Annotated in this window: 40 protein-coding genes; 15 read left to right on the top strand and 25 right to left on the bottom strand. The window is 39.2% G+C overall.

Translation table 11 applies throughout. From position 1 onward, the window contains the following. Window positions 1–50 precede the first annotated feature (50 nt). From EHQ59_RS14125 to EHQ59_RS14070, 13 genes are all read right to left on the bottom strand, one after another. Window positions 51–689, bottom strand: a complete 639-nt coding sequence (locus EHQ59_RS14125) for a polymorphic toxin-type HINT domain-containing protein (RefSeq protein WP_279638187.1) — start codon at window positions 687–689, stop codon at window positions 51–53. Beyond that, complete coding sequence (locus EHQ59_RS18010) at window positions 686–874, bottom strand: hypothetical protein (protein WP_425270153.1); 189 nt, start codon at window positions 872–874, stop codon at window positions 686–688. The genes EHQ59_RS14125 and EHQ59_RS18010 overlap by 4 nt, the downstream gene beginning before the upstream one ends. Window positions 875–1,262: 388 nt before the next feature. Continuing rightward, complete coding sequence (locus tag EHQ59_RS14120; protein ID WP_135620293.1) at window positions 1,263–2,006, bottom strand: methylenetetrahydrofolate reductase; 744 nt, start codon at window positions 2,004–2,006, stop codon at window positions 1,263–1,265. Between the two features lie 57 nt (window positions 2,007–2,063). Then, a complete protein-coding gene (locus EHQ59_RS14115) occupies window positions 2,064–2,879 on the bottom strand; it encodes an arylamine N-acetyltransferase family protein (protein WP_135620292.1) in 816 nt (271 codons plus the stop codon). Window positions 2,880–2,901: 22 nt separating this feature from the next. Continuing rightward, a complete protein-coding gene (locus tag EHQ59_RS14110) occupies window positions 2,902–3,240 on the bottom strand; it encodes a hypothetical protein (protein WP_135620291.1) in 339 nt (112 codons plus the stop codon). 41 nt (window positions 3,241–3,281) lie between these two features. Further along, a complete protein-coding gene (locus EHQ59_RS14105) occupies window positions 3,282–3,668 on the bottom strand; it encodes a hypothetical protein (RefSeq protein WP_135620290.1) in 387 nt (128 codons plus the stop codon). Window positions 3,669–3,739: 71 nt separating this feature from the next. Then, the gene (gene metH / locus EHQ59_RS14100) at window positions 3,740–7,456 is read right to left on the bottom strand and encodes a methionine synthase (protein WP_135620289.1); all 3,717 of its coding nucleotides are present in this window, start codon (window positions 7,454–7,456) and stop codon (window positions 3,740–3,742) included. Window positions 7,457–7,534: 78 nt separating this feature from the next. Continuing rightward, a complete protein-coding gene (locus tag EHQ59_RS14095) occupies window positions 7,535–7,834 on the bottom strand; it encodes a ferredoxin family protein (protein ID WP_002980754.1) in 300 nt (99 codons plus the stop codon). Between the two features lie 48 nt (window positions 7,835–7,882). Beyond that, on the bottom strand, window positions 7,883–9,202 hold the full coding sequence (ahcY, locus tag EHQ59_RS14090) for an adenosylhomocysteinase (protein ID WP_135620288.1): 1,320 nt from the start codon (window positions 9,200–9,202) through the stop codon (window positions 7,883–7,885). A 9-nt stretch (window positions 9,203–9,211) separates the two neighbouring features. Beyond that, the gene (locus EHQ59_RS14085) at window positions 9,212–10,174 is read right to left on the bottom strand and encodes an ArsR/SmtB family transcription factor (RefSeq protein ID WP_135620287.1); all 963 of its coding nucleotides are present in this window, start codon (window positions 10,172–10,174) and stop codon (window positions 9,212–9,214) included. 97 nt (window positions 10,175–10,271) lie between these two features. Then, the gene (locus EHQ59_RS14080) at window positions 10,272–12,812 is read right to left on the bottom strand and encodes a methyl-accepting chemotaxis protein (protein ID WP_135620286.1); all 2,541 of its coding nucleotides are present in this window, start codon (window positions 12,810–12,812) and stop codon (window positions 10,272–10,274) included. 74 nt (window positions 12,813–12,886) lie between these two features. Further along, entirely contained in the window at window positions 12,887–14,014 is a 1,128-nt protein-coding gene (locus EHQ59_RS14075; protein WP_135620285.1) for an Lsa36 family surface (lipo)protein, read from the bottom strand. Window positions 14,015–14,067: 53 nt separating this feature from the next. Continuing rightward, a complete protein-coding gene (locus EHQ59_RS14070) occupies window positions 14,068–14,988 on the bottom strand; it encodes a DMT family transporter (RefSeq protein ID WP_135620284.1) in 921 nt (306 codons plus the stop codon). A 44-nt stretch (window positions 14,989–15,032) separates the two neighbouring features. Between EHQ59_RS14070 and EHQ59_RS14065 the strand changes: the two genes are divergently transcribed. Further along, window positions 15,033–15,308, top strand: coding sequence for a hypothetical protein (locus tag EHQ59_RS14065; RefSeq protein WP_135620283.1), 276 nt, complete (start codon window positions 15,033–15,035; stop codon window positions 15,306–15,308). Window positions 15,309–15,346: 38 nt separating this feature from the next. Here EHQ59_RS14065 and EHQ59_RS14060 read toward each other — a convergent pair whose 3' ends face one another. Further along, on the bottom strand, window positions 15,347–15,625 hold the full coding sequence (locus EHQ59_RS14060) for a TIGR04454 family lipoprotein (RefSeq protein ID WP_135620282.1): 279 nt from the start codon (window positions 15,623–15,625) through the stop codon (window positions 15,347–15,349). Between the two features lie 65 nt (window positions 15,626–15,690). Between EHQ59_RS14060 and EHQ59_RS14055 the strand changes: the two genes are divergently transcribed. From EHQ59_RS14055 to EHQ59_RS14035, 6 genes are all read left to right on the top strand, one after another. Next, window positions 15,691–16,047 carry a VOC family protein gene (locus tag EHQ59_RS14055; RefSeq protein ID WP_135620281.1) on the top strand — a complete coding sequence of 119 codons (357 nt, stop codon included), beginning with the start codon at window positions 15,691–15,693 and terminating at the stop codon, window positions 16,045–16,047. Between the two features lie 53 nt (window positions 16,048–16,100). After that, window positions 16,101–18,161, top strand: a complete 2,061-nt coding sequence (locus EHQ59_RS14050) for a methyl-accepting chemotaxis protein (RefSeq protein WP_135620280.1) — start codon at window positions 16,101–16,103, stop codon at window positions 18,159–18,161. A gap of 191 nt (window positions 18,162–18,352) precedes the next feature. Further along, complete coding sequence (locus EHQ59_RS17875; protein ID WP_244245549.1) at window positions 18,353–19,669, top strand: methyl-accepting chemotaxis protein; 1,317 nt, start codon at window positions 18,353–18,355, stop codon at window positions 19,667–19,669. 9 nt (window positions 19,670–19,678) lie between these two features. Further along, complete coding sequence (locus EHQ59_RS17870; protein WP_279638185.1) at window positions 19,679–20,260, top strand: methyl-accepting chemotaxis protein; 582 nt, start codon at window positions 19,679–19,681, stop codon at window positions 20,258–20,260. A gap of 285 nt (window positions 20,261–20,545) precedes the next feature. Next, a complete protein-coding gene (locus tag EHQ59_RS14040; protein WP_135620279.1) occupies window positions 20,546–22,327 on the top strand; it encodes a M61 family metallopeptidase in 1,782 nt (593 codons plus the stop codon). Beyond that, window positions 22,327–23,286 carry a magnesium transporter CorA family protein gene (locus EHQ59_RS14035; protein ID WP_135620278.1) on the top strand — a complete coding sequence of 320 codons (960 nt, stop codon included), beginning with the start codon at window positions 22,327–22,329 and terminating at the stop codon, window positions 23,284–23,286. The genes EHQ59_RS14040 and EHQ59_RS14035 overlap by 1 nt, the downstream gene beginning before the upstream one ends. Before the next feature lie 39 nt (window positions 23,287–23,325). On the opposite strand, the gene EHQ59_RS14030 is transcribed toward EHQ59_RS14035, so the two are convergent. From EHQ59_RS14030 to efp, 5 genes are read right to left on the bottom strand one after another with little or no spacing between them, the layout of a single operon-like run. After that, window positions 23,326–25,137 carry a hypothetical protein gene (locus EHQ59_RS14030; RefSeq protein WP_135620277.1) on the bottom strand — a complete coding sequence of 604 codons (1,812 nt, stop codon included), beginning with the start codon at window positions 25,135–25,137 and terminating at the stop codon, window positions 23,326–23,328. 3 nt (window positions 25,138–25,140) lie between these two features. After that, on the bottom strand, window positions 25,141–25,878 hold the full coding sequence (locus tag EHQ59_RS14025) for an SDR family NAD(P)-dependent oxidoreductase (protein ID WP_135620276.1): 738 nt from the start codon (window positions 25,876–25,878) through the stop codon (window positions 25,141–25,143). A gap of 5 nt (window positions 25,879–25,883) precedes the next feature. After that, entirely contained in the window at window positions 25,884–26,612 is a 729-nt protein-coding gene (locus EHQ59_RS14020; protein ID WP_135620275.1) for an SDR family oxidoreductase, read from the bottom strand. Continuing rightward, window positions 26,609–27,238, bottom strand: a complete 630-nt coding sequence (gene mtnB / locus EHQ59_RS14015) for a methylthioribulose 1-phosphate dehydratase (RefSeq protein WP_135620274.1) — start codon at window positions 27,236–27,238, stop codon at window positions 26,609–26,611. The genes EHQ59_RS14020 and mtnB overlap by 4 nt, the downstream gene beginning before the upstream one ends. A gap of 2 nt (window positions 27,239–27,240) precedes the next feature. Then, window positions 27,241–27,807: an elongation factor P gene (gene efp, locus EHQ59_RS14010; protein ID WP_135601169.1), complete on the bottom strand. Its 567-nt coding sequence runs from the start codon at window positions 27,805–27,807 to the stop codon at window positions 27,241–27,243. A gap of 68 nt (window positions 27,808–27,875) precedes the next feature. Between efp and EHQ59_RS14005 the strand changes: the two genes are divergently transcribed. The 4 genes from EHQ59_RS14005 (at window position 27,876) to EHQ59_RS13990 (ending at window position 30,562) form a co-directional block, all read left to right on the top strand. After that, entirely contained in the window at window positions 27,876–28,940 is a 1,065-nt protein-coding gene (locus tag EHQ59_RS14005; RefSeq protein WP_135620273.1) for a KamA family radical SAM protein, read from the top strand. Then, window positions 28,924–29,484, top strand: coding sequence for a hypothetical protein (locus EHQ59_RS14000; RefSeq protein WP_135620272.1), 561 nt, complete (start codon window positions 28,924–28,926; stop codon window positions 29,482–29,484). The genes EHQ59_RS14005 and EHQ59_RS14000 overlap by 17 nt, the downstream gene beginning before the upstream one ends. Window positions 29,485–29,566: 82 nt before the next feature. Continuing rightward, window positions 29,567–29,773: a hypothetical protein gene (locus tag EHQ59_RS13995; protein ID WP_135620271.1), complete on the top strand. Its 207-nt coding sequence runs from the start codon at window positions 29,567–29,569 to the stop codon at window positions 29,771–29,773. Between the two features lie 3 nt (window positions 29,774–29,776). Beyond that, the gene (locus EHQ59_RS13990) at window positions 29,777–30,562 is read left to right on the top strand and encodes a hypothetical protein (protein ID WP_135620270.1); all 786 of its coding nucleotides are present in this window, start codon (window positions 29,777–29,779) and stop codon (window positions 30,560–30,562) included. Between the two features lie 80 nt (window positions 30,563–30,642). On the opposite strand, the gene msrB is transcribed toward EHQ59_RS13990, so the two are convergent. Continuing rightward, window positions 30,643–31,122, bottom strand: coding sequence for a peptide-methionine (R)-S-oxide reductase MsrB (gene msrB / locus EHQ59_RS13985; protein WP_279638184.1), 480 nt, complete (start codon window positions 31,120–31,122; stop codon window positions 30,643–30,645). A gap of 116 nt (window positions 31,123–31,238) precedes the next feature. Between msrB and EHQ59_RS13980 the strand changes: the two genes are divergently transcribed. After that, a complete protein-coding gene (locus EHQ59_RS13980) occupies window positions 31,239–32,897 on the top strand; it encodes a hybrid sensor histidine kinase/response regulator (protein ID WP_135620268.1) in 1,659 nt (552 codons plus the stop codon). Between the two features lie 70 nt (window positions 32,898–32,967). Next, window positions 32,968–34,566 (top strand): DEAD/DEAH box helicase, encoded by a 1,599-nt coding sequence (locus EHQ59_RS13975; protein ID WP_135620267.1) that lies wholly within the window; start codon window positions 32,968–32,970, stop codon window positions 34,564–34,566. Here the strand turns inward: EHQ59_RS13975 and EHQ59_RS13970 are convergent. The 3 genes from EHQ59_RS13970 to EHQ59_RS13960 are packed head-to-tail and all read right to left on the bottom strand — an operon-like array spanning window position 34,545 to window position 37,295. Then, the gene (locus tag EHQ59_RS13970) at window positions 34,545–35,615 is read right to left on the bottom strand and encodes an SAM-dependent methyltransferase (protein WP_135620266.1); all 1,071 of its coding nucleotides are present in this window, start codon (window positions 35,613–35,615) and stop codon (window positions 34,545–34,547) included. The two genes, EHQ59_RS13975 and EHQ59_RS13970, sit on opposite strands and share 22 nt — an antisense overlap. Before the next feature lie 17 nt (window positions 35,616–35,632). After that, a complete protein-coding gene (locus tag EHQ59_RS13965) occupies window positions 35,633–36,451 on the bottom strand; it encodes a DUF1295 domain-containing protein (RefSeq protein WP_135620265.1) in 819 nt (272 codons plus the stop codon). A gap of 34 nt (window positions 36,452–36,485) precedes the next feature. Next, window positions 36,486–37,295 carry an SDR family NAD(P)-dependent oxidoreductase gene (locus tag EHQ59_RS13960; protein ID WP_135620264.1) on the bottom strand — a complete coding sequence of 270 codons (810 nt, stop codon included), beginning with the start codon at window positions 37,293–37,295 and terminating at the stop codon, window positions 36,486–36,488. A 92-nt stretch (window positions 37,296–37,387) separates the two neighbouring features. Here EHQ59_RS13960 and EHQ59_RS13955 point away from each other — a divergent pair, with 92 nt between their 5' ends. Then, window positions 37,388–38,410 (top strand): zinc-dependent alcohol dehydrogenase family protein, encoded by a 1,023-nt coding sequence (locus EHQ59_RS13955; RefSeq protein ID WP_135620263.1) that lies wholly within the window; start codon window positions 37,388–37,390, stop codon window positions 38,408–38,410. A gap of 110 nt (window positions 38,411–38,520) precedes the next feature. Here EHQ59_RS13955 and EHQ59_RS13950 read toward each other — a convergent pair whose 3' ends face one another. Continuing rightward, the gene (locus EHQ59_RS13950) at window positions 38,521–39,012 is read right to left on the bottom strand and encodes a hypothetical protein (RefSeq protein WP_135620262.1); all 492 of its coding nucleotides are present in this window, start codon (window positions 39,010–39,012) and stop codon (window positions 38,521–38,523) included. A gap of 1,282 nt (window positions 39,013–40,294) precedes the next feature. Between EHQ59_RS13950 and EHQ59_RS13945 the strand changes: the two genes are divergently transcribed. Then, window positions 40,295–42,040, top strand: coding sequence for an alginate export family protein (locus EHQ59_RS13945; RefSeq protein WP_135620261.1), 1,746 nt, complete (start codon window positions 40,295–40,297; stop codon window positions 42,038–42,040). Between the two features lie 52 nt (window positions 42,041–42,092). Here EHQ59_RS13945 and EHQ59_RS13940 read toward each other — a convergent pair whose 3' ends face one another. Further along, the gene (locus EHQ59_RS13940) at window positions 42,093–42,821 is read right to left on the bottom strand and encodes a DUF4386 domain-containing protein (protein WP_135620260.1); all 729 of its coding nucleotides are present in this window, start codon (window positions 42,819–42,821) and stop codon (window positions 42,093–42,095) included. Between the last annotated feature and the right edge of the window lie 637 nt (window positions 42,822–43,458).

Genomic DNA, 43,458 nt, shown 5'->3' with positions numbered 1-43,458 from the left:
GAAAGTATTAAATTGGATCTTGTGGCTTAGCTTATTTTTTGATTACAAAATTACCTTTTTCGCTGAACTAGGACAATATCTTCAACCCCAGGTTTTATCGTTAATATACTACCGTTATCTAAATAATAAGTCAAAGGTTTATCCATATTTTTTGTATTTATATGTTCATGGCCATTTTTATCAATATATTGGCCAAACTCTTCGAGTTCGCCCTTAGGGCTGGACATTACTCCATTTTCAAGTTCATATCCAAAAGCTTTATCTAACTTCTTGAATATTTGTGGTGCATTTTTATCAAATGATTCAAAAGAAAACTCACTAAATTTGGACATCATGTTTAATGAAAAGAATCCATTTTCCTGGATATCAATTTTTTTTCTAATAGCTAGAGCTTTTTCTCGTCTTTCTTTTCTTTCCTTTTGTAATTCGTTTAATCTTAAAATCTCGTCTGACTCATATTCACCTTTATTTACAAAATTTTTTATTTTTTCCAAGTAATCCGCATTATGCACCCAAACCCCGACTTCCCCAACGAAGTAGGTATGATACTCATCCACCTCAAAGTTATAAACGGTCTCTGCCCGCTCATCAATGGTTATGTCGGTTACAACGAGTTCTTGTCCGTTAGCACCAAGAGCCACATCACCAGGATGTAAGTCTTTAGCTTCCACCCAAGTTGTGTTTTCTATTGTAAAGGTTTCTCCCGTAGCATCTTGCTTTTTAACACGGAAGGGGTGGTTTCGAGTACAGTTCCGTCGGCAAAGGATACTTTGTAAATTGCATCCGTTTGGCGGATGAAAGTAGTCAACACCTTGCGGTAAGAAACTTCGCCTGTTTCCTCGGATTTAGAAAGAACCACATCCCCAACTTGGATGTCTTCGATAGACGTTCAGTATCCCCCACTCCTGCCAGCGTCCCATCCGGGTCCGACTGGCGAGCGAAAGAAAATCCATGGCCACGATTCCGTCGGAGACACTTCACTTGGGAAGATTTGTGTTCGTAAATTTAATCTAAATTATTTGGATTTTATTTTCTGTAGATACGAAAGCTTTGTTTTGATCTAAAAGATGGAGGGGAAATTATGGTGGATGTTAATTGCAATACGCATAACATTAAAAAGGCGGACAATAATAGAATTTCAGATAGCTGCCTGAAATCGATTGGCTTTGCGAAATTCGTTTATCATCCCTGCTCTACCCACTATCTGTATTGCAATTAGCCCCCCGCCTCGCCTAATCGAAGGATAGACAATTTTAATTACCTCAATCAAAGATCCGACGCAAATACTCTTCGAGATGGATACGGATTGGCATCAGATAGGTATTCATTCCATTCTTGGAACAAAATGTGATTACTTCTTTTGCAAACTTCACATTCCAATCGATAGTCGGCACAAAATCCTTTGGGAAATACGCTCTATTCCTAGACTCCCAATAACTTTGAGATTTTTCAGTGACAACGGGACTAACACCGATATACACTTCCATCCCTTTCAGTTTTTCAGTGAATATATCAACCAACCTCATATCAAAAAAAGGTTGAGTCAAAAATCCATCGGCGCCTACATCCTTTTTCATTTCTATATAATCAAACTCGTCTTTGATCCCAACACGATACTGATCAACAGCTGCATATACTTTTAAATGATGAATTTCTTTTTTAAGTTTTTTGATAAATTTAATGGATGTTGTGGGATAAACTCGTTTTGACATATCCGTTGGCGGGTCACCTTTGATTACAACAACAGAAGAAATTTGTGATTGTTTTAATGTATCGATGATTTCTTCACAATGATCTAAATCAAAATCGATGGCACGTAGGTGAGGAATCACGTTAGGATAAATTGGTTGTATCAATGAAGCAACAGACCAACTCCTATTTTCAAAACGAAGTAAATCAGGAATATTAATGCCAGAAATTTGACTAAAATTCTTTTTTACAAAATTGACTTCCTGTAAAATCACAGGAATCTCACGAGGCACTACTTCTAATAAAATTTTGTTCAATTGCGTTTCCTTATGATTGAAGATGGGAATTGGAAATCATAAAGACGATCAACTTAGTCACTTCCACTGCAAACCAGGAGTCAAAAACTCAGTGTCAGGTGGAAGCGTAAGATTAAATTTTTCTTTCAGAATTTGAATCAATTCTTTCGGAGATTTTACTTCAGTTTTAATGGCTAAGCCATAACGATCTCTTTCCGAAAATTCTCGATTCACAAGAGTGAACCTCTTGCCATCATCTCCTGCCATCGCAACAATCAAGCGATCTTTAAAATGTGATTTAGGATGGGAGCTCGTGTACCAATTGGCAAGCTCCCGATCAATTTCTGGCATTTCCTCTAATGTAAACTCACAAACATCGGTCCAACCAGATGCATATAAAACTTGGTGGAAATATCGATTCTTTTCGAATACGATTCGCCTGGTCTCATGATTTGTTTTTTGTTCCAAATTTTCAATGAGTTGGATGGCAGATGTGAGTGATACACCACCAACGCCTACATCCGTTAACCATGAATTTCCAGCAATTTCGACTCTTAAGAAAACATGCGTGCGCGGTGGAATGAAATCCCGTGGTTTTTCCAATCTAACTCGAGCGCTAATGGGCGTTACTTGGAACCCCAATAATTTCAAAACATACAATAGCAGTCCATTTTGCTCAAAACAATAACCGCCACGTTTTTGGATGACTAATTTTTCAAATACTGCATCCACGTTAATATTTATTTTTTTACCTAACAAAATGTCCAAATTTTCAAATGGTATCGTCCGAACATGAGCAGAAGTAATACCATTTAGTACATCTAACGAAGGATTATGTGAACCTTTATATCCAATACGATCCATATACGCATCTAATATTTGAGTATGATCCAAAACTAAATTCCTTATTTCTTGATTAGATTTGATGGTTTCTTTTATTGATCATTCTCACTGTGATGGCAAGGAGGATGAGTATTGATACAATTTGTATCCCTGTCATCCCTGACCATTCGGTTTGTGATTCAAAATCCCTGTCAGAAGCAGAATCCATCGAAAAGATTCTTACATAACTCGAAGAGATAGTTAAAAATTCGCACCCAAATTCCAAAAGAGCATAATAAGCAATCAATTGATAAAAAAGATTAAATTTAATCCTCTCTTTAATTTTAGGAATCGATACACACCCAAGAAAAGTTAGGATTGACCCTGCGCTATGGAAGAGTACATTTATAAAATCAAATTCAAAATTGATCATATCAGTTTTTAATACCCTAGGTGATGAAAATTTAAGGTCTATTAAAATTTCCCTATATACCGCTTCCAAGACAAATCCACATCCATCTTGGAAATATTCTCTTTTTTACGTGAGATGCGAAATTCATGATTTCGGTAGATGGGTATAGCATCTTTGTTAGATGCATCTACGGAATCTTGTGTTTCAAGAGAAGGTGATAAAGAAGGAAAAGGTTCTCCTTGTTCTTTCCAAACAATCAACGTTTCTTCTGTAGGACAACTCACTTCTCCACAACTTACTTCTAGGATTTCTAATTCTGCATCCTTAGGAATGTTTGTGTAAATAGAAAGCCATTCGGCAAGCTTAGAGTGAAAGGGAAATCCTGTGGTAAGATTTCCATTCCCCACCAATTTCCAACCATGGTTATGTGATGATCTAGAAACGATCATATTGACTCCTTCCTCTCCACTAGAAAACCACAAATCATCGATCCTAATGTAACGATGATTTGTTTGTCGTCTTAACCTTTAGACTTCCTAGATGGATCATAATTCAGAATGGGAGACAACCAACGTTCGACTTCCGATTTTTCCATTTCCTTCATTTTAGCATACGGTTCCACTTGGTCTTCGTTGATTTTTCCAATGGCAAAATAACGTGCCTCTGGGTGAGAAAAATAATACCCACTCACACTACTAGCAGGCCACATCGCACAGGACTCAGTGAGTTTGATGCCTGCGTTTTTTTCTACATCCAATAGTTTCCAAATTTTGCGTTTCTCCGTATGGTCTGGGCAAGCTGGATATCCAGGAGCTGGTCGAATCCCTCGGTATTTTTCACGGATCAAATCTTCAGTCGTTAGATTTTCGTCTTTTCCAAAACCCCATTCTTCACGCATTTTATGGTGCATGTATTCAGCGAAAGCTTCTGCAAAACGATCAGCTAAAGCTTTCACTAAAATTGAATTGTAGTCATCATGTTTGACTTCATATGTTTTGGCTAACTCTTCAATTCCATGACCTGCAGTGACGGCAAAATAACCAATATAGTCATTTTTGTTTTTCTCTTTTGGAGCAATAAAATCCGCCAAACTATAATTAGGTTGATTTGACATCTTAGTAGTTTGTTGGCGTAACATTGGATAATACCCAAGAGACTTTTGTTTGGTTTCGTCTTCAAAAATTTCTACCATCTCCCCATGAGAGACTGCAGGGAACATACCAACAACTGCTCTCGGTTTCAGGTTAGGATTTTCCAACATTTCTTTTAAGATACTTTGTGCATCATTGTACAAAGATGTGGCTTCTTTTCCAATCACTGGATCTTTTAGAATTTGAGGGAAACGACCCTTTAATTCCCAAGCCAAAAAGAATGGAGACCAATCCACGAACGGAAGTAGATCATTTAAAGTAACATTATCAAATACTTTTACGCCAGTAAAACTTGGTTTAGGTGGAGTATAGGAATCCCAATCTGTTGTGAATTTGTTTTGGATCGCTTCTGCAATTGGTAAAATATTTCGTTCACTTTCTCTAGAATAAAACTCTTCGCGAATCCGAGCTTGTTCTTCTGAAACGGATTTGACGTATTCTTTTGTCGTTTGTGGATTTAAAACACTATTCATCACATTCACGACGCGAGACGCATCCATCACATGTAAAACAGGTTGTGAGTATTGTTCGGCAATTTTGACAGCGGTGTGTGCAGGAGAAGTGGTCGCACCACCAATGAGAAGTGGAACCTTAAACTCTAAACGTTCCATCTCCTTCGCTACATAGACCATTTCGTCAAGGGAAGGTGTGATAAGACCGGAAAGTCCAATGGCAGCTACATTTTCTTTTTTGGCAGTTTCCAAAATTTTTTCACAAGGAACCATCACTCCAAGATCAATCACCTCATAATTGTTACATGCAAGAACTACGCCTACGATATTTTTTCCAATATCATGCACATCACCTTTTACAGTTGCAATGAGGAATTTCGCTTGTTTACTTTCGTCTTTTTGATTTCGTTTTTCCTCTTCCATAAATGGCATGAGGTAAGCGACTGCCTTTTTCATCACCCGCGCACTTTTCACCACTTGAGGTAAAAACATTTTCCCTGCTCCAAAGAGTTCCCCTACCACTTTCATTCCGTTCATGAGAGGGCCTTCGATGACATCAAGAGGTTTTGCTAAACTTTTCCTTGCTTCTTCCGTATCTTGAGTTACAAATTCATCGATCCCTTTCACAAGAGCATGAGTGAGCCTTTCTTCAACCGTTCCACTGCGCCATACATCATCCTTTTTTTGTACTTTTGCTTCACCATGGAAACTACCAGCAGCGTCTATCAAACGTTCTGTGGCATCTGGTCTCCGATTGAGTAATACATCTTCGACTAACTCAAGTAAGTCTTTCGGAATCTGTTCGTATACTTCTAACATCCCTGCATTGACAATGGCCATATCCATTCCAGCTTGGATGGCATGGTATAAAAAGGCAGAGTGCATTGCTTCCCTAACTGGGTTATTGCCTCGAAAGGAAAAGGAAATATTACTGAGTCCACCTGATACTTTCGCACCTGGGCAAACTTTTTTGATCTCACGTGTCGCTTCAATAAAATCGACAGCATAATTATTGTGTTCTTCAATCCCAGTTGCAACGGTCAAGATGTTCGGATCAAAGATAATGTCTGTTGGTTCAAAATCCAGTTTTGAAACCAATAAATCATAAGCACGTTTACAAATTCTGACTTTGTCATCTTTTGTTGCCGCCTGCCCTTGTTCGTCGAACGCCATCACAATCGCTGCGGCCCCAAATCTTTGGATGGTGCGAGCATGATTTAAAAATACTTCTTCCCCTTCTTTGAGGGAAATGGAATTTACAATTGGTTTTCCTTGGATACATTTAAGTCCCGCAAGTAACACCGACCATTTTGAGGAATCAACCATAAACGGAACTCGGGCGATGTCCGGTTCCCCAGCGATTAAATTCAAAAACTTTGTCATCGAAGCTTCCCCATCGAGAAGCGCCTCATCAAAGTTAATGTCGATGATATTGGCACCAGCTTGTACTTGTTGTAAGGCAACTTGCACAGCTTCTTCAAAATTTCCATCTAAGATGAGTTTTTTGAACTTTGGTGATCCTGTGACGTTGTTTCTTTCTCCAACGTTGATGAATCCTTGGTCTTTTGTGAGTTTGAGTGGTTCGAGTCCTGCAAATGTACTGAGTTTTGGTTGTTCTTTTAAAGCACGAGGTTTAATTGAACTAACTGCTTCTTTGGCAGCGCGGATGTGAGCAGGTGTGGTTCCGCAACATCCACCCACAATATTTAAGAAACCTGCTTCAGCGAAATTTTTCATCCATCCACCAAACTCTTCTGGTGTTTGGTCATACCCACCAAACGCGTTTGGAAGGCCCGCATTCGGATAACAAGAAACATAACAGTCCGCGACACGAGAAATTTCCTCAATATAAGGACGCATCTCCCCTGCACCGAGGGCACAGTTAATGCCGACAGCAAGTGGTTTTGCGTGTTTGATCGAAATGTAAAATGCTTCTCCCGTTTGTCCGGAAAGAGTTCGCCCGGAGGCATCTGTAATAGTAACAGATAAGATAACAGGAATACGAATCTTTCGTTCTTCAAATACCTTTTCAATGGCAAAAATACATGCCTTGAGATTCAAAGTATCAATATTGGTTTCTGGTAATAATAAATCCACACCACCATCAAGTAGTGCCGAAACTTGTTCATAGAAACAATCCACTAACTCATCAAAGGTGATAGCACGAAATGCAGGGTTATTTACATCTGGCGAAAGGGAAGCTGTTTTGACAGTGGGCCCAATCGAACCTGCAATGAAAACATCTGTTTTACCAGTTTTGACTTTAAACTTTTCTACAGCATTTTTCGCACACTGAACGGCTGCAAGGTTTAAGTCTCTTACCGCTGATTCCATTTTGTAGTCTGCTTGTGAGACAATATTAGAACTAAAGGTATTGGTTTCGATAATATCGGCACCAGCTTCCAAATACTCTAAATGGACAGATTCTATAATGTCGGGCCTAGTGATCGCGAGAACATCATTATTGCCCTTGATAGACAATGGCCAATCCTTAAACCTGTCGCCACGGAAATCATCTTCTTCTAAGGAATGCCTTTGGATCATAGTCCCCATGGCACCATCTAAAACTAAGATTTTTTCCGAGAGTAACTTTAAGAGGGTTTTGGAAGAAGGATTGGTATATTCAAATTTCATAATATTTCTGTATATAATTAGGTCAGTAGATTAAAATAAAAGTGGGTGTTTACTAACGTAATCCACCCACAAGGTTCGTTATTTACTCGGGTCGGAACATTTTGCACCTTTGAGGGGTGGTTTTGTTGTTACGATTACCGGGAATTTATTTGCTTCTTTTGCATTCACTTCAATTGACGGTTTGTGTTTTTCTGGAACATCATAGTCCGGAAAAATTGCATCAATCGGACACTCGTATTGGCATGCATTACAATCAATACAAGTATCTGGATCGATGTACAAAGTGTCCGGAGCTTCGTGAAAAGCTTCCACTGGACAAACTGCAGCACAACTCGTGTATTTACAATCAACGCAAATTTCAGTTACAACATACGCCATAAGAAACTCCCAACGCCCTTTTCAGATTCACCAAAAAGGGCAATATTTTTAGTAGCGGTAGTGGTCCGGTTTGTAAGGACCTTCCAAAGGAACACTGATGTAATCAGCTTGTTTTTGAGTGAGTTTTGTTAAACGAACACCCAACTGCTCCAAATGAAGTGCAGCTACCTTTTCATCCAAGTGTTTTGGAAGGCGATACACACCCAACTCATATTTCGTAGTATAGAGTTCAATTTGTGCCAAAACTTGGTTTGTGAAGGAACTAGACATTACAAAGGATGGGTGACCTGTTGCGCAACCTAAGTTCACAAGACGACCTTCAGCAAGAACGATGATGGATTTACCATCTGGGAAAGTGTATTTGTCTACTTGAGGTTTGATTTCTTTTTTAGTCACACCTTTCTCAGAATTCAAACGTGACATTTGAATCTCAGTATCAAAGTGACCAATGTTACAAAGGATCGCACCGTCTTTCATCGCTTTCATGTGTTCAAGAGTTATGATATCATCATTTCCAGTTGCTGTCACAACGATGTCTGCATTTTCAATTACGTCTTCCACACGAAGCACTTGGTATCCTTCCATCACAGCTTGGAGTGCACAAATTGGATCGATTTCAGTTACGATCACACGTGCTCCAAAGTTACGAAGGGATGCTGCAGATCCTTTTCCTACGTCTCCGTATCCACAAACGAGAGCTACTTTTCCAGCAAGCATCACATCAGTGGCACGTTTGATTCCATCAGCAAGTGACTCACGGCAACCATAAAGGTTATCAAACTTTGATTTTGTAACAGAGTCGTTTACATTGATTGCAGGGATTTTCAAAGTTCCTGCTTTTAATTTTTTATGAAGTGCAATCACACCTGTAGTTGTTTCTTCAGAAACACCTTTGATGTCTGCAAGAAGTTGTGGATATTTTTCATGGATGAAGTGTGTGAGATCATGTCCATCATCTAGGATCATGTTTGGACCTTTGCCACCATCAAAAAATAGTGTTTGTTCAATACACCACCAGTATTCTTCTTCTGTTTCGCCTTTCCAAGCAAATACAGGAATTCCTGCTTTTGCAATTGCGGCTGCTGCATGGTCTTGTGTTGAAAAAATGTTACAAGAGGACCAACGGATGTCAGCACCTAATGCAGCCAAGGTTTCAATTAAAACCGCTGTTTGAATAGTCATGTGAAGAGATCCGCAAATTCTTGCACCTTTGAGTGGCTTAGAAGTTCCGAATTCTTTACGAAGAGCCATTAGACCTGGCATTTCTTTTTCTGCCAAAATGATTTCTTCTCTTCCCCATTCTGCAAGAGAGATATCCTTCACTTTGTATGGCAATCGTTCCGATTTTGTTTCAGTTGCTGTGGACATTTTGTTTCCTTATTCCTTTGTTGCTTTGATTGTTAAAATTTTAAAACTAGATTCTGTTTGGATTTCTCCAATGGATTCGACTTTGAATCCTGCATTTGATAACCAGGATTCAAACAATTCCGTTTCAAACCCAAGCCATAAATCCGCAAAATTATCTCTCATGTATTCCGCATTGTGTTTTTCTAAATCCACAATACACAAAACTCCACCTGGTTTTAATACACGTGCAATTTCTTCGAGTACTGTAGGTGGATGTGAAATATGATGCATGACCATAGATGCAACGACCGCATCACAGGAATTAGATGAAAGTGGCAAATGTTCCATTGGTGTTTGGATGAGACTCACACTTGGATTCTTTGCAAAATGAATCGATGCATTTTCGATCATACGAGACGAGTTATCTACACCCGTTACATGTTTTGCTTTATTGAGTAAAAATGGGATGAGACCTCCTGGTCCACAACCCAAGTCTAAAATATTTTCGCAAAGGGGAAGTTCTTGTAAAATCCAAGAACGATAGAGTTTGGGATGTAAGGTCTCTTCTTGTAATTTTTCCCAACTCTCAGCCACTCCATCAAAGAAGGACTTCGATTTTTTTTCACGAGCTTCTAAGATTTGGTGAACCATTTTTTGGTCTTTTTCTCTAGAAGGGAGATCTTCTTTATAAGATAACAACAATTTGGTGAGCTCTATTGGAAATTTTAAAGTGTTACTCTCTTCATCTGGTAAAAAACTATATACCAAACTTCCTTCTCGCCTGGAACCGATGAGACCTGCTTCAATTAAGATTTTTAAATGGCGAGAGATACGAGACTGTCCCATACCTAAGATTTCTACGATTTCATTCACAGAAAAAGCCCCGAAACTTAGAATGTGGAGGATACGAATCCTGGTTTCATCCGAGATCGCTTTGGTCGCGGCGAGTAAAAACGAAGATTTGCGGTTTGTGAGGAGTGTTTCCGTTACCATGACCTAGATATCTAGATATCAAGAAATCTTGATATCTAGATATAGGCAAGCGAATTTTCGCTAGAAAGGAGAAATTCCAGTCCTTCCTTGGCTTGATCTAGGAGATTTTGAAGAAATTGATCTTCCTTTTTAGGGTTTCCGCTAAGTTCGCAATCCCATTGGCAGTGGCGGTCATCTCTTCGAGTCCTGCAGCCGTCCCTTGAGTTAGGTCGTTGATGCTAAAAATCGCCTGAGCCACTTCACCAATCGCATTCTTTTGTTCTTCCATGGAGAGCCTGATGGCTTGGCTGATTTGATTCACTTTATCCACTTCTTCTCCCACCTTCTCGTTGATGATGAGTTGTTCCTTCGTGCTCTTTTCAATGGTGTCTGTCATCTCATCAAAAGAACTCACTCCTTTGATGATTCGTTGGATGAGGGAAATGGTGGTTTCGATGGTTTCTCTACCACTTTCAATTTCCTTTTCGTTGGCTTGGATAAGTTCTCCAATGTCGTTGATAGAGATGGCTGTTTTTTCAGCTAGTTTTCCAATTTCATCAGCAACAACCGCAAACCCACGACCATAAACACCTGCCCGTGCTGCTTCGATTGCAGCATTTAACGCAAGTAAGTTGATCTGTTCTGAGATATTATTGATGATTTCGATCACACTTCCAATTTCTTCCGAACTATTACTAATTTTAGAAATGGAATTTCGCATCGAATCGAGTGAAGCCTGACCAAGTTTTGCTTCTTCGGAAATTTGGTTCACATCTTGGGAAGCCTTCCCTACTTGTTTTCCAGTCGCTTCTATGAGTTTCGAAAGTTCAGACATTTTTCCTTTCAAAAAATCAACTTTGCGGAACTGGTCTTCTGCTTGGGCATCCACATTTTGCACAGCGGCAGAAATCTCTTCAATGGAAGCGGAAATTTCTTCAGCCGATGCGGCTTGTGTTTGTGCATTGGAAGACAACATATTAAGAGAAGCTGACATTTGTTCAGCGGAAGAAGCTAAATCTTCAGAAAAAGCTTGGTTTGATCCGACTACCTCTATAATCTGTTTGAGTGTAGCATTTAAACCACGAGATAAACGGGCAAATTCATCAGAAGATTCCAATCTAACCTTAGTTCGCAAATCTCCCACTTCGACATTTTGTAAAACTTTGCCGATTGTTTTCATTGGTTGGAATCTTTCTGAGAACAACATATAAATCGCAAAAGCAATCACAACCGAACCAATCAAACTAATCACTGTGAGACCACGCAGTGAAGACAAACTTTCTACTTCAATTTCCTTTAAATCAATGGTAGAAAAAAATTGAATGCCGTATTTAGAACTAATTTTTCTTCTGAGTAAAAAAGTAGAACCTTCCCAAGGATTCCGAAATGAATCTGTTTCGCCTGCATTCATCGCAAGTCTTTCAAATTCAGAACCTTTAAAACTATTCATTAAATATTTAGGATTCGGATGGTATACCATTGTGGATTCTCGATCGAGTAAAAACGAATACCCGGTGGAACCAATTTTTACATTCTTTAGAAAAGACTCCATCGCCTTCCCAACCAAAAATGGCATCCCTACGAGTCCCACTACCTTTCCATTTGCATTTTTCACAGGTGTCGTGATCATGATCACAATCTGACCAGTGAAAGGTGACTTAACAGCAATACCAACGTGAGGTTTTCCCTCTTTGGATGCTTTAATGTTTTCCAAAACTTCTGGATTTGCCTCTAATTTATATCCAACACTTGCTCCCCCCGGAAGACCTGAAGCAGCAATGGGAGTTCCTTCATCAAAGGATGCGATAAAACTATTCTCTAATAATAATTGTGAATCATTAAATACTTTTTCTAAAGCAGGCACTGCTAACTTGAAATTTCTAGTTTCTAATGCTTGTTTAACGGAAGGCAAAGAAGCAACATCATTTAAAGTGTTTTCCACAGCTTCAAAATAAACATTGATCCCGGCTTCGTTACTTTGGTTAAAGTTGTATAATTGGTTAGAAAAAGCTTTTTCTAGTGCTTTTGCATTTACATTGAAGGAATAAATCAAAAGGAAAATAGAAAGTACCATCACCATAAAAGAAAACATCACAGGTACAGTATTCTTTAAATTGCGATAGTATGGTTTGATGCGGTCTTGGATATCCGATTGGAAGATTTCATCATCCAGGACAATATGAGAGGCTTTTTCTAAAAATACAAAGGAGATAATTACATTGAGAAGAGCCGTAAGGATCAAACTCATTAAGATATAAAATCCATCTGATTTACTTGTTTCTGGTAAATAGAGGACGGGAAGAAGCACAATGGGAATCGCAAGTGTCCACTGGGAAGCACCAACGATGGCGCCATTCACTGGCATTTTGGCAATGGTGTCCCAAACTCGAGTATAAGTTTCTGCATTTTTTTCGGATTGGGATTCGAGTTCGAGCAGTCCCTCTTTTACGACTTTCAGTCGTTTGGGAAATACAAAACTTGGAAGTAGTAAACTAATGAGTGCCGCAAGGATGGCACCACCCAAAAAGGTTTTGATTTGGGTAGGACTGAGATCTACATAAAATAAAATAAGTGAGACCCCGATGGGTACAACCACTCCAAAGGAAAACACTTGGGAAGCCATAAAGAAGGCGCGTGAATAACGTTTGTACAAATTCATTGATACTTAGACCTTGACTGAGTATCAATCTGGCTTGCGGTACGGCAAGGTTTTATGGATTTCCCCGATGTTTTCTAAAAAGAGAGTTTGAGTCCTAGGTTTGCTGAATACAAATCCTTCCCGCCATACAACCCTTCCGCAATCACCTTGACCATAAATAGATCGAGTTCCAAACCAACGATTCCATAGCCAATGCCACGTTTAGAATGGGATTCCCCACTGGCACGAAATCCAAGTGTTGCATTCGGATTCTGCGCTAGTAATTCTTTGTCGAGAGCCGCTTGGTATTCCCTTGGGATCTCCAAAGGCAGAGAGTCATTGGCAGAAACAATAAATGGCCCACGTCTGGAAAGTGTGGCGGAGTTACTTCCGGAATTCCAACTGTACCCACCCCCGAGGATGAGGTTTGCTACCCAAAACAGTCCCACTCCTGTTCGTAAATCGACATTGGTCGTTTGCACCTTGGTATTGAAGAGAAAATTCGTATCTCCACCCCATTTCCCTTTGACACCTTGGAATTCAATTTGAGCCGCTTTTCCTTCCAGATAACTCAAACTTAAATTTTGTTCCATCACATGATGACCCACACCAATATTGAGTCCGTTCCATGTGATTAAGTTCATGAGGAACCCTTCTTTTTCTACGAGTTGGTATCGTAACATTCCACCATACGAGCGTACGGTGAGTCTTCCCTCATAATTCCTGTTATTCGATGCTGACTGCAATTGGTTTTGTGTAACAGCCACATTCATTCCATGTAAAAATATTCCAAATCGACGAAGGAAACTTCCATCATCTGTTCCCAGTAACCAACTTGGATTGATGTCTAAATGGATGGAAGGGATTGCTGCCGCACCCACATTGGGAAGTTTTGGGTATTTGATGAGATCATCTTGGATTTGAATATCGTCTTTTTTATATCCAGCGGCGGATGCACTCACACCCACTTGGATGCGGCGAACCGTTCCTGTTCCAATATTCCCAGTTCCCACATTTGCTAAAAATCCAGCTTCCAAATTGGTTTTTAAAACTTCGTTTAAGTAACCAGTTTCAAATTTTTTTAAGGAAGCATTCCCTGTTTCTGTAAGGGATGATGGTAAAAAACTACAAGCAGATCCTTCACATGTAAATTGGGCAGACAATTCGTTTTGTGCAATTGACACCGACAAAATAATGGAAAGGAAAACAATTTTTAGTTTCATAAAGTCCTTTGATTCTCTACTTAGAATCAACAATTGGAAAGCGATTTTCTCTCTTAAACAGAAACTTCTTTCGGTTTTTTTCTCGTACTAATCCAAAAAACACCAGTCAAAACAAACAAAGTTCCAATACTATGTAGGATTGTAATTGGTTCCTCTAATAACCAATATGCCAAAAATAAAGTCGACATGGGTCCAACAGAGCCAACGATTGCAGCGGTTTTACTGCCTACTCGTTTGATCCCTTCTGAAACAAACACCGCGGGCACAACGGTATTCACTGTTCCCATCACAAATGCCAATAGATAAAACGACATCGGTTGGATGAGTTCCTGATAGGTTCCAAATATCAAAAAATGTAGAAATACAACTATTGAAGATATGATGAGTGCCCAAGCCGTAAATCTTTTGGCACCTAACTTAGGTATGATGGACCCACTCCCCATAAGGTAAATCGCATACGTCAATGCTGAGAGTAAAATAAAAAATGCGCCAAGGCTTACATCCTTTGGAGATCCTAATTGCACATCTTGTCCATAAGCTAAAAAAACACCAGTATAGGTCAGGATCAGAGAAAAGACTTCACGCACATGGATTTTCTTTTTCAAAAAGAAAAAGGATAATAACACAACTAAAGTAGGATAAATGAATAAGATGATTCGTTCGAGGCCAGCACTGATGTATTTAAGTCCTAAAAAGTCAAACAAACTGGCGAGGTAATACCCTACCACCCCCATGAGAAGAACATTCCAATAGTCTTTTTTGGTTAAGATTGTTTTTTCAGAATTTTTTTCTGCTGACCAGGCCATCCAAACTAAAAATGGGAAGGCAAATAACATTCTAAAAAACAAGGAACCGATCGGTGAGATTTCATAACGATAAGTTAACTTGACAACTACGGCTTTGGCGCTAAATAATAACGCTCCAATGAGAACAAAGGCCACCCCTTTCCATTCTACTTGCGTATTTTCTTTCACAAATCCATCCTGGAAATCCGCAAAAATCCCGATAGTTTAATTGAATGTTTCGTTATTTGGTTTTTTCTATTTTTCTTTTGGGCAGTTTGTCCATTTTTCCCGAACCAAAGGATGAAATTTCGAAACCATTTTTACGAGTGTTCCCCGCCTTCAGGCCAGAGGAATGTGAAGACTGGGCCATTTTACCTTTTGTATGCAAGCGGTGTATTTGGGAAGGGAAACGGTATGCGCAGGAGATTCGATTTTTTGAAGATGGACCATATCGGTCTCACGGTTGTTATACGGACAAAACTGGATTTGAAAATTTAGAGGGAAAATAAGGAACCGGGAATCGAAATTCCCGGAACTAAAAAAAGATTTATTTTTTTACACAGCCGATAACGCCAGCGATTCCTGGTGCATTTTTTAAACAGTTTGGATCAAATTTTCCTTCCATACATTGGTCGATCATTTTTTGTTTGCCTTGTTGTAAACCTGCAAGAACAGGAGCTGCTGCTGGGTTCTTTTTTGCTTCTTCTTCAATTTGAGAGAAAGAACTTGCGAGAGCAGATTCACACTCTTCTTGGGTATAAACTTTGGATTTACAATTCGCCAAAACGAGCCCGAGAGCGAGTGCAAGGATAAGAGATTTTTTCATGAAAAACTCCGATAGATAGATTTCATGATAGCTTCTATTTAATAAAGGGATTTGAAAACAAAAAAATGATCCACCATATTGCCATTGGAACACCTCATCCTACCCAATTAGCTGCGTTTTACCGCACTCTTCCTGGTGCCCAACTGATTCGAGAGTTTTATTATGAATCGGGAGCTCTTCGTTCTGTGTGGATCCAATTTGATTCGATTCTTTTGATGTTGGAAGAAGGAGAAAGGTTGGCACCAAAAAACCTCGTATTCTCCCTAAACTCGAGCAATCTTCCACTATGGAAAGATTGGATAAAGACCATTCCGATCACCCATCATACCGATTTTACAATTTATTTCCAAGATCCTGATGGGAATGGTCTTGGACTTAGCTCGTATCCCGAAAAACTTCCCTTTTCCATAGAAATGAGTTGAGAAAACAAAACAGATAGATATGGTATCACTCACGAAAAGGGATTTTTTCACGGATGAACATCAAACAAAAGTTAGCTCTTCGATCATCACTCATCACATTATTTTCTTTAGGAGTGATCTTAACACTTATCTCTTATGTCATATATAAAAATGCAAAGGAAGATGCCTTAGAAAAAATTTCCATTTTGGCTGATAAAATTTCTCTCAACGTAGGGACATATTTATCCGCACCACTGAACGAAGCTTATTTACTCAAACAAATTCTCCAAGAACCAAATCTCCTCGACCGTGAAAAAGTGTTTAAAACTCTCACGATCATGTCCAAGTCCAATGATTCTATTTTAGGAACTTATGTTGTCTTTGAACCCAACGCATTTGATGGTAGAGATGGAAGTTTCCGAAATACAAAGTACCATGATGCATCAGGAAGGTTCATTCCCTATGCAGTGAAATCCAATGGCAAAATCATCATTGAACCCGTGGTAGGTTATGATTTACCTGAATCTGATTTTTACCAATTACCCAAAAAAAACAAAAAAGTAGAACTCATCCCACCTTTCGATTATAAGGTGGATGGAGTGGATGTCACAATGATTTCCCTTGTGTATCCGATAATCCAAAACCAAAAGTTCATTGGGATTGCTGGAGCGGACCTTTCCTTAACCACCATTCGTTCGTATTTACAAAATTTAAAAATTTTAGATGGAAGTGTTAAAATCACACTCGTGGCAAGTAATGGATATGTTTTGTTTAATGGCCTAAACCCAGATTCAAAACAAATCCAATGGGATGATAACGAAGACAAATTTGTGAACCTTGCCATGTCTTCCAATGAAAAACAAAGTTATACGGATTCCCAATACTTTCATGTGAGTCTTCCCATCCGCTTGGTGGAAAATACGGCTCCTTGGACCCTTCGTATCTCCTATCCCCAAGAAAAAATCACAAACGAAATCCAATCTATTTTTTGGATTGCTTTGGGACTTGGAGTCATGGGAATCTTATTTTCTTCTTTTGCGAATATCCTCATCTTTCGCAGGTTAGTTGATCGTAGACTACAAAACCTCATCTCTTTTACCAAAGAAGCAGCGAGTGGAAACCTTTCCAAAGAAATCGACGATACACAAAAAGATGAAATTGGAAATTTGGTGGAAGCTATCATTGCCATGATCACCAATATCCGTCACATTTTGGCCGTGGCACAATCTTCTGGAAATGAACTAAGAGAAAGTTCTCAATTTATGGAGAACACCATCATTGAACTTTCCGATTTAGCACAAAGCCAAGCTGCCTCTTCGGAAGAAGCAAGTGCCACGGTTGAGGAATTAAATGCATCTTCTGAAACCATCAATGCCAATGTGGAACAGGCGGTTTCCAATTCCAAATCCATCCACTCTTCCTTACTTGCGATTCAAAATTTGGTGCAAAACATTACAAACGAAGTAGAAAACTTTGGTCAAATTGCCAAAGGTGCCAATGTAAAAGCGGAAGCAGGAAGAACCATGGCAAGTCTCACTTCAAAGGCCATCGAAGAAATCCAAGAAAAATCAGTTTCCATCACCGAATTCTCCGATGTGATTTCCAATATTTCTGAAAAAACAAGTTTACTTGCGTTAAACGCCGCCATTGAAGCAGCAAGAGCTGGTGAATCGGGAAGAGGATTTGCAGTTGTTGCCGAAGAGATTTCAAAACTAGCAGCACAAGCAGCAAGTTCCGTCTCACAAATCAATACGTTATCGGAAGAAGCATTGGAATCCATTCAAAACGGTGGTACCCAAGTTGCCAAACTCATTGCACTGTTACAAGAAATCATCCAAGAAGTATCAGTGATCTTTGAAAAAGCAAATGACATCGTTCCTCTCATCCAAGATCAAAAAACAAGAACTGATATCATTTATGAGGAAATTGAAGAGATCACGTCTCTTGTAGAATCCATCCAACAATCAACCGAGGAACAAAAAAGAGCTACATCAGAATTGTCAAATATGACAATCAATATCTCAAATGGTTCTCAAGTTTTATCAGAACAATCGGAAACCATGTCTGGCAACTCCCTTCGTATGACAGGGATTAGTGCCAAGATTTCTGAAATTTTACAAAAATTCAACCTGTAGGGATAGACCATATGTCCATTAAAAAGTAAATTATTTATGTATCACTCGCCGTAATTTCTTTTATCATCGCAGGTATACTGATCATTTTGTCTATGGTGGTTAGGTCTACCCTCCTCCATAATTTAGGAGAAGATACAGAATACATTTCCTCTAGAATCATCAGTGATATTTCGAATACCCTTACATCACCGATGAATAAAACCTATTCCTTTCGCAAATCCTTTGAAGTAGGAACCTTACGATCTAGACCCGAATCAATTCAATATTTAAAAAATTTGCTGAAGGAGAAAGACATTACCTATGCTACCTATTGTGCGTTTGAACCCAATGCTTTTGATGGCAATGATGCCGCCTATCGTAATGCGCCGATACATGATGGGACTGGAAGGTTTATTCCTTATATCTTTCGTGATGGAGAAAAACTTTCTGCAGAACCTCTCAAAGACATAGATGACCCAATCAAAGGGGAATTTTACCAAAAACCCAAAGCTACGTTGAAAACAAGTATCACTTCCCCTTTTATTTATAAGGCGGGAAAATCTGACATCTTTCTTGTTTCGATCATGGAGCCAATCCTGAAAAACGGTAAATTCATTGGGATCTCTGGAATTGATATTAGTCTAACAACGATTAAAACCTATTTAGACACACTTAAATTTGCCGATGGTGAGGGCAAAATCACACTGATCTCTGACAACCATTTGGTATTATATGACGGATTCACTCACCTATCCCAAGGATTGGATTTTCGTTCCGCGGCCGATCCTCATTTCTATGAAAAACTCAAACAAAAAGACAAATCCTTATATGAATTTGATGGTTACTTCCATGTTGCAGTTCCCATCACCATCATCGAAGGAAATGATCCTTGGTTTGCAAGGATCTCCATTCCCAAATCCCAGATCCAATCCACTTTGAATTCAATCATTCTGATTACAATTGGGCTTGGGATTTTAGGAGTATCTTTGTCCATTTTATCGGTTTACTTTAGTTTCCAAAGACTCGTGGACCGAAGGATCCAATCCATCAATCGTTCCACTGAAAAAGTGGCCTCAGGTGACTTACGACAACTCATTCCCATTGATCAAACAGATGAATTGGGTAGCATCATGGTTTCCTTAAACAAAATGATCGAACATTTAAGGAAACTCATCCGAATTGCGCAAAAGTCCTCGGGGAAAATCAGTGAAACAACGGACAAAATGCAAAAAACCATTGTGGAACTCACCGACTTAGCACAAAACCAAGCAGCTTCTTCCGAAGAGGCAAGTGCCACAGTTGAAGAGTTAAATGCATCTTCAGAAACCATTCATAGTAATGTATTGAGTGCAGTAGAAAATACAGAGACCATTCATCAATCGTTAGGCGACATCCAAAATTTGATGAAAAAAATATTAGAAAAAGTAAGTACATTTGGAGAAATTTCAGTTCGCGCCAATCAAAACGCCGAAGAAGGACGTTCCATGGCAAAAGAAACATCTCTTGCCATTAGGGAAATCCAAGAATAATCCAAAACCATCACTGCTTTTTCCAATGTGATCTCTGATATCGCAAAAAGAACCGGTTTACTCGCGTTAAATGCTGCTATCGAAGCGGCAAGAGCAGGAGAATCGGGAAAAGGATTTGCGATCGTCGCAGAAGAAATTACGAAATTGGCAAGCCAATCAGCGGAGTCTGTTTCCCAAATTAATACCTTGTCCCAAGAAGCATTGGATTCGATTGAACGAGGGAACCAACAAGTAGAACGTTTGGTGGAAGTTTTGAAAAAAATTACGGATGAAGTTTCACTTATCTTTTTATCATCCAATGAAATTGGGCCGCTTATTGAAGACCAAAGTTCTCGCACGGAAAGTATTTATACAGAAGTGGTAGAAATCACGGAACAAGTAAAATCCATCCAACTATCAACGGAAGAACAACAACGAGCCACAAACGAATTGGCAAACATGACCATCAATATCTCCAATGGTTCCCAAGTTTTGAGTGACCAATCCTCTTCCATGGCAGAAAATGCAGAACGGCTTGGACAAGTGATCAATACTTTGGATGAACTTTTAAATACGTTTCGAATCGAAAAGGATTTAGAAAAAGAGGATTAGAAAGAACAGAGGATTTAAAAGAAGTACTTTCCAAGCGACTGCATAACGCCCGAAGGAGACCACCCATTCGGAACTTGGAAAGACTGTGTCTGGTCGGTTTTGCAACAAAGCTGTAGGCGTTATTGCCCAGCCACCTCGCGGGTCAAAAATCTTTTGTTGTAACAACTACTATCCAAATGGACCACCTCCTTTGCTCATACCTTAGCTAAACCTTTTCTAGTACTCTTCAGATTTTCAGTCAAGAAAACATTTGCGTAAATCTAAAATAAAACAAGATAGTGTACTATGGGAAAAGAGTTAGAAGAAAAAACTATATCCGTGGCAGAGGAGTCTAAGGAAACACTTCAGATCCATTTTGAAGTTTCTATTTTTGACTTATTCAAACACTATTACCAAGTCCGATTAGTCGTTGAAACCAACCGCAGTGAAATTTCTTTTTGCCTTCCGAGTTGGACTCCTGGATCATACATGATTCGTGATTATGCGACCCACCTTCATAAATTTAATGTCTGTAATGCGCTAACAAAAGAATCCATCCCATGGGAAATGGTGGATTTACACCGTTGGAAATTAACCAATCTTCCAAAGAAATTTGAAATCAGTTACATCATCTATGCCTTCGAAGATTTCACAGTGCGAACCAATTATTTGGAAACAGAATTTGGATTCATCAACCCTCCTGCTCTCTTTTTATATCCTGAAGGCAATTTAGAGATTCCAAGTACCATTCAATTCCAAGTAGCCGATCATTTCCCAAATGTGTATTCTAGTTTACCAAGAGAAGAATCGAATCCTCATCAGTTTTATGCAAAAAACTTTGATGAACTGTTTGATTCCCCCTTTCATCTCAGCAAAAAAAATAGTGTATTTTTTACAGCGGGGGACACCAAACATGAATTACTCGTAGAAGGAGATGTATCCTTTGATTTTATCACCAAATTAGCAAACGACTTACAAAAAATTACAGAAACCCAAATCCAATGGATGATGGAAAGTCCAAGTTTGTATTATCTATTTGTTCTCAATTTAAGTTTACCAGCGTATGGTGGACTAGAACATAGAGCATCCAGCATCAATTATTTTAATCCAGATCTCATCCATGATGAGGAAGAATACAAACGTTTATTGGAACTTTTATCTCACGAGTATTTCCATTTATGGAATATCAAACGTATTCGACCCATTGCTCTCGGGCCTTTTGATTACCAAAAACCAAATTTAACAAAGGAACTTTGGATCGCAGAAGGATTTACGAGTTTTTACGATGCATACTTTTTATACCATTCTGGCTTTTTAACTTTAGATGAATATTTAAACAAACTACAATCGGATATTTTTTCATTAGAAGACAATGAAGCAGATTTTTGGATGAGTTTGGAAGAGTCTTCCTTTACCGCTTGGACAAAGTATTACAAACGAAATGGCAACAGCCACAATATTACGGTTTCTTACTATACAAAAGGTGGAGTTCTCGCCTTGTGTATGAATCTATTTTTATTAAAAGAATCAAAAGAGAAAAAAACAATTCGTCATGTATTTCATAAACTGAATGAAGTTTTTGTAAAAGAAAAGAGCAGAGGTTTCACCAAACAGGAATTCTTTGATGTCGTTGAAGAAGTGACAGGTGTCAATTTAAAGTTAGAATTTAATGATTACCTGGAAAATCCAAAACCAATTCCTGTGGATGATTATTTAGATATCATAGGGATCCAAAGGGTTCAAACTGACTTAGTGGGTGATACTGGATTTAAAACCAAAGAAAAAAATGGAAATCTATTTATCCAAAAAATCCAACACAAATCCAATGGAAATTCCTTTGATCTGATGTTAGACGATGAAATTTTGGCCATCAACGGGAAACGGGCAAACCTTTCTCTTCTGCAAAAATTAGAAAAAAATCTAAGGCCTGGGGAGAAATTCCATCTCATTCTTTCTAGAGCTGGAAAAATCAAAGAAATTATGATCACTGCCTCAGGTGTTTATAAAACAAAAAAATTGTTACTGGCCGAAGATTGTCCATTAGAGAAAAAAGAGTTGAGAGAGTATTTTTTAAGGAACATTGTTTAATGCCTGCACTATTTAATTATATCCTGACACCTAGTACAAAAGAAGAAGTATTACTCGACACTCCCCTTCCTTTATCTCACAAACATCCTAAACATTGGATCAACATCACAGCGGAAAACGAAGAAAAACTTACGTTCTTATTTCAAAAACACAATATCCACCAACTAACAATAGAAGACATTTTAAACCCAAACAGTAGGATTAAATTAGAAAAATTTCCAAATTATATCTTTTTTATCTTTCGGGGATTTCATTTTGAACGAAACCAACTCACTCAAAAGAATTTTAACTTTATTTTAACACCAAACCAAATCATCTCACTTACGTTAGATTACAGAGATAGCATTGGAGCCATCATTGATGACTGGAAAACAAATAACAAAATTTTAGCAAAAGGTTATGAATTTATCGTTCATAAAATTTTGGATATTGAAACAGACCACACTTTGGCAATCACACAAAAAATCGAAGAACGTATTGAACATTTTGAAGACCAAATTTTTAGTAACGCAAAATCTTTGGACATTAGCAATGTTTATAGCTTAAGATCCAGTTTGTTATCGATCAAAAAAGGGATGTTACAAAACAAAGAAGTTCTAGAAGACTTGGAAAAAATCAAAAATAGTTTTTTTAGTGATGAAGCAGATGCTTTTTTTCGCGACGTGAGAGACCATTCCATCCGCATTTTGGAACTTGTGGATAGTAATATCGAATCTATCTCTTCCGCTTTAGAAGCTCATATTGCAATCTCTACAAGAAAAACTAATGAAATCATGAAGATCCTCACCATCATGACTGCCATCATGTTACCCATGTCACTTGTTGCTGGGATTTATGGAATGAATTTTCGGCATATGCCTACCTTAGAATGGGAATATGGATTTGCCTCGGCCATTAGTGCGATGGGGCTTCTCGGCTTTTTGATGTTAGTTTATTTTCGAATCAAACGTTGGTACTAAGTTGGTTTCGAAAAACAAAAATAGAGACGAATCAAAACATCAAAGCAAATTTCGCATCTGAACCAAAAGTTCGGGGTCTTCTTTGGGAGGATCTACTTCACCACGAATCCATTGATTGAGTAAATCTTTCAGTCGTTTATTTAGAGAATCAAACTCAGGTGAATTCGGAAATAAAATGATAGAATGTGGTTTAATGGACTTACCTGTTGTGGATAAAAAGGCAAAATCAGGGATCATTTTTTCCAAGGTTTCTGCTGAAAATGCAGGATAATTCATTCCCAACCAATCCACGGACGGTAAACAATTTTTAGTAAAATACGCATCAGTAAGAGCAGAGACAAGTGCCTTTTTCAATTGTTGTTTTTTCTCTTTTTCAAGACGTTCTTCTCTTTCTCTCAGTTTTTTCTTAAAAAAGTTTTCCCTACGTTTTTGGTATAAAAACTGCCGATCCATTTGTAAAAATGTCAAAATAGATTTTGCCTTCGCATAACCTGAATTAACTATCGGTGTGATCCCCAGAAAATAAAACAATTTATAAAACCATGGGATATAATTGAAATACACTGCTTGTAAGTTTTTACCATAGGTTTTAACAAACTCATCATCTTTGAAGATAGGTTTGAGTTCTTTTTCATTGAGTTCCAAAATAGCTTTTAAGTATAATATATGTTCGGTGGTAAATCGATAGTTTTGATAAATCAAAGTATTGATTTCTTTGATATTGTTTTGGTTATTATTGACAAAAACTGCAATTTTTGAATCGGCATCATGCCATTCTGCAGATAACACCTTTGGGTTTTTGCGGAGTAAATCAACAATCACCAAGTTGTGTTCATCATCCTTTTCTAAATTGATTCGAAGTAACCTAGAATCAAAGTCAAATTGGCTATCCAACATTTTCATGTATACTTTGAGTAACCGATCCACTTCTTTCTTTTTTTCTACTTCTGCAAATTTGGCTGCGATTTCCGTAACTTTTTTTAAGTTATGAATGAAGGCATAAAAACCATGTTCTTTCAGAGTTTCTTTAAAACCGTAAAGTGTTTCTACTTTGGCACGAATGATTTCGATTTCATTGATTTCGACATCACCGGAACCAGGAGAAAACAATCGATCCAGAGCTAGCCTGATCTCGGAATCAAAGGCTTTGGCAAGTGGTTCCACCTTTGTCATCAAATACTCGTTAGCAATATTTAGAAAATTGGCAGCTTCTGATTCTGGTAAAAAATAAAATCCAATATGAGGTAAAACGATTACCTTTGTTTCGGAAGCAAGTTCATCGAGGATCAGACCTCGTGAGCGAGTTAACATTTCTTTTGATGGTTGCAGTGGGAATTGTTTTGGATCAAGCAATCGATCCAATTCATCTCCAGGGCCATCTTCTTTATAATCAATTTCCGCCAATTGATTTAAAACGGTTCGCCAAGTCTCTTCTGTTAGGATGCGTTTGTTTTGGATGTATTGATAGAGATGTTCCGTAGAGCGACCGATTAACAATTTATACGGTTCTTCCAGAGGCATACCACCAGGCAATCCAACTAAAAACGTCACAAGGCGTAATTCCCCAACATCTGCATCGTATTTGATTTCAAACAGTTGTGTCGCAAGACCGTAGTCAATGAGTTCCCACATCTGATCAAGAGCCGTTTCTCGATCCATTTTGAGTTTTTCAAAATTGGAATCTGTTGGCCGAAAGAGATGACCTGCTTCAATGTTTTCTCTGGAACTTTGTGCTTCAACAGTCTTCATGATGGATAGGGCTTCTTTTTGTAAGATGATTCCAGAAGACCTGCCCAAATTTTCTTTGGTGGTGAGTTGTAAAAAATGATCGTGAGGAGGTGATATTCTCATAAATTAAATGGCAGTGATCCCGCCATCAACGGTCCAATTGGATCCAGTGATATAACCAGATTCTTTTTGCAAAAGGAAATTCACAACACGAGCAATCTCCGAAGGCTCAGCAATTCGCCTAACAGGAGTTTTGCCTATAATTTCGTTTTTGTGATCAGAGACTTGATCTTCTTGGATTCCCATATTTGTGTCTACATATCCAGGGCTTATCGCATTGGCAGTGATTCCAAATTTTCCCCATTCATCAGCAATGGATTTGATAAATCCAACTAACCCATGTTTGGAAGAAGAATATGCCACAGAATTACCAGATCCAACAATGGATAAAGAAGAAGCGATGGCAACAATCCTACCAAAACTTAAGTTTTTGAAAATGGGAAGAACGACTTTTGAAATGAGATAAAGACTTGTGAGATTGATGCGAAAAATAGATTCCCATTCTTCGATGGAAACTTCTGTGATCGGATGATATGGCCCACCAAATCCGGCAGTGTGTACGATTCCGTATACGTCCCCCATCTCCGAGGACTCGTGGATAATTTTAGAAAGACTTCTTTCCACCACAAAAGGTGTTTCCGAAAGGTCAATCTCTCGGTAGGTTTCTTGTAAAATGGGTTCTTTCGGGCGAACTTTGTCGAGATTCCAAACAGAAAATCCCGACAGGACAAGAGTTCTCACGATCTCTCGTCCAATCCCACCGCTGCCACCTGTCACGAGAACAATCGAATCCTTGATTTCCATCGGACTTACAAAATTCCTTTTTTTGGGGTAATGGATAAGTCATCCACAAAGATGGATTTTGGCAACCGCGAAATACACCACAAATACTCGGAAATGTCCGCAACAGAAACCATATCTTTCTTGTCAAATGCGGGTCTTGTGTCCCAAATCTCAGTCGCAACGGCCCCAAGGCTCACATGAATTACTTTGGTTCCCAAGGGTTTCCATTCTTCTCGTAAGGCACGACAGATTCCAAGGACAGCATGTTTGGATGCACAATAGGCGACCGACTCGGGGAATCCTAGTTTTCCTGCTGTGGAACCTAAAAACACAAAGGTAGAATTCTCAAAAATCGGTAACACCTTCGCAAAAGAACGAGAGAGTTTGATGAGAGAAACCACATTTAAGTCCAAATGGGATTGTAAGTCGACATCCGATAATTCGGTAAGAGGACCAAAGACTCCATCCCCTAAGGCAAAGTAAACGAGAAGGGAAAAAGATCCCTTTTCTTTCGTTTCTGTTTCCAATCCTAAATGGAGTTTCTCTGTAAATGTAGGAATCGAAAGATCTTCTTTGGCATCCAATTGGTAAGTGCCAGGGGAATCCAAAGAAAACGAAGTGAGGTCTTTTCTCCCTTTTCTCGAAAACCCAAAAACGAAATGGTTAGGGTCCGTTTCTTTTTGAAATCGTTTGTAAAGACCTTCGCCTATCCCGGAACCAATGCCAAAAATAAAAACAAAAGTCTTTTTTGTCATATCCTACGTGCCATCACTTGCAAAAGAAAATGCACTGCTTCCAAATGTTTGTTTGCTTCCGCGATTGTTTTCCCCCATACCGTTGGGCCATGTCCTTCGATGAGTAAAAAAGGAACTTTGGGAATTCCTTCTACAGTGAAATACCGTTTGATTTCGTTTGCAATGGTAGGGACATGAGTGTGGTTGTAAAACACAGGCATTGTAAGATTTGGTTTTTCGTCCCAAATCCCAAAAGCCTTGATGATCTCAATGGGTGGAATGGGAATCTCACGATACCCCTCAGCTTTTTCAACACCAAACTCGAGTAAGTTGGAGTCAATGGTATGTACATGAAGGCAAGAACCAACTTCTGGCATCTGCGAATACAATACTTGGTGGATACTTGTTTCGGCGGAAGGTTTTAATCCTTCGTTTGCTTGGACGAGACTTCCGTCACTTGCCGAGACAGAAACAAAGTCGGTAACTTTTAGTTCCCCTTTGTGTTTGCCAGAGGCAGTGATCCAAAATTGTTCTTTTGTAGAAGGGTCTCGGGTAGAAAGATTCCCAGCAGTGGCAAACATCCACTGCCTAGAATAATAGAGATGGGAAAGTTTGGTAACTTCCTGTAAGGATGAGATCAAATCCAAATCTATTTGTTCACGCGCTCCACGTAACTCAAATCACGAAGATCGATTTTTACCGTATCCCCTTGTTTGATAAAGATTGGAACTTGGACTTCGCCACCAGTTTCCACAGTCACTCGTTTGAGAGCAAGACCAGTGGTGTCACCTTTTAATCCGTCTTCTGCGTAAGTCACTTCCAAAATAGCAAAGTTAGGAGGTGTGACTCCAATTGGTTTGTCATTGTAAAAGGAAACTTCTACAGCTGTTTCTTCTTTCATAAAAGGAAGGATGTCTTCCACATAATCTTTGGAAACAGGGATTTGTTCGTAATCGTTGACATCCATAAAAATGATTTGGTCACCGTCAGCATAACAATACTGCATCTTACGGCGTTCCAAATCCACACTTTCCAATTTCTCAGCTGCTTTGAAAGTTCTTTCAATGGAAGAATCACGGACAATGTTTTTGAGTTTGGTGCGGATGAATGCAGAACCCTTTCCTGGGTTCACAAATTCGGTTTTGACGACGGAATAAAGCTCATTCTCGATCTTGAGGATCATCCCTTTTTTTACTTCAGTAATGCCTAGGTTCATAATTTCGTTACTCGTAAACAAAATCCGAGGGACTTGGCATAGTGTCAACCGAAGTATGGTCATAAGTCATGACTTGGTCCGATTGGAAATGGCAATTGCAAAACCGCATCACAAACTTAGCGGATTTGGAACGAGAACTCACTCTCACCGAGGAAGAAAAAGATTGTTTCCCCAAAGCCTACGAACAGTTCCAATTTGCTGTCACTCCCTATTATCTCGCCAGGGTAAACAAAGATAACCCTCATTGTCCGATCCGAAAACAAATCCTACCCCGATCGGGAGAACTAGTCCGAAGGCCAAATGAAATCGACGATCCTCTCGCAGAGGAACAACATATGCCTGTAAAAGGGGTGACTCATCGTTACCCCGACCGTGCCATTTGGTACATCTCTCATGTTTGCGCCGTGTATTGCCGTTTTTGTACGAGAAAACGAAAGGTCTCGGATCCAGAAGAAACTCCGAACCGAAACGAATGGGAAAAGGCTCTCAATTATTTTCGATCCCAAACCAAAATCCGTGAAGTCATTTTGTCGGGTGGAGATCCGCTCACACTGTCTGATTCTTCCTTGGACTATCTGTTAGGAGAATTAAAACAGATCCCTCATCTGAACCAAATCCGAATTCATACACGCCACCCCGTCACCATGCCCATGCGTCTTACCGAAAGTTTAAATTCTGTATTTTCGAAATACTTTCCACTCTACATGGTCACTCATTTTAACCATCCCAATGAAATTTCCGAAGAAACGAAATTCTATGTGATGCGAATGATAAAAGAAGGACATGTTTCTGTTTTTAACCAGTCGGTACTGTTAGCAGGGATCAATGATGATGCGGAAATTTTATCTGACTTAAATTACAAACTCATTTCCATCGGGATCAAACCGTATTACCTGCACCAATGTGATGAAGTGTTTGGAAGTTCTGATTTTGTCGTATCGATGGAAAAAGGAATTGAGATTTATCGTAAACTTCGGGGTTACCACTCAGGAATCACAATTCCCAGTTATGTAAAAGACCTAACCGGTGGTGGTGGGAAAGTATTACTTTCTCCCGATTACTTACAAAAAAAAACCGAGAAAGGGTATCTCTTTCAAAATTACTTAGGAGATGAATATGAAGTGGGACACTAAACCATTCTTGATTTTGATTTTAGTTTGTTTTGGTTTTCCATTTTGTAAATCCACAGATCCTGTTGCCAAGACCACAAACGAACAAAAAACAAAGTCCAAACCAGTCGAATCCAAACAAAACATTCCCCTAACAAAGGAACTACGACTGACATACCATGCCGTATGGACAGGCAAAGAAAGTTTTGAAGTTTTGGAATCTACTTCTCTTTTTGGAACAGGGAACCAATACAAAATCCAATTCTCACAGGACAAAGAGTTTTCTTGGTTACGGTTGTCTTCGACAGATCGGGAGAACCAATCTCAATTTCGTTATTATTTCAAAGAAGAATCTCAAAATCCAGATGTTTCTTATTTTATTTGGGGCCAAAAAAAATGCAGTGTCCAAGTCTTCCGTATGGCAGAGGGAGAGATGTATTTGCGTTGGGAAGGAATTCACAATGGTTTTTTACTGGTCTTTGAATCTTCCACAAAAAATACCGATCCTCCCAAAGAATTGGCTAAATCCTTTCACAATCTCATTCTAAAATCCTTAGAAGTGTACTAATCGATTTTTTCGAAAGCAGTGTTTTTTTAGAAAAAAAGATTAGGCAAATGAAAAGGTACCATTAGGTTTTGAGGAGAATTTTATGTGGTTAAAACTTGGCGAATCAGAAGTGATCAATTTGGACTTTGTGGCATCGATTAAAAAAAATCCAAACCAACCTTCCATTGAAATCATTTACCAAGATTTAAACAATGTAAAATCCCTTCCCTTCCCAGGCAAAGAAGAACGGGATCGTGCCTTCAAAGCCATATTAGAAAACCTTTCTCGCATGAAATTATACTTTGAATGAAATATGGAATTTGAAGCACTAAACCCTCATCTCTATGCACAAGTTTTGGATGAACTCGAACTCATCCCATCCACAAAACCGTACCAAATTTTATTTTATGGTTCCAGGGAACGCGGAGATTACCACGAGGATTCCGACTTAAATTTTTATCTTGTGGCTCACTCCACAGACCAAATGAAATCCCAATTCATTGATTCCATTTCCAGAGCCTTACAAAAATTAGAAGATGTGGCTCCCGTCAATATGATCGCTGGAGATGCTGATTCCCTTCGCCACCGATTGAAAATTTCAGAACCTGGGTCTGTGCAACTTTTAGAAGCCTCGTCTGTTTTTTTTGGAGAAGGGATTTTTGAAGATCTCAAAGCAGATTGGGAAAAATGGAAAGGACGTGAGATTCCTAAATCTGATCTCATCCAATACTTAGAAAAACGCATCCGATTTTTCAAACAACAAGTGACGCGCAATACCAAAGATGAAATCGCTCAATTAGAACGGATCACAACTCTCACCTTACATATTTGGGCCTTACAGAATATCGAAGACCTAACTCATATCGAACTTTTAAAAATGGATACTCCTGACCAACTCGTTCCTCTCTTTACCAATTTGTACAGAAAGGAATTGGAAGCACCAATTTGGGAACTTTTGGAATTGCAAACCAAGGTACGTAGACTCAAAATTGACATCCGTTGGAAACGAGAAGTTTCCCGCGAAGACATCCACGAAACCAAATACAAACTCATCTCACTTCGCAATGATGAAGAGTTTATGATGAACCTTTGGGCTTAAGTTAGGAAACCAAAGCCCCCTTCTCTTACCGAATCGTTTTTCCGAAATGGCATTACGCGAGTGTTCGTGAATCTCTCAATTCATTTTTGAAATTCCGATAAAAAGGCTTCGTATCCTCTTTCTTTGAGTTTGGCTTTCGGAATAAATTCCAAGGAAGCTGAGTTCATACAATATCGTTTCCCTGTGGGTTTTGGACCATCATCAAAAACATGACCCAAATGAGAATCTCCTACCTTTGACCTAACTTCTGTTCGTATCATGCCATAAGCATTGTCTTCGATTTCCACGACATTGGATTTTACCAAAGGTTTTGTAAAACTAGGCCAACCTGTTCCTGAATCAAATTTATCGTTAGAACTAAAAAGAGGTTCTTTCGATACGATATCTACATAAATCCCCTCATCATGAAGATCCCAGTACTCATTACGAAACGGAGGTTCGGTATCGTCTTCTTGTGTTACACGATACTGAATATCAGTGAGTTTTTTTCGTAATTCCGCGTTTCCCGGTTTTTTCGGCCTTTCTGTCGCCTTGGGAGAACAACAAAAGGAAGTGAACATAGTCAAAATTGCGACAGAAAGGAAAGAAACAGTTAAATTTCGTTTCATGGAAGTTAGACTGAGAGATTTTCTTTTTTTACTTTCATTTATACGAAAAATCCTTCGTCATAGTAAACATGCAGATTGCTCCTTTACCCAAAAATGAGGCCGCAAGACTCACCGCTCTAAAAGGACTCGAGATTCTCGATACTCCCGAAGAAGCGATGTTTGATGAAATCACAAAACTTGCTTCTATGATCTGCAATGTTCCTATTTCCCTTGTGAGTTTGATAGACGAAACCAGGCAATGGTTCAAATCCCATCATGGCCTAAAAGCAAGAGAAACACCTCGTTCCTTAGCATTTTGCTCTCATGCGATTTTAGGAGATGAAGTCTTTGTCATCCCGAATGCAAAAAATGATAATCGTTTTAAAAACAATCCACTTGTGAATGGTGACCCAAATGTGATTTTTTATGCAGGCATTCCACTTGCCTTAGATGACCAAATCAAATTGGGTACACTCTGTGTCATCGATAACAAACCAAGAGAGTTAAACGAAGAACAATTGCAGATGTTACGCCTACTTGGCAAACAAACTGTACGTCTTTTGCAAATGCGGAAAGACCGCGATAAATTAGAAATTGAAAAAAAATCAGCAGAACGTGCCACTGCGGCCAAACGAGATTTTATCGCTGCCATAAGCCATGACATTCGTAATCCTTTAAACTCTCTTCTCGGTATGGCAGAAATGATTCGAGAACAACCCATTCCCGAAATTGTGACTAGTTATGTAGATCATATTCATAATGCTGGGGAAGTGATTCTGAATTTAGTAAATGATACCATTGAACTTTCGCGTTTGGAAGAAAATGTATCAGTTCTCCAAAATGAATGGTTTAACTTGAGCCAATGTTTGGCGGTGTATCATAATTTTTTCAATCAAGAGACCAAACGAAAAAAAATCGAATTCCATCTGAAAAATGAAATTTCGGATACTGTATTTTTATTATCCGACAGACGAAAACTAGAAAAAATCATTTGGAACCTAACCACAAATGCTGTGAAGTTCACACACGATGGCAATGTTTCCTGTCATGTGTATTTGGAAACAAAAGCGGATGAACACGCCAATCTCATCATTCAAATCAAAGACACGGGTCCAGGAATTTCTCCTGAGATCAAAGACCGTCTCTTCCAAAAATACAATGAATTTGTTCCGGAAGGTTGTGAAATTTCAGGATCAGGACTTGGACTTTCGATCGTTAAACTATCGCTAGACGAGATGAATGGAGAGGTTCAAGTGAGTTCCGAACTGGGAAAAGGAAGTACCTTCCAAGTCAAAATCCCAACGGTTTGGAAAAGAGAAGAATCCCCCCTTGCGACCAAGGAAGATTTTAAAAAAAATGCAAACCTACCGACCTTCACTCATCGCAAAAAAGTACTCATCGCTGATGACAATGAACTGAACCGAAAGGTTTTAAAGAACTACTTACGGGCCCTTCCCTTTGACATCACGGAAACGAGTAATGGGATCGAAACAGAACGAATCCTCGATAGGGACCAATTTGACATCGCCTTTTTAGATATCGAGATGCCTGGAAAACATGGGACAGAGATTGCAAAGGCTCTTTCCTCGGAAAAAACGAGACCCATTTTGTTTGCGTGTACGGGTCTCAGTATGCCGGAAGAAAAGGAACAGATCCTTGCCTCGGGTTTTGAATACTTTATGCCCAAACCCTACTTAAAAGAAGAATTATACGCCCATTTGTACGAAATCGCCAAAAAACACCCCTAAGGTTTGCCTGGGAGGTATGGTAGTTTTTCCCTTTCTTTTTTAGGCCGTTTTTTTATTGTATCCTATTTCCATGACTAAGAATGACACCGAAGTTGGAAATGACTTCCAATCCTTCGGATTACGTCCTGAAATACTACAAGGAATCACTGAAGCAGGCTTCGAATCACCAAGCCCTATCCAAAAACAAGCGATTCCGCTCGTATTGGAAGGAAAAGATTTAATCGCACAAGCGCAGACCGGTACCGGAAAAACTGCAGCTTACGGACTCCCCTGTTTGAACCGAATCAATGTAGAAGATGGCATGCAAGTGCTCGTCCTCACACCCACTCGGGAACTTGCATTGCAAGTATCAGATGAATTGTACAAACTGGGAAAACATTTAGGAATCAAAACCACCACGATTTACGGTGGAAGTTCCTATTCTAAACAAATCACTCAAGTGGCAAAAGGTGCCCAAGTTGCTGTTGCAACTCCTGGCAGACTCCTTGACCTATTAAAAGGTAAGGAACTTAAAAATTTCAAACCATCGATGGTGATTTTAGACGAAGCAGATGAAATGCTTGATATGGGATTTATGGATGATATCGAATCCATCTTTGACTTACTTCCCACCAAACGCCAAACATTATTATTTTCTGCAACAATGCCCGAACCAATTAAAAAATTGGCGAGTAAATACCAAACGCACCCCGCTCATGTAAAAATTGCAGCAACAGAAAAATCTTCTAAGAACATCGAACAAGTGTACTACGTGATCGATGAAGCAGAACGTGAAATTGCTGTTGTTCGAATTTTGGATTATGAAAACCCATACAAGGCAATCATTTTCACAAAAACGAAAAAAGAAGCAGATGATTTAAAAGCAACCTTAAGTTTCAAAGGATATCCAGTTGAAGCTCTTCACGGAGACTTAAACCAAAAACAACGAGAACAAGTTTTAAAAAGCCTACATGATGGCCGAGTGAAAATCCTTGTGGCAACTGACGTTGCAGCACGTGGTCTTGACGTAAAAGATTTGTCTCTTGTAATCAACTACCACCTACCTTTTGATAGCGAAAGTTATACGCACCGAATTGGTCGTACTGGCCGAGCAGGAAAATCGGGTAAGGCTGTAACTCTTGTAACCACAAGAGAATCAAGAGCTCTACTTCGACTCAAAGGAACATCGGGAACGAACTTAACCATTGCAGCACTTCCTACTAAAAAGGAAGTACATGCAAGACGAGAAGAAGATTTCCTGAACAAAATTGTTGAAACCGAAATCCATGCCGATGCAGAAGATGTATTGGAAAAACTTTTGAAGTTAGACGACAAACGTTCTATTGCTTTAAAACTCCTTTCCAATATGCTCGACAAATCTAAAATCAGTGGCCCTGAAAAAATCGGAAAAACCCCAGCGGAATGGAGCGAAATGCCTCCAGGTGGTGGTTCTGGTGGTGGCAGACGTCGGCGGGATGATGGTGGTGGTGGATCAGGAAGTCGCGGTGGTTACCGTGGAGGAAGGTCCAACAGTGATCGCAGCGAACGTGGTGAAAGAAGTGAACGTGGAGAACGAAAAGAACGTGGTGGAGAAAGCCGCCGTTCCAGCACTCCCTCTTCTTCTAAAAAAGAAGGTGGAGTGTTTGTGAAAACGGCGGGAAAAAAAACTCAGCGTTTTCGGAACAAGTAGTGGCTCACAAACCACTCTTCTCCATTTCGATAACCCCATAACTCTGCACAGGCGAGAAAGAAAACTTTCCAATAAACAAACCATTTGGTTTTTTCTGTTTCGCCATATGTTTTGGCAAGGATAGGCATTAGTTTATCCTTGTTTTCGATCATGTTTTCATACCAAGCTTCAGATGTTCTTGCATAATGGGTTCCATTGACCACCCAGTGGTTTTCAATGAGAAAGTCCTTTTGGAAGTACAAAAACAAATCATCAGATGGCATCTGCCCACCTGTAAAAAAATACTTCGCCATCCAGTCCGTTTCATCAATCACTTCAAAGGGATATGCAAATTCTTTATGTGTGAAGATATGTACAAAAAACTTTCCATCTGCCACAAGAAACTTGGATAATTTCTCAAAGAGTTTTTCGTAGTTTTTCATATGTTCTAACATTTCCACAGACACAATGCGATCGAATTTGTCTTTTGTGGTAAACTCGTTCATGTCTTTGGTGATGATGGTGAGGTTTTTTAATCCTCTTTCTTTGGCACGTTTGTCGATGAATTCTTTTTGAGTGCGGGAATTGGAAACACCCGTTACTTTACATTTTGGAAATTTTTCTGCGATATAAAGAGAGATACTGCCCCAACCACAACCAAGATCAAGAACTCGCATTCCATTTTTAATTTCAGCACGTTCGACAGTGATGCGTAACATCTCTTCTTCGGATTCAGCAAATGTAGTATCAAGAGTTGGCCAATACCCAGAAGAGTATTTCATCCTTGGTCCCATCACATAGGTAAAAAATTCACTTGGAACTTCGTAGTGTTGTTCGTTAGCTGCCTCAGTGTGCACAGCAATTGGTGAATTCTTTAATGAATTCACATAATTCATTTTGTGTTCGAGTTGTGCGGTAGCGTTTTCTTTTCGCTCTTGTTTGATGCGTAGATCCAAGAGTTGGCGGATACGAAAACGAATGAGCCAATCTGGGAAAATATCCTTTTCTAAAAGTGAGTTGATACTAAACGAAGATGACTCTTCCTTTTTGTTAGAATCAGTGAAATTCATGTTTTATCCTTTTGTATTTAATGTTTTGGAAACCAAGGGAAAAATGCGTTTGTGGTACGCATGTATTCACGGAACAAATCCCCTTTGGACTGAAGAGAGTATTTCTCTGCAAAGGGAACACCGGAAACAAATCGTAATAAGACAAACATAAAAACGGGGGTAAAAAGGGATCCAATCGCTTCTGGCGCGGAAAGGATAGGAATCACACCAATCCCAAGCCAAATCACCCATTCAAAAAAATAATTGGGGTGTCTTGTATACTTCCAAAAACCTAGGTTACACACCTTACCTTTGTTTGTGGGAATGGATAAAAATTTGTGTAAATCTCGGTCCGCAATGGTTTCTCCCACGACACCAAGTAAAAACAAAGTCCAGCCAATCCAAACCATAAGGGTTCCATTCGGACCAAATAAACCTACATTGGGATACAAATTCCACTGGGAGGCAAAGTAAAAGGGAAAGGATAAAAGTAAGGCAAGGAAACCTTGTAATAAAAATACATTGGTAAACATTTTACTATGGACTTTGTCACCATAGTCTTTCCGAAACCCAGCGTACCGTTTGTCCTCTGGGTGGTTTGTACGGATCCGAGTCCAGTAGAGAAACCCAGAAAGCCGAATGGCCCAAACCCAAACGGGTATTAGAAGTGCTAGTTTTGCAAACCAATTGCCTGTTCCAAAAAAAGAAAGCACTGTCGCAATGCCCGCAATCACAAGCCCCCAACCCACATCAATGACAGCGTAATTGTCTCGGGTTTTTCCCCAAAACCACATGAGTGTCATAAAACAAAATGCAAAAATAACAGCCGTTACATACGGAACTAAAATATTGTCCAAGTGGGTTTTTCCTCTACCTTGGTTTAGACGGAGTTCAATGTGTTTTGAAGTCGTTGTAGAGTTTTTTATAGAGAATTTTTTCTAAAAACTTGGGAGAGAAAAACCGCATCCATTCTAAAAACTTACCACTCAAATTAAACGTCACAAGCCTTGCTTCTTTGTCCATGGCTTCCTTCATGAGAACATGAGCAACTTCCTTTGCCGACTTTCGTTTGCCTTTGGCAGGAGCTTCGGCGAGACGTTTTCCTTCAGCATCAAGACCAGAAGTGCGGAGTGCCGTGTCTGTATAAGGAACACAAACAAGGGAAACCCCAATCCCTTCCTCTAAACTTTCAATGCGAAGGGATTCCAATGCAGCATGAAGTGCTGACTTAGATGCAGAATAGGCAGCACGTCCAGGCACTCCATATAAGGCAGAGACTGTGGATGTCGTGACGATATTTCCTTTCGCTTTCAGTAGAAACGGAAGGAGACCCCGAATGAGTTGGATCGGACCAAAAAAATTGGTCGCAAAGGTCTTTTGGTACACATCCATCGAAAGGGAATCAAACCGTCCATGGGCTGTGATCCCTGCGTTATTAAAGAGTACATCCACTCGATCAATTCGTTTGGAGATCCAATCAATGGCATCTTGTACGGAACTCGGATCGGCAAGGTCACATGTGATCCTATGGAGGATGGTGTCTTTGTGTTTGGCTTCCGGTTTCGGAATGTCACCGGCTCTGCGAGCCAATAACACCAATTGGCAGGGAAAGACCGCAATTTCTTCGAGTAATGCCTTTCCAATCCCACTGGAAGCCCCAGTGATCACTACGACGCTATCGTTCCAAAATTCTTTTTTCATAACACCCTTTCCACTAGATTCCCACTCGACAAAGGAATCCGAAGGCAAAGGATCTGACGAGTGAATTTTCTGGAAAGGTGGATCAGGAATCGATGAAGAACAAAGTATGGGAAATCCAAGGAAGTTTTGGAATCCAAAACCTAAAAGAAACAGAACGTGAAATACCGGAAACGCTGGCACCCAAAGAAGTACTCGTTCGCCTAACAGCGACTTCACTGAATTATCGTGATTATTTAATGGTGATTGGGACTTACAACCCAAGGCAAAAACTCCCACTCATTCCTTGTTCGGATGGTGCTGGAGTTGTCGAAGCTGTTGGATCTGAGGTCACCCTTTGGAAAAAAGGAGACAGAGTCCTTCCCATTTTTGCCCAAAAATGGATCGATGGTGTACCGAATATGGACAATTTACGTTCTACTCTGGGTGGTCCCAATGACGGGTGTTTGGCGCAGTATGGGAAATTTTCCGAAGAAGGACTTGTTGCCACTCCAAGCCACTTAACTGACAAAGAAGCGGCCACACTAGGTTGTGCTGGCCTTACCGCTTATAATGCTGTTGTCAATTTTGGTGGGATCGAACCTGGGAGTGACGTACTTTGCCTTGGCACGGGTGGTGTTTCTTTATTTGCCTTACAGTTTGCCAAGATGATGGGAGCTCGTGTCATCATCACTTCCTCTAGTGATGAAAAATTGGCTCGTGCGAAAGCCTTAGGAGCTGATGAAACCATCAATTATGCAACGAAGGCCAATTGGGAACGAGATGTCCGAAAACACACCAAAATGGCAGGAGCCGATCTCATTATCGAAGTGGGAGGTGCAGGCACCATGCAAAAGTCCATGATGAGTGTAAAACCGTACGGAACCATTGCTCTCATTGGTGTGCTTGCAGGTGGTGAGTCCAGTTTGTCTCTCTACCCCATCCTCATGCAAGGGGTGAAAGTGCAAGGTGTGATTGTGGGTAGCCGCAGTGACTTCGAAAGAATGAACCGAGCCATCGAACAAAATCAAATGAAACCAGTTGTGGACAAAGTGTTCGGTTGGAAAGAAGTTCCAGAGGCCTTAGAATACCTACAAACTGGGAAACATTTTGGAAAGGTGGTGGTGAGTTGGGAGTAAACTAAGACAGGTGACCATGCATAAGCTTAAATCACATATACATAGTTATGCGAATCAAAAAAGTCCAAAACTTTGGGAAGTGTCTCCCGCCTTATGACATAGAAGGTTTTTCATTCGTTTCTGAATGCATTCTGTTTTGGAATTTTGAAATGAAAATTGAACCCATTCTTTGACTCAAAGGAATTTAGAATTTCATCGCCTACAATTTCAACAAAACCTACTTTATTTCCGTATTTAATCTTACTCATAATGGGTAAACAGCTGGTGTTGCTTCTGTTTAATACATTAGTAATGAAAAAAGTAGACTCCTTTGGGATTGTTAAATACAATTTACAATTTTTGAAGGAAAGGTATGTCTCAATATTCTCTTCCCATTCAGGATTTCGACTCTCACTGTTTCTCAACATTCCTGGTCTTTCAAAACAGGATGGTAATTCCTTTAAACAATGATCAAAACTGAGTTCCATCATCATCTCAGAATCCCTTGTATTTTCAATGGGAACCGTACCTACAAAATCACAATTGAAATTCAAAATCGAAATAGAAACAATTAAGAGTGCATTTCGCAGATACTTCAGAATCATACCATTCTTTAAATTCATTTGGATGTAGTTCCTTTGTTTCAATTGTAGTGATCAAATCAAATTTATCTATATAAAATGAGACTTTAGACCTTTTTATTTTAGAAAAACCAACTCTTTTATCCTTTGGACCCATTGACGAAAGTGGTAAAACATAGAGGATTCAAGATTTGTATTTACTAATACCCAAATATTTTCTGGATTGAGTGAGAATACCCAATGTTCCATTACCCATAATTTATCATCTGGTCTTGTCATCACTGGATGATACCTATCATAGTATGAAAAATAAACCTCTACGAAAACGCGATGGATCCTTTGATGATTGATACTTTCCAATTTAAAAATCGTAAACGATTCGAGAGTGAAGTATTGGAAGTCAGAACTAGGAGGATTCTTTAACCCATCTCTTTTTGGAAACAGAATCTGAATGGAGTCAGAAATCGAATATTCATGATTGTCCAATCTGTTTTTTAGTATTGCTTGAAAATGATTTGAACACAGTTTTTTGATTTGTTCCACATCGTGAAAATTAGTAAACTTCTTCTTATTTTTTAGACCTTGGATTTTTGAAGAGATGATTTCAATCGAGAGGGAGTATAGAAAAAACAGAAAAAAGGCAAATACAAAATAAAAGAGTTTAAAATTCCCCTCGATCCATTGATTCCGATAGAAAATGTAAAAACCGATTATTGCTAGAAGAAAAATCAAGTCTTTCATATTATAAATTGAAATTAAGGAAGTTCGAAATCCCAAGATAGATAATCCTGCAAAGAAGGATACTTAAGAATCCCTCTCGCAGTGATCCATACAAAAATTCCGAATGGGATTTGAGTCAATAAACCTAGAAATACGGAACGATTGTCGTATGTGACCCCATAAAAAACATTGATTCCAATATCCAAACCATGGGAAATTGTACCTACAAGGAACCCAAACACGTAAACCAAAAGAAAGATAAGGTGCTTTCGATTGAATTTGGATCCATTCCTTGTCCGATTACTTTGCAATTTTGCTTCGACTCCTTGCGTTTTGTCTCTTCTTAAATTTATGCCCTTCCTACATCGAACAGAATGTACAGAGCCTAGGCAATCTTTAGAAATTTAGAACATTTCGATGAACGAATTCACTCCTTGTGAATCTTCAAATTGAGAGAAGATACACAATATTACGAATCAAAATACAAATTGTCCAAGAAAATCAAACTTTCACTTTTTTTTAAACCTTTTTCCTCCAAACTGTACGAATCTTGCATTTGTTTTTGGCATAGGAGAAGACCTGTCCCGGTCTTTTGAAAAAAACAATGCGAAGAACCCTGATTCTATTGATCATACTTCTAATTACTGAATATTCTCTTTTTGCTCAAACAACCACAGTGGAACCAACCACTTCGAATTCCGCGCCTCCGAATTCGAATGTTAGTCCACAAACACAACCAGTTCCAGAACCCAAACCAACACCTCCTCTTTGGTCAGATGGATTTAGCGCGGGTGCTCTTGTTCGGATTCGTCCTGAAATGAAATACAATTTTGATTTCAATCGCAATACCAATGACAATGTTGATTTTACAGGACAAAAGATTCAATTCTGGATCCAAAAAGAATTCACAAAAGATGTGATCGCAAAAATCACTTTCCAAGATAGCCGCCTTTGGGGAGCCGAAAAAGGATCATTGACGGGGACAGCAAATGCCAATGATGGGACAAGGCAAAGTACAGATGTGAGAGAAGCGTATGTAGAGATTAAAAATAATTTCAGTTTCCCCTTACACGTACAAGCTGGTCGTCAAATTTTGCGTTATGGTGACGAACGTTTGGTGGGTTCTCTTGATTGGACAAATGTTGGTAGAAGTTTCGATGGACTTCGTTTCAAATGGGAAGACAAATTCTTTTCCTCACATCTTTTTGTCACTTCGGTAAGTGAACGCCACTCGGATATTGCAGGCAATACAACCAATTTTGGAATCAAATCTCAATACAATACTTACCTTGATTGTCCCTATAACGGCACAAAATTGTGTACAGCAAAAATAGATGCTCAAAGACAAGAGTTAGGTGATTCATACTTTACAGGTTTTTATAATACACTCAAACCATCTGATTATTTACATATTGATTTGTATTATTTGGGATTACAAAAAGAATACCTTCGCACAAACAATTCCCTTGTCCTTACCACGGGAGAAGTGGGAAATCCAAATACACGTGCGGGACGATGGGATATACTCCATACTTATGGAATCCGAGTTACCAACAAAACACAGGCAGGCAAAAAAGCAATTCAGGCAATTGATTATTCCTTGGAATACGCTACCCAAACAGGAACTACAGGTAGGAATATTACTCCCAAATGGGACACATTCCAAACCAATGTGAGTTTGGTTGACCCTCTCACCAATACAACATACCAACAAAATTTATACCGCGAAAAAGAGCGTTACAAAACATTCGCCTTTGGTGCTGACATTGGTTATACGATATCTAAGGTAAGGATGGGAGTCGCTTATGATGTGGGTAGTGGTGATCCAAATCGCACAGATGGTTCAATTGCATCCTTTCAAAACCTTTTTCACACTAACCATTTTTTTTATGGAATGGCTGACCAAGTCAGTTGGGTGAACATGAAATCAAAATCTATCAATATAAGTTATGCCTCTGAGTCTTTCGGAACATTTCGAATCGATTATTTTGCCATAGAAAAACACAAATTACAAGATAGTTGGTATGACTTAGTTGGTGTTGCAAAATCTGGTGCGAGTACTGAATCCATTTCGAATAACCAATACAATACAAGCCAAGTATTAACAGAAAATGGTGCTGGGAACAATCGCCCCGTATCCTTACTCGGAAGGTCGCTCTTTCGTGAGGTGGATGTAAAATACAATCTCCCTTATAAAAATATCATGATCGAAGGTGGATACAGTATGATATTTGCGGGTGATGCCATCCAAAACAAAGTGAATGACAGGACAGTGAATGCCAATGTTTATTCAAACCAATTTTCGAAAACAGCACAGTTTGCCTATCTAATGGTAACAGCGCAGTTCTAAAAGGAAATTGCCTTGAGGATTCACGAAGCATTCTCCCTTGTTTTGATACACTTCAGAACAAGGGCAGCAAATTGGTTGTATCAAAATCCTCAAAACCAAGAAACGATCGATAGAATAACCAACCAATCAAAACCACTTCTCCGATAAAGGTAAACATTGCAACCTCCCAATCATAACCGGCAACTAAAAGTTTACCGATCGCATCCATAGAATACCCAAGTCCCGCTACCACAACTAAGACCCCAATTATTTTCGATGTTTGTTTTGCAAAAAGGAATACCAGTCCAACAAGAATCAAGTGGATTCCAAATAATACTAACGAAAAATCCCAAAAGTTTTGAAAGGAATTATATAAATGTAGAACTGACGGACAAACATTTGCATTGCAAACAGATGTGACGGATCCTTCATTTTCCACAATAGGAAGGATTGAAAGTAAATTTTGTAATGCCACAACCAAAAGAACAGCATACACCAAACGAAACCATGCAGCTAACAATGATAATTCGAAGTGAAGTGGTCTTAAAATCAAATACAAACCCCAAGCAACAAGAACATCTAAAATCGCCACCACCAAAAAGAGAAAGATCCCCAATCTGAAGGAAAATACTGATGCCTTCAAATTAGCAATTGTGGCACCAAGGTCACCTGCAATAAACAAACTTGGGAAAATTTGAAAGTAAACGATAGGAGCAATCACCGCCATGGCAAGTAATCCAATTCCAGTAAAAAGAGAAAGTGTGCGTAATGTAAATTCTTTGGATGTTTTTGTGCGATTCATAGAGAAACCGTAACCATCCCATAAAGTTCCAAAGAATTTGTCATCTTTTTTTGGGGCGCCTCGAATTTGTTAGATGATTATCAAACCATCAAATAACGACCGCGCTATCCGCTCCAATCTTTCCGATCTACTTGTGGAATAAAATATTATTGAGATGGGAAAGGATTTCCGCTACTATCGCTGGCGCGAGCAGTGGGGGAAGATATGGAAGGCGGGAGTTAATCGCAATACAAATAAAAATCTTATGAGTGGCGATAATGGTGGTTCGGATAAATGCCAGGTATTGAGTGGCTCTGCGCATTTCGTTTATCACCCTCGTCCTTACAAGCTATACTCATTGCAATTAGCAGCGCCGTATCAAAAAAGTATTGACGTATCCCCTCACCCATCCTCCACAAACCAAGAGATGGGAACTGTATACTGGAATTCATTTTCGTGTTAGGCGGACTCTATCGCATCTACTGTGCTAGTATAGTATTCACCTGACAGTTTCGTAAAGAAGCAGTGGTCACACATCCTCAATTTAAAAAAATGATTTTTACCACAAAGTCATTTCCTAGGAGGAAAATGCATGACCACCACCAATACCAACGTAAACACCAAAGCAGCGAGAAGAAAGCTAAATTTACTAGAGTTA

Source organism: Leptospira kemamanensis (assembly GCF_004769665.1).
GTDB classification, from domain to species: domain Bacteria; phylum Spirochaetota; class Leptospiria; order Leptospirales; family Leptospiraceae; genus Leptospira_A; species Leptospira_A kemamanensis.
The sequence above is the reverse complement of the archived record's forward strand: the minus strand, read 5'-3'. Positions and strand labels throughout refer to the sequence as shown.

What these genes read in the sequence shown, in the direction of transcription:
- EHQ59_RS14005 (WP_135620273.1), top strand. Translation starts at nt 27,876, where the DNA reads ATGACTTGGTCCGATTGGAAATGGCAATTGCAAAACCGCATCACAAAC.
- EHQ59_RS14085 (WP_135620287.1), bottom strand. Translation starts at nt 10,174, where the DNA reads ATGGTAACGGAAACACTCCTCACAAACCGCAAATCTTCGTTTTTACTC.
- EHQ59_RS13940 (WP_135620260.1), bottom strand. Translation starts at nt 42,821, where the DNA reads ATGAATCGCACAAAAACATCCAAAGAATTTACATTACGCACACTTTCT.
- EHQ59_RS14055 (WP_135620281.1), top strand. Translation starts at nt 15,691, where the DNA reads ATGATCCACCATATTGCCATTGGAACACCTCATCCTACCCAATTAGCT.
- EHQ59_RS13980 (WP_135620268.1), top strand. Translation starts at nt 31,239, where the DNA reads ATGCAGATTGCTCCTTTACCCAAAAATGAGGCCGCAAGACTCACCGCT.
- EHQ59_RS14105 (WP_135620290.1), bottom strand. Translation starts at nt 3,668, where the DNA reads ATGATCGTTTCTAGATCATCACATAACCATGGTTGGAAATTGGTGGGG.
- EHQ59_RS14110 (WP_135620291.1), bottom strand. Translation starts at nt 3,240, where the DNA reads ATGATCAATTTTGAATTTGATTTTATAAATGTACTCTTCCATAGCGCA.
- EHQ59_RS13960 (WP_135620264.1), bottom strand. Translation starts at nt 37,295, where the DNA reads ATGAAAAAAGAATTTTGGAACGATAGCGTCGTAGTGATCACTGGGGCT.
- EHQ59_RS14050 (WP_135620280.1), top strand. Translation starts at nt 16,101, where the DNA reads ATGAACATCAAACAAAAGTTAGCTCTTCGATCATCACTCATCACATTA.
- EHQ59_RS14095 (WP_002980754.1), bottom strand. Translation starts at nt 7,834, where the DNA reads ATGGCGTATGTTGTAACTGAAATTTGCGTTGATTGTAAATACACGAGT.
- EHQ59_RS17875 (WP_244245549.1), top strand. Translation starts at nt 18,353, where the DNA reads ATGAATAAAACCTATTCCTTTCGCAAATCCTTTGAAGTAGGAACCTTA.
- EHQ59_RS13970 (WP_135620266.1), bottom strand. Translation starts at nt 35,615, where the DNA reads ATGAATTTCACTGATTCTAACAAAAAGGAAGAGTCATCTTCGTTTAGT.
- msrB (WP_279638184.1), bottom strand. Translation starts at nt 31,122, where the DNA reads ATGTTCACTTCCTTTTGTTGTTCTCCCAAGGCGACAGAAAGGCCGAAA.
- EHQ59_RS13945 (WP_135620261.1), top strand. Translation starts at nt 40,295, where the DNA reads ATGCGAAGAACCCTGATTCTATTGATCATACTTCTAATTACTGAATAT.
- EHQ59_RS14060 (WP_135620282.1), bottom strand. Translation starts at nt 15,625, where the DNA reads ATGAAAAAATCTCTTATCCTTGCACTCGCTCTCGGGCTCGTTTTGGCG.
- ahcY (WP_135620288.1), bottom strand. Translation starts at nt 9,202, where the DNA reads ATGTCCACAGCAACTGAAACAAAATCGGAACGATTGCCATACAAAGTG.
- EHQ59_RS14065 (WP_135620283.1), top strand. Translation starts at nt 15,033, where the DNA reads ATGTTTCGTTATTTGGTTTTTTCTATTTTTCTTTTGGGCAGTTTGTCC.
- EHQ59_RS14035 (WP_135620278.1), top strand. Translation starts at nt 22,327, where the DNA reads ATGCCTGCACTATTTAATTATATCCTGACACCTAGTACAAAAGAAGAA.
- EHQ59_RS14030 (WP_135620277.1), bottom strand. Translation starts at nt 25,137, where the DNA reads ATGAGAATATCACCTCCTCACGATCATTTTTTACAACTCACCACCAAA.
- efp (WP_135601169.1), bottom strand. Translation starts at nt 27,807, where the DNA reads ATGAACCTAGGCATTACTGAAGTAAAAAAAGGGATGATCCTCAAGATC.
- EHQ59_RS13995 (WP_135620271.1), top strand. Translation starts at nt 29,567, where the DNA reads ATGTGGTTAAAACTTGGCGAATCAGAAGTGATCAATTTGGACTTTGTG.
- EHQ59_RS14080 (WP_135620286.1), bottom strand. Translation starts at nt 12,812, where the DNA reads ATGAATTTGTACAAACGTTATTCACGCGCCTTCTTTATGGCTTCCCAA.
- EHQ59_RS14040 (WP_135620279.1), top strand. Translation starts at nt 20,546, where the DNA reads ATGGGAAAAGAGTTAGAAGAAAAAACTATATCCGTGGCAGAGGAGTCT.
- metH (WP_135620289.1), bottom strand. Translation starts at nt 7,456, where the DNA reads ATGAAATTTGAATATACCAATCCTTCTTCCAAAACCCTCTTAAAGTTA.
- EHQ59_RS14020 (WP_135620275.1), bottom strand. Translation starts at nt 26,612, where the DNA reads ATGACAAAAAAGACTTTTGTTTTTATTTTTGGCATTGGTTCCGGGATA.
- EHQ59_RS14025 (WP_135620276.1), bottom strand. Translation starts at nt 25,878, where the DNA reads ATGGAAATCAAGGATTCGATTGTTCTCGTGACAGGTGGCAGCGGTGGG.
- EHQ59_RS14075 (WP_135620285.1), bottom strand. Translation starts at nt 14,014, where the DNA reads ATGAAACTAAAAATTGTTTTCCTTTCCATTATTTTGTCGGTGTCAATT.
- EHQ59_RS13990 (WP_135620270.1), top strand. Translation starts at nt 29,777, where the DNA reads ATGGAATTTGAAGCACTAAACCCTCATCTCTATGCACAAGTTTTGGAT.
- EHQ59_RS13975 (WP_135620267.1), top strand. Translation starts at nt 32,968, where the DNA reads ATGACTAAGAATGACACCGAAGTTGGAAATGACTTCCAATCCTTCGGA.
- EHQ59_RS13950 (WP_135620262.1), bottom strand. Translation starts at nt 39,012, where the DNA reads ATGAATTTAAAGAATGGTATGATTCTGAAGTATCTGCGAAATGCACTC.
- EHQ59_RS13955 (WP_135620263.1), top strand. Translation starts at nt 37,388, where the DNA reads ATGAAGAACAAAGTATGGGAAATCCAAGGAAGTTTTGGAATCCAAAAC.
- EHQ59_RS14000 (WP_135620272.1), top strand. Translation starts at nt 28,924, where the DNA reads ATGAAGTGGGACACTAAACCATTCTTGATTTTGATTTTAGTTTGTTTT.